Source organism: Acinetobacter schindleri CIP 107287 (genome assembly GCF_000368625.1).
Taxonomy (GTDB): domain Bacteria; phylum Pseudomonadota; class Gammaproteobacteria; order Pseudomonadales; family Moraxellaceae; genus Acinetobacter; species Acinetobacter schindleri.
Map to the genome: position 1 here is coordinate 402,480 of NZ_KB849576.1, position 57,671 is coordinate 460,150.

At 42.5% G+C, this 57,671-nt stretch carries 62 protein-coding genes and 3 tRNA genes (2 of these 65 cut by a window edge); 48 read left to right on the plus strand and 17 right to left on the minus strand.

Annotation, left to right across the window (positions count from 1 at the left end; genetic code table 11):
- From terL to F955_RS09520, 14 genes are all read left to right on the plus strand, one after another.
- On the plus strand, positions 1-1,085 hold the 3' portion of the coding sequence (terL, locus tag F955_RS09460; protein ID WP_004893858.1) for a phage terminase large subunit. Its footprint begins 451 nt before the window's first position; only the last 1,085 of its 1,536 coding nucleotides appear in the window; its start codon lies off the left edge, out of view; the stop codon is at positions 1,083-1,085.
- A 10-nt stretch (positions 1,086-1,095) separates the two neighbouring features.
- Complete coding sequence (locus tag F955_RS09465) at positions 1,096-2,580, plus strand: phage portal protein family protein (RefSeq protein ID WP_004893860.1); 1,485 nt, start codon at positions 1,096-1,098, stop codon at positions 2,578-2,580.
- Positions 2,581-2,582: 2 nt separating this feature from the next.
- Entirely contained in the window at positions 2,583-2,840 is a 258-nt protein-coding gene (locus tag F955_RS16770; protein WP_004893862.1) for a hypothetical protein, read from the plus strand.
- Complete coding sequence (locus tag F955_RS09475; RefSeq protein ID WP_004893863.1) at positions 2,818-4,023, plus strand: phage head morphogenesis protein; 1,206 nt, start codon at positions 2,818-2,820, stop codon at positions 4,021-4,023. The genes F955_RS16770 and F955_RS09475 overlap by 23 nt, the downstream gene beginning before the upstream one ends.
- Before the next feature lie 53 nt (positions 4,024-4,076).
- The gene (locus tag F955_RS09480) at positions 4,077-5,042 is read left to right on the plus strand and encodes a hypothetical protein (RefSeq protein WP_004893866.1); all 966 of its coding nucleotides are present in this window, start codon (positions 4,077-4,079) and stop codon (positions 5,040-5,042) included.
- 3 nt (positions 5,043-5,045) lie between these two features.
- The gene (locus F955_RS09485; protein WP_004893868.1) at positions 5,046-5,420 is read left to right on the plus strand and encodes a hypothetical protein; all 375 of its coding nucleotides are present in this window, start codon (positions 5,046-5,048) and stop codon (positions 5,418-5,420) included.
- A 5-nt stretch (positions 5,421-5,425) separates the two neighbouring features.
- Positions 5,426-6,505 (plus strand): major capsid protein, encoded by a 1,080-nt coding sequence (locus F955_RS09490; RefSeq protein ID WP_004893870.1) that lies wholly within the window; start codon positions 5,426-5,428, stop codon positions 6,503-6,505.
- A 10-nt stretch (positions 6,506-6,515) separates the two neighbouring features.
- Entirely contained in the window at positions 6,516-6,875 is a 360-nt protein-coding gene (locus F955_RS09495) for a hypothetical protein (protein ID WP_004893872.1), read from the plus strand.
- Positions 6,876-6,882: 7 nt separating this feature from the next.
- Positions 6,883-7,326, plus strand: coding sequence for a gp436 family protein (locus F955_RS09500; protein ID WP_004893875.1), 444 nt, complete (start codon positions 6,883-6,885; stop codon positions 7,324-7,326).
- A gap of 7 nt (positions 7,327-7,333) precedes the next feature.
- Positions 7,334-7,831, plus strand: a complete 498-nt coding sequence (locus F955_RS09505) for a phage virion morphogenesis protein (RefSeq protein ID WP_004893879.1) — start codon at positions 7,334-7,336, stop codon at positions 7,829-7,831.
- A complete protein-coding gene (locus tag F955_RS09510) occupies positions 7,806-8,228 on the plus strand; it encodes a phage tail terminator protein (RefSeq protein WP_004646451.1) in 423 nt (140 codons plus the stop codon). Before F955_RS09505 ends, F955_RS09510 begins: the two co-directional genes overlap by 26 nt.
- Positions 8,229-8,237: 9 nt before the next feature.
- Positions 8,238-8,411: a hypothetical protein gene (locus F955_RS16725; RefSeq protein ID WP_004893882.1), complete on the plus strand. Its 174-nt coding sequence runs from the start codon at positions 8,238-8,240 to the stop codon at positions 8,409-8,411.
- On the plus strand, positions 8,411-9,154 hold the full coding sequence (locus F955_RS09515; RefSeq protein ID WP_004279617.1) for a phage tail tube protein: 744 nt from the start codon (positions 8,411-8,413) through the stop codon (positions 9,152-9,154). The genes F955_RS16725 and F955_RS09515 overlap by 1 nt, the downstream gene beginning before the upstream one ends.
- A 462-nt stretch (positions 9,155-9,616) precedes the next feature.
- A complete protein-coding gene (locus F955_RS09520) occupies positions 9,617-9,958 on the plus strand; it encodes a hypothetical protein (protein ID WP_004893884.1) in 342 nt (113 codons plus the stop codon).
- A 29-nt stretch (positions 9,959-9,987) separates the two neighbouring features.
- Here F955_RS09520 and F955_RS16730 read toward each other — a convergent pair whose 3' ends face one another.
- Positions 9,988-10,155 (minus strand): hypothetical protein, encoded by a 168-nt coding sequence (locus F955_RS16730; protein ID WP_004279621.1) that lies wholly within the window; start codon positions 10,153-10,155, stop codon positions 9,988-9,990.
- Positions 10,156-10,655: 500 nt separating this feature from the next.
- Between F955_RS16730 and F955_RS09525 the strand changes: the two genes are divergently transcribed.
- From F955_RS09525 to F955_RS09595, 17 genes are all read left to right on the plus strand, one after another.
- Positions 10,656-11,216 carry a hypothetical protein gene (locus F955_RS09525; protein ID WP_004893887.1) on the plus strand — a complete coding sequence of 187 codons (561 nt, stop codon included), beginning with the start codon at positions 10,656-10,658 and terminating at the stop codon, positions 11,214-11,216.
- 58 nt (positions 11,217-11,274) lie between these two features.
- Entirely contained in the window at positions 11,275-11,736 is a 462-nt protein-coding gene (locus F955_RS09530) for a PH domain-containing protein (RefSeq protein WP_004893891.1), read from the plus strand.
- A 208-nt stretch (positions 11,737-11,944) separates the two neighbouring features.
- Positions 11,945-12,319 carry a hypothetical protein gene (locus F955_RS09535; RefSeq protein ID WP_004279626.1) on the plus strand — a complete coding sequence of 125 codons (375 nt, stop codon included), beginning with the start codon at positions 11,945-11,947 and terminating at the stop codon, positions 12,317-12,319.
- A gap of 131 nt (positions 12,320-12,450) precedes the next feature.
- Positions 12,451-12,624 (plus strand): hypothetical protein, encoded by a 174-nt coding sequence (locus tag F955_RS16735; RefSeq protein ID WP_004279628.1) that lies wholly within the window; start codon positions 12,451-12,453, stop codon positions 12,622-12,624.
- 80 nt (positions 12,625-12,704) lie between these two features.
- Positions 12,705-16,448, plus strand: coding sequence for a tape measure protein (locus F955_RS09540; RefSeq protein ID WP_004893894.1), 3,744 nt, complete (start codon positions 12,705-12,707; stop codon positions 16,446-16,448).
- Positions 16,445-16,864 (plus strand): hypothetical protein, encoded by a 420-nt coding sequence (locus F955_RS09545; protein WP_004893897.1) that lies wholly within the window; start codon positions 16,445-16,447, stop codon positions 16,862-16,864. Before F955_RS09540 ends, F955_RS09545 begins: the two co-directional genes overlap by 4 nt.
- A complete protein-coding gene (locus F955_RS09550; RefSeq protein WP_004893900.1) occupies positions 16,854-18,815 on the plus strand; it encodes a hypothetical protein in 1,962 nt (653 codons plus the stop codon). The genes F955_RS09545 and F955_RS09550 overlap by 11 nt, the downstream gene beginning before the upstream one ends.
- Positions 18,816-18,824: 9 nt before the next feature.
- Complete coding sequence (locus tag F955_RS09555; protein WP_004893902.1) at positions 18,825-20,438, plus strand: hypothetical protein; 1,614 nt, start codon at positions 18,825-18,827, stop codon at positions 20,436-20,438.
- Between the two features lie 52 nt (positions 20,439-20,490).
- Positions 20,491-21,765 (plus strand): hypothetical protein, encoded by a 1,275-nt coding sequence (locus F955_RS09560; protein ID WP_004893904.1) that lies wholly within the window; start codon positions 20,491-20,493, stop codon positions 21,763-21,765.
- Positions 21,765-22,043, plus strand: coding sequence for a hypothetical protein (locus F955_RS09565; RefSeq protein WP_004893908.1), 279 nt, complete (start codon positions 21,765-21,767; stop codon positions 22,041-22,043). The genes F955_RS09560 and F955_RS09565 overlap by 1 nt, the downstream gene beginning before the upstream one ends.
- Positions 22,040-22,426, plus strand: a complete 387-nt coding sequence (locus F955_RS09570; RefSeq protein WP_004893911.1) for a hypothetical protein — start codon at positions 22,040-22,042, stop codon at positions 22,424-22,426. Before F955_RS09565 ends, F955_RS09570 begins: the two co-directional genes overlap by 4 nt.
- A gap of 17 nt (positions 22,427-22,443) precedes the next feature.
- Positions 22,444-24,531 (plus strand): hypothetical protein, encoded by a 2,088-nt coding sequence (locus F955_RS09575; RefSeq protein WP_004893913.1) that lies wholly within the window; start codon positions 22,444-22,446, stop codon positions 24,529-24,531.
- Positions 24,524-24,757, plus strand: coding sequence for a hypothetical protein (locus F955_RS16855; RefSeq protein WP_004893916.1), 234 nt, complete (start codon positions 24,524-24,526; stop codon positions 24,755-24,757). Before F955_RS09575 ends, F955_RS16855 begins: the two co-directional genes overlap by 8 nt.
- A gap of 80 nt (positions 24,758-24,837) precedes the next feature.
- A complete protein-coding gene (locus tag F955_RS09580; protein WP_004646469.1) occupies positions 24,838-25,164 on the plus strand; it encodes a hypothetical protein in 327 nt (108 codons plus the stop codon).
- The gene (locus tag F955_RS09585) at positions 25,145-25,441 is read left to right on the plus strand and encodes a hypothetical protein (RefSeq protein WP_004646471.1); all 297 of its coding nucleotides are present in this window, start codon (positions 25,145-25,147) and stop codon (positions 25,439-25,441) included. The genes F955_RS09580 and F955_RS09585 overlap by 20 nt, the downstream gene beginning before the upstream one ends.
- Positions 25,438-26,013 (plus strand): lysozyme, encoded by a 576-nt coding sequence (locus F955_RS09590; RefSeq protein WP_004646472.1) that lies wholly within the window; start codon positions 25,438-25,440, stop codon positions 26,011-26,013. Before F955_RS09585 ends, F955_RS09590 begins: the two co-directional genes overlap by 4 nt.
- On the plus strand, positions 26,010-26,384 hold the full coding sequence (locus F955_RS09595; protein WP_004279637.1) for a hypothetical protein: 375 nt from the start codon (positions 26,010-26,012) through the stop codon (positions 26,382-26,384). The genes F955_RS09590 and F955_RS09595 overlap by 4 nt, the downstream gene beginning before the upstream one ends.
- 551 nt (positions 26,385-26,935) lie before the next feature.
- Here the strand turns inward: F955_RS09595 and F955_RS09605 are convergent.
- On the minus strand, positions 26,936-28,150 hold the full coding sequence (locus tag F955_RS09605) for a tyrosine-type recombinase/integrase (protein ID WP_004893920.1): 1,215 nt from the start codon (positions 28,148-28,150) through the stop codon (positions 26,936-26,938).
- Between the two features lie 982 nt (positions 28,151-29,132).
- On the opposite strand from F955_RS09605, the gene glnA reads away from it, so the two are divergent.
- The 6 genes from glnA to F955_RS09635 all read left to right on the plus strand — a co-directional run bounded on the left by glnA (position 29,133) and on the right by F955_RS09635 (position 34,029).
- The gene (glnA, locus tag F955_RS09610; protein WP_171056638.1) at positions 29,133-30,548 is read left to right on the plus strand and encodes a type I glutamate--ammonia ligase; all 1,416 of its coding nucleotides are present in this window, start codon (positions 29,133-29,135) and stop codon (positions 30,546-30,548) included.
- Between the two features lie 86 nt (positions 30,549-30,634).
- Positions 30,635-30,910 (plus strand): hypothetical protein, encoded by a 276-nt coding sequence (locus tag F955_RS09615; protein ID WP_004893922.1) that lies wholly within the window; start codon positions 30,635-30,637, stop codon positions 30,908-30,910.
- Entirely contained in the window at positions 30,903-31,424 is a 522-nt protein-coding gene (locus tag F955_RS09620) for a chorismate--pyruvate lyase family protein (RefSeq protein ID WP_017401580.1), read from the plus strand. The genes F955_RS09615 and F955_RS09620 overlap by 8 nt, the downstream gene beginning before the upstream one ends.
- 6 nt (positions 31,425-31,430) lie before the next feature.
- Positions 31,431-32,309: a 4-hydroxybenzoate octaprenyltransferase gene (gene ubiA, locus F955_RS09625; RefSeq protein ID WP_004893927.1), complete on the plus strand. Its 879-nt coding sequence runs from the start codon at positions 31,431-31,433 to the stop codon at positions 32,307-32,309.
- 164 nt (positions 32,310-32,473) lie between these two features.
- The gene (locus tag F955_RS09630) at positions 32,474-33,643 is read left to right on the plus strand and encodes an alpha/beta hydrolase (RefSeq protein ID WP_228127683.1); all 1,170 of its coding nucleotides are present in this window, start codon (positions 32,474-32,476) and stop codon (positions 33,641-33,643) included.
- Positions 33,644-33,762: 119 nt separating this feature from the next.
- Positions 33,763-34,029, plus strand: a complete 267-nt coding sequence (locus F955_RS09635; RefSeq protein ID WP_004893931.1) for a hypothetical protein — start codon at positions 33,763-33,765, stop codon at positions 34,027-34,029.
- A gap of 18 nt (positions 34,030-34,047) precedes the next feature.
- Here F955_RS09635 and F955_RS09640 read toward each other — a convergent pair whose 3' ends face one another.
- The 6 genes from F955_RS09640 to F955_RS09665 all read right to left on the minus strand — a co-directional run bounded on the left by F955_RS09640 (position 34,048) and on the right by F955_RS09665 (position 36,761).
- Positions 34,048-34,491, minus strand: coding sequence for a DUF2726 domain-containing protein (locus F955_RS09640; RefSeq protein ID WP_026056769.1), 444 nt, complete (start codon positions 34,489-34,491; stop codon positions 34,048-34,050).
- A gap of 59 nt (positions 34,492-34,550) precedes the next feature.
- Positions 34,551-34,626, minus strand: a tRNA-Asn gene (locus F955_RS09645).
- A 6-nt stretch (positions 34,627-34,632) separates the two neighbouring features.
- Positions 34,633-34,708, minus strand: a tRNA-Asn gene (locus F955_RS09650).
- A 289-nt stretch (positions 34,709-34,997) separates the two neighbouring features.
- Positions 34,998-35,073 (minus strand) — tRNA-Asn (locus F955_RS09655).
- Between the two features lie 148 nt (positions 35,074-35,221).
- The gene (locus tag F955_RS09660) at positions 35,222-35,848 is read right to left on the minus strand and encodes a superoxide dismutase (protein ID WP_004893936.1); all 627 of its coding nucleotides are present in this window, start codon (positions 35,846-35,848) and stop codon (positions 35,222-35,224) included.
- Between the two features lie 154 nt (positions 35,849-36,002).
- Entirely contained in the window at positions 36,003-36,761 is a 759-nt protein-coding gene (locus F955_RS09665; protein WP_004893938.1) for a Nif3-like dinuclear metal center hexameric protein, read from the minus strand.
- Between the two features lie 173 nt (positions 36,762-36,934).
- Here F955_RS09665 and F955_RS09670 point away from each other — a divergent pair, with 173 nt between their 5' ends.
- The 9 genes from F955_RS09670 (at position 36,935) to F955_RS09710 (ending at position 44,951) form a co-directional block, all read left to right on the plus strand.
- Complete coding sequence (locus F955_RS09670) at positions 36,935-38,119, plus strand: trypsin-like peptidase domain-containing protein (RefSeq protein ID WP_004893939.1); 1,185 nt, start codon at positions 36,935-36,937, stop codon at positions 38,117-38,119.
- Positions 38,120-38,266: 147 nt separating this feature from the next.
- Positions 38,267-38,524 carry a hypothetical protein gene (locus F955_RS09675; protein ID WP_004893941.1) on the plus strand — a complete coding sequence of 86 codons (258 nt, stop codon included), beginning with the start codon at positions 38,267-38,269 and terminating at the stop codon, positions 38,522-38,524.
- 80 nt (positions 38,525-38,604) lie between these two features.
- Positions 38,605-39,396, plus strand: a complete 792-nt coding sequence (gene rutD / locus F955_RS09680; protein WP_004893942.1) for a pyrimidine utilization protein D — start codon at positions 38,605-38,607, stop codon at positions 39,394-39,396.
- Between the two features lie 335 nt (positions 39,397-39,731).
- Positions 39,732-40,838, plus strand: a complete 1,107-nt coding sequence (gene rutA, locus F955_RS09685; RefSeq protein ID WP_004893943.1) for a pyrimidine utilization protein A — start codon at positions 39,732-39,734, stop codon at positions 40,836-40,838.
- Positions 40,835-41,596, plus strand: a complete 762-nt coding sequence (gene rutB, locus F955_RS09690) for a pyrimidine utilization protein B (RefSeq protein ID WP_004893946.1) — start codon at positions 40,835-40,837, stop codon at positions 41,594-41,596. Before rutA ends, rutB begins: the two co-directional genes overlap by 4 nt.
- Before the next feature lie 33 nt (positions 41,597-41,629).
- Positions 41,630-42,010: a pyrimidine utilization protein C gene (gene rutC / locus F955_RS09695; protein WP_004893949.1), complete on the plus strand. Its 381-nt coding sequence runs from the start codon at positions 41,630-41,632 to the stop codon at positions 42,008-42,010.
- A 112-nt stretch (positions 42,011-42,122) separates the two neighbouring features.
- Positions 42,123-42,671: an NADH-dependent FMN reductase RutF gene (gene rutF / locus F955_RS09700; RefSeq protein WP_373853498.1), complete on the plus strand. Its 549-nt coding sequence runs from the start codon at positions 42,123-42,125 to the stop codon at positions 42,669-42,671.
- Between the two features lie 33 nt (positions 42,672-42,704).
- Positions 42,705-44,060 carry a pyrimidine utilization transport protein G gene (gene rutG / locus F955_RS09705; RefSeq protein WP_004893952.1) on the plus strand — a complete coding sequence of 452 codons (1,356 nt, stop codon included), beginning with the start codon at positions 42,705-42,707 and terminating at the stop codon, positions 44,058-44,060.
- 51 nt (positions 44,061-44,111) lie between these two features.
- The gene (locus F955_RS09710; protein WP_004893953.1) at positions 44,112-44,951 is read left to right on the plus strand and encodes an NAD(P)-dependent oxidoreductase; all 840 of its coding nucleotides are present in this window, start codon (positions 44,112-44,114) and stop codon (positions 44,949-44,951) included.
- A 380-nt stretch (positions 44,952-45,331) separates the two neighbouring features.
- Here F955_RS09710 and F955_RS09715 read toward each other — a convergent pair whose 3' ends face one another.
- From F955_RS09715 to lipA, 3 genes are all read right to left on the minus strand, one after another.
- Complete coding sequence (locus F955_RS09715) at positions 45,332-45,724, minus strand: carboxymuconolactone decarboxylase family protein (protein ID WP_004893955.1); 393 nt, start codon at positions 45,722-45,724, stop codon at positions 45,332-45,334.
- Positions 45,725-45,891: 167 nt separating this feature from the next.
- Positions 45,892-48,396, minus strand: coding sequence for an acyl-CoA dehydrogenase (locus tag F955_RS09720; protein ID WP_004893958.1), 2,505 nt, complete (start codon positions 48,394-48,396; stop codon positions 45,892-45,894).
- Between the two features lie 350 nt (positions 48,397-48,746).
- Positions 48,747-49,760, minus strand: a complete 1,014-nt coding sequence (lipA, locus tag F955_RS09725; protein WP_004893961.1) for a lipoyl synthase — start codon at positions 49,758-49,760, stop codon at positions 48,747-48,749.
- Between the two features lie 217 nt (positions 49,761-49,977).
- Here lipA and sthA point away from each other — a divergent pair, with 217 nt between their 5' ends.
- A complete protein-coding gene (gene sthA, locus F955_RS09730; RefSeq protein WP_004810544.1) occupies positions 49,978-51,393 on the plus strand; it encodes a Si-specific NAD(P)(+) transhydrogenase in 1,416 nt (471 codons plus the stop codon).
- Positions 51,394-51,523: 130 nt separating this feature from the next.
- On the opposite strand, the gene F955_RS09735 is transcribed toward sthA, so the two are convergent.
- From F955_RS09735 to F955_RS09755, 5 genes are all read right to left on the minus strand, one after another.
- On the minus strand, positions 51,524-51,853 hold the full coding sequence (locus F955_RS09735; RefSeq protein ID WP_004893963.1) for a four-helix bundle copper-binding protein: 330 nt from the start codon (positions 51,851-51,853) through the stop codon (positions 51,524-51,526).
- A 604-nt stretch (positions 51,854-52,457) separates the two neighbouring features.
- Entirely contained in the window at positions 52,458-52,592 is a 135-nt protein-coding gene (locus tag F955_RS16985; protein ID WP_004893967.1) for a hypothetical protein, read from the minus strand.
- Positions 52,585-53,799, minus strand: coding sequence for an MFS transporter (locus F955_RS09745; RefSeq protein WP_004893970.1), 1,215 nt, complete (start codon positions 53,797-53,799; stop codon positions 52,585-52,587). The genes F955_RS16985 and F955_RS09745 overlap by 8 nt, the downstream gene beginning before the upstream one ends.
- A gap of 224 nt (positions 53,800-54,023) precedes the next feature.
- On the minus strand, positions 54,024-55,097 hold the full coding sequence (locus F955_RS09750) for an OmpW/AlkL family protein (protein ID WP_004893973.1): 1,074 nt from the start codon (positions 55,095-55,097) through the stop codon (positions 54,024-54,026).
- A 230-nt stretch (positions 55,098-55,327) separates the two neighbouring features.
- Positions 55,328-56,398 carry an OmpW/AlkL family protein gene (locus F955_RS09755; protein ID WP_004893975.1) on the minus strand — a complete coding sequence of 357 codons (1,071 nt, stop codon included), beginning with the start codon at positions 56,396-56,398 and terminating at the stop codon, positions 55,328-55,330.
- Between the two features lie 250 nt (positions 56,399-56,648).
- On the opposite strand from F955_RS09755, the gene F955_RS09760 reads away from it, so the two are divergent.
- Positions 56,649-56,828, plus strand: a complete 180-nt coding sequence (locus tag F955_RS09760) for a hypothetical protein (protein WP_004810533.1) — start codon at positions 56,649-56,651, stop codon at positions 56,826-56,828.
- A gap of 67 nt (positions 56,829-56,895) precedes the next feature.
- Here F955_RS09760 and F955_RS09765 read toward each other — a convergent pair whose 3' ends face one another.
- On the minus strand, positions 56,896-57,671 hold the 3' portion of the coding sequence (locus tag F955_RS09765) for a sensor domain-containing diguanylate cyclase (RefSeq protein WP_004893979.1). The gene runs 676 nt beyond the window's last position; only the last 776 of its 1,452 coding nucleotides appear in the window; the start codon falls outside the window, past its right edge; its stop codon occupies positions 56,896-56,898.

A 57,671-nucleotide genomic window follows, 5' to 3' on the forward strand; every position in this document is an offset into this window, starting at 1 on the left:
TCACTGGACGACGGGCAGGAACACTCGCAGATGATGGATTTACTGGCTGTATCATCATTGATGATCCGTTAAAGCCCGAAGATGCTTTCAGTAAGATCAAGCGGGATGCAGCGAATCGGAAGCTACTGAACACGGTGAACTCCCGTAAAGCTAAGTCTGATACACCGATCATCATGATCATGCAGCGTCTTCACACTGAGGATCCAACCAATTTCGTCATGACAGGCAATTTACCTGGTGAATGGAGCCAAGTATCTATTCCGGCACTGATTGATGATAAGTACATTGCAACACTGCCAGAGCATATTCAAAAGCTGGTACCGCAAGATGCTGAGCGTGATGAGCAGGGTCGCCAAAGTTACTGGCCAAAGAAAGAATCATTGCAATCCTTACTGCAGCTTGAAAAGGGTGGTAAGGATAAAGAGGGCGCGACGGTATCACGCTATACATTCTCAAGTCAGTACATGCAGCAGCCTAAAAAGCTGGGTGGTGATTTGATTAAGTCTGAATGGTTTGGATTCTATAAAGAGCACCCAGAGCTTCAGTGGCGCGCCGTCCTTGTCGATACAGCGCAGAAAACCAAAGAGCACAATGACTACTCTGTATTCCTGCTGGTGGGCATGGGGATAGATGGAAAGCTGTACTTGCTTGACCTCTTACGTGGCAAATGGGAAGCACCGGAACTAAACCGCCAGGCTAAGGCATTTCTGGATAAGCACAAAGAATACACCTGGCATACCAAGCCTATCCGCTACATGAAAGTAGAAGACAAGGCATCTGGTACCCAGTTGATCCAAACACTAGGAACTTACTCCGGTGTTGCTGTGATTCCCGTCCAGCGTAATACAGACAAGCTATCCCGGTTTATGGATGTACAGGTTCATCTTGAAGCGAACTATAAGGACAAGCCTGATGACCGGTTTGTATTGGTACCTAAAGATGCACCATGGGTCGGTGAGTTCTTTGAAGAGTGTGAAGCATTCAATGCGGCATTCACTCACGATCATGATGACCAAGTAGATACACTTATTGATGCGATTGAAGATGCAGTGATTGCAATTAATTACAGCCCACCAGCGGCTTAAGGTTTTATTTATGGCTAAGAAAAGTAAAAAGTCTGAAAATAGTAAGCCCGAATCTGGTGCCCTCTATTCTCATGAGGCAGAGCAGGCCTTAATCAGTTATCTGACAAAAATGCCGGATGGCGATGAAGTACTTCGGAAAGCTGGTGTTACGCGCCCGCGCTTAAAAGTCATGATGTATGACGATGAGATTTATCAGGCAATTGAAAAACGCCAGGATAAACTTGAAAGTGCGCCGTGGCGAATAGAGCCGATAGACCGCCCAGAGTCAAAAATCATCATGGAGCATTTGCGCGAGTGGTGGTCTGAGATTTTGTTGGGTACCCAGAATGCCCGTTGGTATGGATATTCAGTCTTAGAGGCGATTTATACTAAGCCGGAAGAGCCGAGCCTACATATTGACGGCGATACCATTACGCCTTTTATTGGTTTTAAATGGATTGGTGAAAAGCCAATGCAGTGGTATGAGCCTAAAAATGATGGTCGCCTGATGTTGCTGGCTAACTACAACACGACTCGACAAGATCAAGAAGTAGATCAGCGCTTCAAACACTTTTTGACACGTTGTAAATCTACTTATGAGAATCCATTGGGTGAGGCTCTTTTAAGTCGACTGTACTGGGTCTGGTTCTTCAAAACGTCTGGCTTTAAGTTCTGGGCCAAGTTTGTTGAAAAGTTTGGCTTACCAATGCTGGTTGGTAAAACTGCCGGCAAGACGACAGATATGCGTGATGCACTACTTAGAGCACATGCCAGTTCGGTTATTGCCTTAAGTGGCACAGATTCGGTGGAGATTCAAACTGCTAATACTAATGGCAATGCTTCCCAGACATTTGAAGTCTTTGATAAGAACCTTGAACGCCGTATTCAAAAAGTTATCCTTGGCCAGACTTTGACAAGTGGTACCGACGGCGCAGGTTCGCGAGCTTTAGGTGATGTGCATTTAGAAGTACAGAACTCGAAGTATAAAGCCGACGTACGAATGATCATGCCAACGATCCAAGCCATTATTAACGCACTATGTGATATCAATGGCTGGGAACGTCACCGGGTCATCATTGGTGAAGAAAAGTCACTGGAAGAACCTAAAGCGGATCGTGATGTGAAGTTAAAAAATGCAGGTGCAGTCTTAACGCCACAATACTTTAAGCGTGAGTACGGGCTTGAAGATGGCGATGTGATTGAACAGAACCAGATTGGCTTCAATCAATTCACCGCTTTACCCCGTCAGGCATTTAACTTTAAGGCCTCAGCCAACAAGCTCTCACCAGAGCAGCAGGAAGTTGAAGAATTAACTGATGGCCAAGGCGAATTGCAGCTACTGAAACCGGATCAGGTCAAGGAGTTGGTATTCAAGTCTGATAGCCCTGAAAGCTTGGCTTATAACTTGATGCAGTTAATACCTGGTGCAACTCAGACACAGTTTACGGCCAATCTGGATCAGGCTTTGTATGCTGCGGATGTGTTGGGATGTGTGACGGCTCAAGGTGGGAAGTAGTTATGGAAATAGCACAACAAAATGAGCTATTCATTAAATCATATGAATACGTTTATGGGCGAAAACCACATTCGGAGTTTAGGACGCCGCCTTGGAAATTTGTAGTCAAGCATGGATTTTCCAACTCAAGCGACGAGATTGAAGATAAAAAGTTTTATAAGCATTCACATAATGTCTGGCTGATGTTTCAGTACGGCATGAACGCAGAAAAAAACTTGACTTCATTGGGGAGTGTCTATGCAACCAGTCACATTCCTTGAAGCGCTTCGGTACGCTCATAGCAAAAAGATCGTGCTGCCTGATGAGTTTTATTCGATGGATCTAAAGACCCGGCAGATGGCAACCACGGTTAGCTTTCTATCGAGTCTTGAACAGATTGAGACGGTCATTAAGGTAGTGAATAAATCTATTGCTGACGGCGGTACTTTTAAAGACTTTCAGAAGCTAATTGAAGAATCTGAAATCATTCTGCCAAAGCACTACCTGGATAATGTATTTCGTACCAACATCCAGAGTGCGTACGGTCATGGGCGGTGGCAACAACAGCAACGAAATAAGGCTAAGCGCTCGTACCTAATGTACTCAGCGATCAATGATAGTCGCGTACGTCCTGCTCATTTAGCCTTGAATCGGATTGTGTTGCCGATCGATCACCCGTTTTGGCTGACACACTATCCGCCATTAGGATTCCGCTGCCGTTGTACAGTGATCGCCTTAACCGAGAAGCAGGCATTGAAATACGGCATTACGCCTGACGATAAGTTGCCTGAAGTGGCTGAGGCCTTAGATTGGTCATCACACCCATTGCAGTTCGGTGAACTTGAAACATTGGTAGATAAAAAGATTAGTGCTTCAAGTCTTGATAAAGAATATCTACTCGAGCAAAAGGAAGTCATTAAGGCTGAATGGACGGCGAGTAAAAAGCTCACCAGTCTGTTTGCTCCGATGGATGATAAGACTCGGGATCTATTCGATACGGTGGCCAATACAGTAATACCACTTGATCCAAGCATTCGACCAAGTGCGATTCGCACCTTCTTGGACTATGTACAGGGAAATGATGCCGCACTGACTGGCTATTTAAACTCTGCTACAAGCTCTCTGGCTGATGATGTACTTAAGCGCTGGCTGAGTACGGACATGGCAGCGATTCAAGCTGTGGCAAGTAATACGGCTTCAACCGTAGTGGGTGTTGCAACGCTTCAACAGGTAGCGGCTTATCAGGTAGGGCAAACAGTTCAATTGAATGCGCCGTTGCTGATGGCTGATACAGCTTCAGATATCGTGATTAAGATTGAGAATGCGAAAGGCTTGGGTGTTGATCTGGATATGTTGAATGCAGGCAACGGCGTTTTGATACCAATGGGATTGTCTTTTGAGGTAGTTTCGATTGAAGCGATTAAAGGGCAGATGGTTTATACACTTAAGCCTTTATTGAACTAATTTAAAAATGAATATGACCGCCTTCTGGGCGGTTTTTTTATGGAGCATGAAAAATGCCAGATCCAAATGAAGAACGGCTGAAGTATTTATTCAATGCCTCAGCAATCGAAGTGCCGAAAGCCGAGGAAGGGCAGAAACGGAAATTTAAAGGCACTGCTTATGCCGGTGGTCGTGTAGATGGTCACTGGTATTGGGGGCGCTCCGGTGTGGTCTTTGATCTTGATGGAATTGAGATTGATAAGCCGACAGCCTTACTTGAAGAACACTTCGGCTCAAGTCGAATTGGTGTAGTTCAAGCTGTAGATACAAATGGAAAGATTGATGTATCTGGTGATTTTCTTACGAATGCGAAAGCACAAGAGATTGTTCAAGACTCTGATGACGGTTTCCCATTCCAGATGTCGATGATGATTGATCCAGGATCCATTGAAGAAGTATCACAAGGCAAATCGGTCACTGTTAATGGTCAGTCCTTTGAAGGCCCGATCACAATCTTCCGTCAAAACCGTATTCGTGAATTTACGATCTGTTCAACAGGTGCTGATCGTAATACATCAATTAAAGCCTTTTCGGGCAAAGCTAACCCAAACCCAACCAAAGAGGACACCAACGTGACCGAATTAGAAAAAGCACAACAGGCCAAAGAGCAGGCAGAGCGTGAGCGTGATGATGCGTTGACTGAACTTAAGCAATTCAAAGCGCAAAAGCGCGCTGATGAAATTGCAGCTTTAGAAACTGAGCTGAAAACACAGTTTAGTGCGGAAGATAAAACCGCTTATACCAATATGGATGATTCAGTTTTTACTTTCACGGCTAAGCAACTTCGTCAATTCTCAGCAGGTACTACTCAGCAGCCACCAGCTGGACAACAGCAACAACAAACACCAAGTGTGAATCCGGCATTTGCTCACTTGTTCACTCATCAAGCCAATCCGGGGCAGGGTGGTCAGTCAAATAACAATGACACTCACAAATTCACTTCAGGTGCACAAGCATTTGCAGAACAAAAGGGGAAATAATTCATGGCTATTCACTATGTACCACCTATTTCAGTCACCTCAAAACGACTGGTCTTGGACAATGAAAAGTTACGTCGTGCGAATGCCAAGGTGCCGACCGCCACAGCATTTAAATACGGTGATCTATTAACACTGTCAGATACCAATGTGCTGGCCCATGCCACTGATGAAAAAACGTGGGATGTGATCTGTGGGCAGAATGTCACTGCGGCTGAAGCCACTATCAAGGCTGCTGATGGAATCGAAATTCCGGTGTACTACGGCGGAGTGTTCAGTATTGAAGCTGTATCTGTAAATGGAACCTTGCTTACAACTGCTCAATATGACGCAGCGCGTGCACAGGCAACTAAAAACAAAATCGAACTTTCTAAGGTGTAATTAACATGCCACAGTCTTTTAATCTTGAGGGCACTCCGCTCGAACTTCTTGATGTGGGTGAACTCGCACTGATTCACTCGAATTACCGTCCGATGGATACCTGGCTTTTAGACAAGCTTTTCCCAAATCGCCCGTTATTCACCCGTGATGATGTACCTTTGGCTGAAGTATCTGCCGAACATGATCTGGCACCACTGGTATCTCCGCAACAGCCTGGTAAGCCATTTGATACCACCCAATCTGGTGAAGTACGCCATGTTAAACCGGCTTACTACAAGCCAAAAAACCAAGTCACTCCGGCTGAAACTTTTGAAATTGCCTTGCTGGAACGTTTACGTACCGCAGGCATCATCTCAACTGGTAACCAGCGATTGTCTGAGCAAGAGCAAATGATCATTGCTCAGATCTCGGTAATGAAGCGTAACCATGATGCGATTGATAACTCGGTCCTCATGATGGCAATTGATTTACTGAAAAATGGTAAATACGCGCTTCACTCCGATGATTATGAATACAACCTGGTGGATTACCGTCGTGATGCATCTTTAACATTTACGCCGTTAACCAAGTGGAATGAAGTTGGTGCTAAACCAGTAACTGATATCCGCACTATGCTTGAACGTCAATTGGCTGCTGATGGTGGTGAAGCTAAGCTATCTGTTATGTCTGGCTTGGTTTGGGCGGCTCTCTGGAACAATGAAGAGTTTAAGAAAGAGTTCATCACGCCGTATGCCGGTATTTCTGTTCCAGTGAATCCAAGTTTTGGTGTTAAGGAATCAGCGACATTCAAGGGCACTTTTGATGGAATTGAATTCTGGGTATATGACGCAACCTACCGCAACAAGGGCAAGGTGAATCGTTTTATTCCTAAGGATTACTTCTCTTTGATCTCTGATACTAATGGTTCAGTTGCTCACTGTAAGATTAAAAACATGTTGGCCAACGGCGTTGCTCAGCAATACTTTGATCGTCAGTGGTACTGCGAAGATCCAAGCGGAATCATGCTGATGACTGAATCTGCTCCACTGGTTGTGCCGTCTAATAAGAACGGCGTCGTTGGTGGTACTGGCTTTATCACCCTATAAGGAGCAAGACATGCCGAAGTACACAGCAAAACAATCCATCGGGCATTTTATGCCAGGTGATGAAATCAAAGGGCTTGAAGCTAAACAACTTCAGGCCCTTTTAGCATCTGGGGCTATTGAAGAATATCAAGAGCTTGAAGAACCTAAGGCAGACAATACCGCTGTTCGTCTGGCTGAACTGGAAAAGGCCAATGCCGAGCTGACAACAGCAAATGCAGCCTTAACCGAAGCCAGCCAGACGGCTGCAGCTGACAAGGCTAAAGCAGATCAGGAAATTGCCGAGCTAAAAGCTAAAGTGGCTGAACTGGAAAAGGTTAAACCTGCTGCAAAACCTAAAGCAGATGCCAAGCCTGCGGATGAAACCAAGTAGGTGATCTATGTATGCGACTAAAGCTGATTTAGTCGCTCGATTTGGTGAAAACGTACTTAACCTTGCACTCATGTTTCCTGCTGATGCTCCAGATCCATTAGAGACAGCATTGCAAGATGCTTGTGAGGAAGTGGACGGATATCTAGCAGTGCGCTACCCATTACCCTTGCCAAATGTGCCTAACAATTTAAAGCGAATAGTGTGTGAAATTGCTCGCTATAAACTTTATTTCGAGGAAGCACCTGAAGCTACCGAAGTCCGTTACAGGATGGCGATAGATTTCTTAAAGGGTGTACGGGATGGCAAAAACTCACTGGCAATTTTAGATACCAGTAACCAAATTAGCGACGACCAACCCAAAGGGCGACCTTCGACGGCACCAGTCGGCACTTCATATACCGGTGGTGTATTTGGAGATTCTATCCTGGATCAAATGCCCAGCATGAAGTGAGGTGTTTATGGCTTTTGCAATAATCATTCAAGCTGATAGCTCACCTATCGAAGCGGTGCTTAAACAATTGGGTAGCTTTGACTCATTAAAGGCTCAGTTATTTGATGAGATCGGTGCTGGGTTGGTGAATAGTATTCAGCATCGGTTTTTAACCGGTACTGGTGTGGATGGTAACCCGTGGAAGATTTCATGGAGAGCCAAGCTGCAAGGTGGCGAAACGCTACGTGATACTGGCCGCCTAATGAATTCCTACACACACAATGTTCTTTCAAGCGGTGTGGAGGTGGGTACAGATGTTGCGTATGCACCCCATCTGCATTATGGCGCAACAATCCTACCCAAGAATGGCCAATACATCACCTTTGCAGTGGGTGGCCAATATCGGAAAGTTAAGCAATCCATTATTCCACCTCGGACTCAACTCGGTCTTGATGCGGAAGATGAAGTCATGGTTTTGGATATTGTTGGGAGTTTTATAGATGAGCACCTTCTTCGCGGTACGTGATGAGATTGCAGAAAAGCTGAAAGAAATTCCTGAATTTCTAAAGATCTATACGCCGTTGAATTCAGTCAGCGTAACAGAGATGTCACAAGTCACGCCATCTGCACATGTCAATTTTGTTCGTATCGACAAGAAAGCCAGTGCGGGTCGTGGAAGTATCAATCAGATCGGTCAGCAATGGGCGGTTACGGTTGCATGCCGCAATGCTCAATCTCAGATGACTGATGGACGTGCTGTAAGTGATGAAGCCGGGCTTTTGACTGAAAAAGTTATTCAACTTCTGTCAGGCTGGCAGCCTCAAGCATCGCGTACTGCACTAGATTTCATATCAGTTCGAGATGGGTATAGTCCAGGCTTTGCATACATCACTATTATTTTTGAATCACAGAAATTTATTTAGGAGCCAGTCATGGCAAAACAATACAAGGCAACTCAGCCTGTCGGTCGCTTTAAAAAAGGTGATGTAGTCGGCGGGCTGGATGATGCTCAAATTAAAAAATTACTGGCAGATGGTGTGATTCAGGAAGTACCTGAAGCTAAAGCCGCTGCTCCAGCCAAGAAAACCACAGGGGATGAAAAGTAATGGCTAAATCAGATTTAATCTCGCTTCAAGGCGAGCTTCATTTGGCGAAGATGGTTAATAGTGTGCCATCTGCCTTATTGCCCGTTGGTAATACACCGGAATTGCAGATCGCAATCTCTAGTGAATCCACTGATCACTATGAAAGTAAAACCGGCCTCCGTGCTAAGGATGCGGTACTACGCAAACAAACTGCAGTGGCTATCTCTGGTACGCTTGAAGAAGTAACAAAGCAAAACTTAGCAATGGTCCTAAGTGGCAAATCAATCGAAATCCCTGAAACTCAGCTGACTGATATTACTCTGGGTGCTGTAGAAGCTGGCGCCATGATTGACTTAGGACATCGTAATTTAAGTGAAGTGGATTTTAAAGACAGCTCGGATGTTGCCATCACTTCAGATAAATATGTACTGGATGCTGTTTACGGCACAGTCATTTTTAATGAAGCTATTGTTGGTTCAGTTAAGTTTTCTGCCAAAGCCGGTGCTAAGACACGTACTACAATTGCAACTAACCTAGGTAATGAATATCGCTTGCTGTTTAAAGGCATTGATACTGTTACAGGCGATAAGGTGATCTTAACTTTATGGCGCGTCGAATTTTCGCCAGATACCGAGTTTGATCTAATTCATGAGGACTTCGGATCTTATTCAATTGAAGGTGAAGCACTGGCAGATATCTCTAAAGCTAATGATGAAGAGCTAAGTGTATTTGGTCATATTGAGCGTTTTAGCGTAGCTGCATAAACCCATAAACCATACAGGCACAAAGAACTCCACGGCGCTATGCGTCTTTTTTTGTGCCTGCCTTATAGTAATAAGTCTTAAAACATTTAAGATGAAACTTAATAAATAGTAAAAAATAAAGATTATGTAATCTTTTGTTATTCTAATTTTCATCTGATGGGGATATAAAAGATATTCAGTTCATGTTAAGAATAAAACTGCTATGACTAAAATAGAAATATTTGTCTCCATCCTAGCCGTAATAATTATTTCTACTATTATTTATCTTGTATGTCAGTAAGTTAGTAAGCTAAGAACCTCCTTCGGGAGGTTTTAAATAACTTGAAATCTTTATTAATTATTTAATATTTACATAAAAAAGCCCTAAAGCGTCTAAACATAAAATTACAAAAGTATGTGCAAATACAATCAGCTTAATCAACAAAATAATGTAAAGTTCCGCCTTTAGGAAAAGGGGGGCTTATGAAACATATAGTTTTTTTGTTGGTTTTTACAATATTAACTGGATGTAGTCAGCAAGAATTTAATGCTCAATCTTCTAATCCAGAGATATTAAAAGAACAACAGCTCAAATCAATACGAGAAATAACTAAAACTTTTCTTCCAAATCCTGATTCAGCTAAGTTTCGTAATCAAATAGGAGAGTGTGGAGAGGTAAGCTATAGGGACAAAGATAACAAATACACTGCTTTCCAACGCTTTGTTGTGATTGAAAAAAATATAGTGCTTGTAGAAAATCAGACGGATCAAAAACAGTTCGAACTATCGTGGAACAGTGCCTGTATACCAAGCTGGAATAAATAATTATTAAGCCCTCATTAGAGGGCTTTCTTTTATTCATCAGATGATTCGGGTGTGTTTGCTTGCTTCCTTGCATGCTCTAAAGCAACCTGTTGTGCTTCAGCTGCAGCAGTAGCTTCAATTGGTGGTTCTGATGCAATAGCTGCGGTGCCAGTGAATCCGAATAAAGCCAATATTAGAATTTTCGAATACTTTTTCATTTGAATTTCCTCTACGTTTCTAAGACTTAATTTCAGTGTAGAGAATGATTTAAATCGTGGATGTAGCAGCTATGTCGGGATATGTAAGATATTCAGGTCTAAAGTTATAGGTTTCTAGGTTTGCGTAAGAATGCTTTTCGGTTGAAACTTTTTGTTGAGTTGCTTAACGAAATGTTTGAATGCTTCAGTAGGTAGCTACACTCTAAAGAAACTTCCCTAACTTCTAAATCTTTGTAACATCCAATAATTTTTTTGTAACCTTTATGTTATAAATTGTTTGCTTTGCTTATCATATGAATGATGAAAAGTGGAGCGCTGAAGATGCTAACAAAAACAGAAATCGTTGTTGTCATACTAATGGTACTAGCCTTAATTTTTATCGTTTATGAGATGGGACAAGGTGGTAGTTGGACTTTATAGAATTCAGCCTTTATCAAAGTTAAAAGAAAAGCACCTTCGGGTGTTTTTTTAATGTCTAAAATTTATCTCGGGATTCCACCATGAATGATTTTTTCTTAGCAACAAATCGAAGTGTCAGAGTCAATGACATCGAAGTGCGCCAGATCCAGATAAAAGACTTCGACACCTGGGCAATGCATGCTGAGTTGATTAAGAACTTCATCAAAGACCAGAATCATTCAGATGAGATTTTGACAGGGCTATTCAAGGCTCATGGTGTACAGGTCATTTCGACCATGGCATGTGTCACTGATCTGAATAATGAATCACTGGTAGAGCTTGCTGCTGATGAGCAAGGATTTAAAGATCTGCTTAAAGCGGTGCTTCTGGTCAATCAAGCTTACTTTAAATACGAAAAGCCAAAACGCGGCATCAAAAAGAAAGATGACTCCACTTGGTTTGATTCATTCCAGTTTCTGGTATCAACGGGCCATCAGCATAGCGAGATCATGAACATGACCTACGGCGCATTCCAAGGCTACGTTAAGGCTGCAAATAAGCTGTATAAGCAGGGAGTCTTCAATAACGCCGTTGCAGCGCGTGTAGCCCAGTCTGATAAGAAAGGTTTTGAGTCATTTAAGAAAGAAATGGTTTCTGATTGATAAAGAAATAAGCAAACAGTAGTATGGCCATATTAAATCAATACTTATAAGGGGTCATATGGGAAGTTATATTGAAGAGAACTTGGCTAGAGATGAGAAAATCATTATCAAAGCACAAGTGACATGGTTATCTCAATTCTGGTATTTGTTGTTCGGGGGGCTATTTATTTTATCTGCGCTGGGATCAAAGAGCGGAGTTTCTTTGTTTATCGGACTAATTTTAATTGGGATAGCTGCTATACATGTTCTAACAACAGAGCTAGCTCTAACAAATAGACGTATCATTGCTAAGTCTGGATTAATTCGAAGAAATACAATTGAATTAAAAGTAAATCGTGTTGAAAGTTTAGGGGTCGATCAAGGCATCTTGGGGCGAATTCTTAATTTTGGGTCTATTGTAGTTAAAGGGGTGGGTGGCTCACATGCACCAATTCCATATATTTCACGACCAATGGAATTCAGACAGCAAGTAAATAATTTTCTCGATGAATTAGATGATGCTGATAAAAAAGTATCGTAAATCAAAAGCACCCTAGGGTGCTTTTTTGATGCTTCTCATATTTGAGAATCGCTTTTAGATTCTCAAGCCCTTCATAACAACTTGCGTGTAATTATGGTTAAGGATTAGAACTAACCTGAAAATTGATTATATAGTACAAAAGGCGAAAAGATTTCTCTATCACATGAAGAGAAATTGCAGCAAGGTTTAAAAAATTATAGGGATAAATATGAAAAACGGTTTATTAAGAGTGCTTGTTGTTAATGCAAATGATTCTATCGTTGTAGAAAAGAAGCAAACACTACCTATTACTTTAAGTGTAAATGGCCAGTTGATTAGTGGTGAATTAATATCAAGAAGTGAGTTTTTCACTCTCGAACAGAATGTAATCTTAAAACATCATGTAGATATTATTGATGCACAGATAGTCGAAGAAAAAGGCGAAATTCCAGAAACGCCAATGGATGAACTTCAATATCTTCATCTAAAAAATGCTGCGTATTGGGTGAATGGGGTTAAAGTTCCTTCAAGCCAAACAAGTATAATAGTCAACATAGACTCGGTAGATGCATTTAATCTCGGAATGCTGCAATCTAGCCAATAGACTCTTTTAATTATTGCATAAGCTCACTTCGGTGGGCTTTTTTTATACCCAAAAAAAGCAAAAAGCCCATGATTACGAGTCACGGGCTTTTTTGTGTTCACAACCTTATGGCAGAAGGAAGCAAACCATAGATGAATTTTAACCTAGATTTAAAGGTTGATAAAGCAATGAATCAATTATCAGAAAGTAAAGCATTAAGGCGCTGGACCTACATTGTCTGCTTCTTGGTGATTGTAGGTGTAGGGACATGGCAATTAGCACCCATACTACAAGCCATAGCAAAATTAATAGAAGTTCTTAAGTAAGCCGACCCAATAAGAGGTCGGTTTTTTATATCTGCTGCGCCTCAAGGCGCTTTTTTAATGCCTAAAATTTAGAGGCCCGTATGTCTGGTAAGAATTTAACATTCAAATTAATCATGGATGCCGACACCAAAGGATTTGTTGGCAATATCAAGCAGTCCGAAGATGCGGCAAAGTCTGTTTTTAGCGCAATAAAGCAAGAATCAGAGCGTTTAAAACAAGCAACCACTGATGCTTCCAAAGAGATGGGAAATATTATTCCTAAAGGCACCAGTGAGTTAGCAGACAAGCTTACCCAGTCCCTAAATGCTGCTACAGGCATTATCAAAGATGCTGGTGACAACGCAAAATCTACAGCAGGGAATTTTACTGATTTTGGCAATAGAACCGAAAAAGCTTTGAGCCAACTTAAAGGGGATTTAGCTCAAGCCAAGCAAAACCTTGAAGCGTTTTCAAAAACTAAAGCTTCACCTGCAGATATTGAAAAAGCACAAGTCCAGGTTGATCAACTAGAAAAAGAAGTGCAGCAAGCAGATCAGGCTTTTAGTGGATTTCAGGCTGAAGTAGGTAAGGCAAATACAAGTCTAAAAGAAACAGATACAGCAGCTCAGACGGCGCAGAAGGGAATAGGGGTACTAAAAACCGGATTTACCGCCCTTATTGGGGTTATGGGCGGTATTGGTATTGGCTTAGGCCTTCGTGAGTTAGCAGAGGCTGCGGATTCCTATACCAACCTTTCAGCTCGAATCAACATCGCAACCAGTGATGGTGGAAATTTTACTCAAGCCATGGCTAGGGTGCACCAGGTTGCATTGATGACCAACTCAAGTCTGGATGCCACCGCTGGTCTATTTACCAAGGTGAATGATACCGGTAAGCAAATGGGCTTAACTCAGCAGCAGAGTCTAGATCTGGTCAAAACCATTAACATGGCCATTCAAACTGGCGGTGGGTCAGCAGCTGCAGCTGATGCAGCAATAACCCAATTCACGCAAGCATTACAGTCTGGTGTACTCCGTGGTGATGAGTTCAACTCGATCATGGAGCAGGCTCCGGGCATCTCTAAAGCCTTAGCTCAGTCATTAGGTGTGACCACTGGTGAACTGCGTAAAATGGCTGAGAATGGTGAGCTATCAGCAGAGAAGGTTATTAAGGCATTGCAAAGCCAATCCGCTGCAATTGAAGCCGATTATACTAAGTTTCCAACCACCATTGGCAATGCCTTACAGCGAATCGCTACACAGTGGCAGATCTTGATCGGCACAATGGACCAGGCAAACGGTGCATCAGCAACGGTAGCGCAGTGGCTGGTTACTCTTGCTGACAATATGGATGTGATAGAGGCCATACTCGAAGATATTGGTGAAGGCTTTATCTGGGTAGGGGATCAGCTTAAAAAAATCGATCCAGCCACAATTGAGGCACTTAAAGAGGCATTAAGCACTACCTACGAGACTATTCAGTCCATGGCTGGTTCTTTAGGCAATGGAATTGGAATCGCCGTAGACCAGCTTGATACGTTGCTTGGAGCAATATTTAATTTTGAAAGCGGCATAGATACAGCAACAGATAAGACTAATGGCTTCACCAAAGCCTTGCAGGCTCTCAATGTAGTATTTGGATTCATTGGTGATGGTTTTGAAGCAATTAGTATAGTTGCCAACCTGCTTGCTGGCGTGTTTTATGATGTTGGTGCTGCATGGATAGGGTTTAAAGCCAATTTCAAATGGGGCGATGCCAAGGATCAGGCTATTGCAGATATGGATGCAATGGCCAAGAAAGCACAGGACTATTATGACCGTGCAACTGCTGGTGCAATGGGCTTTAAATCTGCAGGTATTGCTGCTATTGAAGACATTGGAAAGACCCAAGATCAGAAAAACCAAGAATCCCTGCAGAGCAACAATGCCACCTTTGCAGAACTAGCAAAGCAGAATCAAGAATTTACCCAAAAGTCTAAAGATTTGGCAGCAGAACGTTCTGCCATCGATGCGCAATTAAATCAAGCGCGCAAGGATGGCAACCAGTCGACCATTGATGCAATCATTCAGAAATCTAATGAACTGGAGGGCCGCGAAAAGGAGCATGCAGCCAATAAAGCCGCATTAGATAAGGATATGCTGGCTTCTGCTCAGGCTTATGCCGAGGCTGCTATCAAGGCCAATGGCGGTGTCATGGACGGCGTGATGCAAGCCGATCTATTAACCAAAGGCTACATCGTTACTATGGATGAAGCTGGAAAGGTTAGTGTTCAGGCTGGCCTGAGTGCAGAACAGGCTGCTGAAAGCGCTGCCAAAAAAGAAGAAGCTCTCAAGTTGGCCAAGGAGAATGTTAAGAAAGCCGATGAGGAATATCTGGCTTATCAGAAACAGGCTGCAGCTGAACGTGCACTCCTGGAACAACAGATTGAGCAAGCCAAGAAGACTGGTGATCTAAATGCCTTAGCCTCCGCTCAAGCTTCAATTAATGCCATTAATACCAAAGAAGCTGAGCTAGCCCAAAACCGTGATTTACGTATAGCTGAACTCAATAAGGCTAATACTGGATCCGGTCAGGTGGCTGAAACAGCGTATTCAAGAGCATCTGCCGCTGCCAAGCTATTTGGTGTAGATCTGGATGTTTCGCTAAACAAGGTTTCTAAGTCTTTTTCTAGTTCTGGAAATGAACTGGATGGGCTTAAAACTAAGTTAGGTGAGGCAGGGTATACCGGTAAACAGGCTGGTGATGTTCTTTACCAAGCATGGGAGGAGTGGCTTAGTAAGGCGAAAAGTCAAGCTGAGATTGATGCAGCAAATGCCAAGATGCGTGAGTTTGAGGCACAAGGAGTATTCTCAACCAAGCAGGTTGAATTGGGTATTGTTGCAATAAAGAGAGCTACTTCTGAGTTACCTGATGTCTTAGATGAAACAGGAAAGGCTTTTGAGCGCCTTGGTATTAAAACCAAAGAGCAACTTCGATTGTCAGCCCAAATGGCATTGGCTGATTTTGAAACAGTACGCCAGAGTGGCCAGGCTACTCAAGCGGATCTTCAAAAGGCTTATGAAAAGACAATTCAGCTGGCGTATGCCTCGGGTGATGCTCAAAGCATCGCAGCCGCAAATGCCAAAGCAGCTTCACTAGGTTTATCGATCCAGGTAAGTGAAACCGGCCAAGTTTCAGTAAAAGCCAACAATGCTGTGGAAGAAAGCTTACACCGTGTTCGCAATGCCACAGGTAATGCAGGTGATGGCTTTGATGATCTAGGTCGTAGAGGCGTTAGAGCAGGTAACGATACTACTGAAGCATGGGAAGAAGCTCGCAAAGCAACGGAAGCAGCTATGGCTTCTCAGGGCAAGATGAAGGCATCCAAAACCGGAACAACCGCTAAACACGGGCTTTCTGTTGAAGAAATTGAACAGAGGCTTAAGGATATTGGTTATGAAGGTGATACCAAGCAAAAAGCCAAAGAGCTTTTCCAAGATGCCGAACCAGTGGCGGGTGGTTATTACAAATCTGCTTCCAATGAGTGGGTGAAGAGAAAGTATGGGACCACTGCCTATGACAACCAGAAGGCTCTTGGTAATGCCATGTATGTTATGGAGCAGATTGAACGGCTGGAGCAGTATGTTGGCAAGAATGGTAGATCAATCGGATCTAGTAACCTAAATGACTATGCGCCGTCTATTCCTTCCGTACCATCAACTAAAGACTATGGTAAGGGTGGTGATAGTGTGAATTACAACATTCAATTCGGAGGTCAAACCCTATCCCTGACAGGCGATGCAAGCCAAAAGGATGTGATGACCAGTCTGGTAAATCAATTAAAAGGTATAGCGAAATCAACATGAAACTCATTCGCTTAGCAACATCCGAAACCGTCCCATTAGAGGACGGTTTTTTATGGCCTGATGAATTCTCCTGGAAGGCTATTGAGCAAACACAAAACTTCACCATTGATGGCTCTCTGATCATTCAGGAAGGCAAAAAGAAGTCGGGTCGACCAATTACCTTGCAACCGGCAGATCCACAGATGGGTTGGATCAGGTTGCGTGAACTGCGGACTGTTTTGGAGTGGTCAAAACTGCAAGATGAAAATTTCAGACTGCAGTTTGAGCAACCACATGATAGCCGGCAATTCACCGTCAAATTTAACCACCAGGATGGGGCTTTAGAGGCCGCACCGGTAAAAGGAATTCCAGCGGTATCACTGGATGATTATTTTAATGTGACCTTGCGCTTTACGGAGTTAGACGATGGCGATTGAAACCAAGGATTTAGTAATCTACAAGTCTGAACGCTTGACTGATAACTCGGATGGTGGTGGTAAATATTCTGGTGTCGTGGTGCAGGATGGTATCAGTAACAACCTATTCAATGATGTGTCGGAAATGGATCGCACCATGGGCGATGTCTCCATGCGTAAGGTCTTTCCAGCAGTCACAACCGAAGACACTGATTTACTGATGGGTGCAACGGTATTTGTCTCTGAACTGCCAAAGGATCCAAACGTATCAGCATTATTGTTCAGCACCAAAAGCTGGACGGATGAACGTCAGTCTGCTCAAAACCGGGTGGAAAACTACCTAGCCAAAGGCGGTCAGATTGCTGGCACACCACTCGATACCCATTGGCAGGGCATGTCATCACTCCAGGTGGCCATGTTTCCGCAAGAAACTGAATCATCCGTTGGGGATACGGTTGTCCTGATCAGTGATGAAGGCAAGGTCTTAGAGCGTGAGCAGTATGTGCGAATCACTAAAGTTGAAACACGCACTGCGATCATGGTGGTCAACAATAAGGATGTTGAGTACAAGGTTGCCACTTACTCTCTAAATGATGCTCTGGAAGTTGATTTTGTCGGTTTATCAGCACGTCAGTGGTACAACGGTGAGAAATCCAAGACCATCATTCGGGATACGATTGTTGCGGATACCGGCCTTTACTATTCATCGACTGCATTGGCAGATGATGCCAATGTGGGTGAATTCACGGTAAATGCCAAAAGTATCTTTGCTCAACTGATTCCATCTGCTCAGACTGAAACCCCGATCATTGATGTAAACGCTGCAGGTGAAAGTGTAGTTCTGGTGGCGGGTAATGAAGGCACCATTACTGTTAATTATCCAAATATGGTGATTGGTGTGAGTCAGAATCTCTATATCGGCTCTGCAGTGATTCCATCCAGTATGGCTTTCACATTACAAGGCCAGCAGATCACTGACCAAGGTGGATTGCTTAAGAACAACCAGGGAACACAAGTCGGCACGATTGATTACCAGCGTGGTTTAATCCAATGGACCGCGGCAGCACCGGCTGGAACCTCAAGTTTGAATATTACGTTCAAGCCAGCCGCTGCACCAAATCAGTATTACCAAAGCCATGCGATTCCAGTGACTCAGAATAACCAAAGCACCAACTGGACCGGAGTATTGATTCCAATCCCCGCACCGGGAGCTTTATCAATTTCCTACATGTCACAGGGCAAATTCTATGAACTTAAAGATGATGGATCTGGGCAGTTAAAGGCTGCCAGTCCGTCATTTGGTTCGGGTATGATCAACTATGAAACCGGCTCATGGCTATTAACGACTGGTGCATTACCAGATGTAGATACACCGATCCTGCTGAACTGGGGCACACCAATTGTCACTTTTGTTCGATCAAACCTGAGTGTTGAAAAAGCTGCATTTGAGTTTGATTTGGGTCGACCGGGTGTATTGCCGGGTATCACCATCAACTGGTTGCTTGAGGGTGAGTCCAAAACTGCAACTTCCAATGCTCAAGGCAAGTTTACTGGTGATGCCACAGGTGAAATCAATTATGCCACCGGGATTGGCAAAATCATTCCCGTCAAGCTGCCGCAGAAAGGCACGGTCTTTTCGGTGATCTATAACTATGGATCATCACTTGAACAAACCAAGATGGATGTTACCCCTGCAAATCAAAAGCTGACCTTTACCATTGGTACCGGACCAGCAATTCAGCCAAATAGTGTTGAGTTAAAAATTCCACTTCATAGCAGTGAGGGGATTTCAGGGTCTGTAACCCTGACAGATGTGCCGGTGAATGCAACTATGGGTAATCTAGTGAATAGCCGCGGTCAAGTGCAAGGCACCATTATCTATGCCACTGGCGCAGTTGAAGTCACACCAAAAAGTTCAGCGAGCAGGTTTGTGCAAACCTTTACACCTATGGCTACCTATGCGGCTGCCTAGCGAGGAAATATGTCTTTTTATTCTCCACAAACGTCAGATATTCAAGGCGAACAGGTTGAGCTGAAGGCCTTTAATGCCGTTGATGTTCAAGTGAAATACCGCGATACATCAGGCTCCAATTCAGCAACCCACACCGTGACGGCAAACAAGCTCAAATTGGATTTATCCTCCGGTTTTGATGAGCAGATTCTGACAGGTTCAGCCCGATTCAAAGTGGGCGCTGACACCTTTCTGGATCGTACTGGTTTGCTATATCGCAATGTGAATCCAGCCAATAACAGCGGGATTCAGTCTGGTGTTATTCAGTATGGTACCGGGATTGTTGAAATTGATTCCTGGACACCGAATGCAGACAACACCATTGCATTGGAGTCTTTAACCACTACGACCGACCTGTTACCGGTCAACAAGATCAGCTTTAGAACTCCAATCATGCCGATCCGGCCACAATCCTTAACTGTGGTTGTAGGTACCATTGAATTTGGTCAGCTCACATTAACCGCTGATGAAAATGGGGTGATTGAAACCAGTCGGGCGCATGGTCAAGTGAATTGGGATAATGGTTTTGTCACCATTTACTTCTACACCAAAACCAAAATCACCGAAGCTAACCGGGCTGAGATTGAGACCAATGATTGGTATGATCCGCTGCTGGAATACCAAGAGGGAGCTGATGCTTATATCAATGTGCCAGTCTGGGTCGATGCTTCATCAGTACGTTATAACGCAGTGGCTTATACCTATATTCCATTGGATTCTGAAATTCTAGGTCTGTCTGCCACGCGTTTGCCGATCGATGGCCGGGTGCCGATATTCCGCGTTGGTGGGATTGGTATTGTCAGCTCAAGCAAGGCTCAGGAGCTGCCTAGTGCAATTGCGGGCACTACCTATGATTTAAACGATCAACGCATTTCATGGGCAGAACTCGAAGATGCCAACGGAACGAAAGTAGCCTTCGATTTGTACACGGTTGATTATGATTATGGCCGTGTGACGCTCGGTGGTGATTTTGTGCTGGGTAATCTGGTTGCACCACTGACAGTCAAATATCGTTATCAGGATATGGGTTTGATCCGTGATGTGCAGATTAATGGTCAGCTGACTTTCACCAAGCCTTTAACCCATAACTATGATGCAGTAGATACCATAGTTGGTTCTGCTTTGGTCATTGGTGATATGCAGGCACGCTACACACGAAAGTTTGTGCAAGGTTCGTGGAGTAATGCCTGGGCAGATGAGCCAAGCTCAAGCATTTTAGCAAACTACAACGATTCGCTATATCCGCTTCAAATCACTAACAAGGGTGCGATTCAGGAGCGATGGGCATTGATCTTTACTGGAGATCAATCTTTTCGATGTATTGGTGAGTATTCCGGCCAGATTGGCACAGGTACCACCAATGCAGATTATGCGCCGATCAACCCGGTCACCGGTGTTCCATACTTCTCCATCAAGAAAGAAGGCTGGGGAGCAGGTTGGGCAAATGGTAATGTCCTACGTTTCAATACCGTGGCTGCCAATTTCCCGGTCTGGGTTATTCGAACCGTGAAGCAATCTGAACCAACTCTGATTTCAGATCATTTCCAGATCATGCTACGTGGTGACATTGATCGCGTTGTTTAAAATTTAAATCAAATATGGCCGCTTGATGCGGTCTTTTTTATGAGTATTAAAAATGGTCGCAAGTACAGATATCAAGTTTTATGTGCATACCAATAACAATGCGCCACAACTGCAAAATGCTTATGGCTCTATGATTAATGTGCTGGATGCCTGTTTAGTAAATGGTATTAATATTGGCACAGTATCGTCCCTTACAACATCAGGTACCATAGTCACTGCATTATTCAGCTCTGCCCATAATTTGATGCAATATCAAGTGATTAAAATCACAGGTGCCAATCAACCTGAATTTAATGGTGAGCATCGCGTTTTAACCATACCGAATGCGCAGAGTGTGACATTTGAGCTTGCCTCAGTACCAAGTGTGACAACTGCGACAGGTACGATCGAAGCATCATTACCGCCTCTTGGGTGGGAAAAGCCATTTGGAAACACGGGAGGAAAAGCAGCTTATCGCTCTAAAAATTTACTTTTACCAAGTCGCCCATTTTTACGTGTCGTTGATGAGTTAGACCCAGCATACACAGCAACTTATGCGAAGTATGCAAAAGTCGGTATTGTAGAAGACATGACTGATATTGATACGATGCTTGGTGTTCAAGCGCCTTTTGATGCAGTAAATCCTGATAAAAACTGGATAGGCACAGGCTCAAGCACAGCAGCGATTAATGGTTGGGCGAAATGGTACTACGCTCACAGCAATACACCCAACAACTCATACAGTGACACAGGTGCACCAGCATCAGGTGCGCGAAAATACCTTATTGTTGGTAATAGGGATGTGTTTTATGTTATGCCATCCGTAACACCAACAGCGAATGCTTTGTGCTATGGGTTTGGCGCATTTAACAGCACACTTGGTGTTGATAATGCAGCTGTATTTTTGTCAGCTACGGTTAGCTCGGGAGCGGTTAGTAGTTTACCCTCAATGGGTTCTGTGACACCACTAACCGGATTTAGTACATCAAGATATCTTATTTTACAGCGCCCACAATCAAATCAAAACTTTTATGCAACTGCGCTATGCACAACACTTCGTAACACCTACGGTGAGCATGATAGTGGTTATTTTAACTATATAAACACAGCAGCAGCGCTAGGTTTCGCACCGCTTTTCCCTGTATTTTTACTAGAAACACAAATTAGCATGTCGGCAACTGCCCCAAATTTATTCCGTGGTGATTTATCACTTTTGTATTGGCTTGCTCAATCAGCGCCATATTCAGATTTACAGGTTTACATGAATAGTGATGGGGTATTTATCGCCAAGAATGTCACAACCGGCAACCGACCTGGGCAGATTATCTTAAAAGTCGGAGAAGTTTAGTGTTATTAAAAGTCAAACATCTTGTACCACAATACAATACTTGTGGAATGTACGGTTTTAAAGAGATTAATGGTGTGGTGTGCGTATTGGGTGCGCCATCTCGATGCCGTGTGTCATTGTATGAAAGAACAACCGGAAAAAAGGTTGGCGAGTGTATAGCAGATAAAAATGGAAAATATGCATTCCGAGGCTTAACAGCAGCGAATCACTTTATTATTGCTCATCACCCGGAATCAACTTTTAACGCAGTCATTCAAGATAATGTGGTGCCAAAATGAGTAAAACATCAGTCAAAGCTCGGCTGGCTATGATTCAAGCCTTTTCAGAATTTATGGATAACGGTAGCCAAAGTGCTACCGTTATTTTTTATGAGGGTACGCAGCCTGCCAGCCCAGCAGTTGCAGCAGATTCGAATAATGCTTTGGTGACACTGACTTTTCCTGAACCGTGTATCAAAGAAACCACCGCTACTTATGTAGAGTTTCATCCAACCGATACAGGTACTGTGATCAAGTCAGGCACAGCAACTTGGGCGCGGATCTACAATGGCGCAGGTGAAGTGGCTGCGGATCTCACTGTGGGTACAGATATTTCCCTTGCTAATACTAATCTAGCCCTTGGCGGCACATTGTCTGTTACTTCAATAAAACTCAGACCTTAAATTAAAAGGGTGCTCATGTGGATTTTAAGAATAAGCTCGGCACCGTTGATGCTCACAACCTAAACCTGAATTTTAAGCCTGATAATACTGACAGTCATAACATCATTCTGAATTTTGAGCATCTGGCCGATGGCTCAACCAATCTCAATTTTGGCGATGATGTTACAGCTGTAATCGATACAGTACTCGATGCTGAATTCTCATTTGAAGTCACCGCAGTTTATGCCGACAGTGGTGCCAATACTGCAGTCATCGACACAGTACTTGATATTGGATTTAGCTTTGATGTAGTTGCTGTATTTAATGAGAATACTGATGTCATTGGCCAGATCGATACTGTTTTAGATACGAGCTTTAGTTTTGAGGTCGAAGCAGTATTTAGTGAAAACTTATGCATCATTGATACGGTTTTAGATACTGAGTTTCAATTTGAGGTTATGGCGGTATTTGATATCAATCATCTGGTCGGGGTGTCTTATGGTTTTGATATACGATATCAGAAGGCGATTGCAGCCTTAAGCACCACGGAAATACCGTGGGCCAAGCCAATATTAAGAGTCTCAAATGAGGCTCTTTTTTATGAGCAAGGCTTGGTGATTTCCAATCAGGCAGATATTCGGTACGAGCAGGCAGGGTCATTAACCCGGGCGATTAGATCCTTTTATGAGCAAGCCACTGGTTTGAGTTCTGATGCGTATGTGATTTGGGAGGAAGGTGATAAGCGCTTTATTCATCAGCGCTACCTGCATGAAGAAACGATCAAACTGCGCCATAACCGGGAAACTGTTTGGCAAGAAATGATCCGTCGGCGCAAAACCTTTACTTATTCTCATGAAGTGGCGCATGTCTTTGAAAAGCGTTTCTCGTTTGAATGGGATAAAAGTCTGGAGATTATCACCAAGTCGAATTTGCCTTGGGATAAAGCCAAAGCGATTCATTATCGCAAGCATCCGGTTCTACCTTGGCCAAAGCCTGAGCTGCCTAAATACGAAGGCACTGGTGATTTAAATTTCATCTGTCTATGTCATGACGTTGATTCGCACAATGTTGTTTTAAATTTTGGTGCAGATGACTGTATTCCAGCACTGCCGAAACGAAACTGGTGGTATATCGTGAATACATTAACAGCCGAGCGACTGGATACTGGCGAGAAGATCAAAGTCATGGATGGCACCTACAGTACCAGTCGGGCGCAATGGTGCTGGACTTACTCCATTACCGTGGCTCATACCGAGAAAGACAAGCTGCAACCAATCAATGGTCAGCCTGTGATCCTTAAAGTTATGATCAATGGATTTGAGCATCATGTCTTGCTTGAAGATCCGGAGGAAACCCGACGTTTTGCCAGTGTTTTATACACTTATCCGGGTCGAAGTGTAACCGCTTTAAATTCTGATAAATACGGGCCTTTACGCTCATTCATTCAGGACAATGAACGTACCTCTGTACAGTTGGTGCAGGCTGAACTGGATCGAGCTCAATCCAATACTACTTTGGACTGGAAACTGATTGATGAGCTGGGCTGGATCGTGCCTACTGAAAGCCTGAGTTATGCGGAACTTGCACCCATCGATGCAATCAAGCAGGTGGTTGATGCAGGCGGTGGCTTTATCTATAGCCAGAAAGCCGGCAATACACTGACTATTTTACCCCGGTACCAGAAGGGTTATTGGGATGCGCTGACAGTGGATGATTACGATATTTTGTTATCTGAAAGCCTGGTGATGCAGCAAAACATCAAGCAGAACGATGAATACATTGCAGACTTTAATGCCATCACCGTAGTGAATAGTCGAAGTGGTGAAAGTCTGAAGGTGCAGCAACGTGGCACTTCAGGGGATGTACCTTTAGAGGCAGTCACTGGGCCATTATTCAATATAGTGTCTGGTGCAAGTTATGGCAAAAATGAATTAGTTAGAGCCAATATTCAGGAGTTGCACACCTTTTCTGATATTCCTGTCAGTCAGGAAATTGGCGAGATGCTACCCGGTAAAACGATTGCTTTTAATGGCCAGTGGTGGGGCGTGATTGATGGGGTGAGTGGAAGTTTTTCGCATGAGAAGGTCAATGAAACCATTATCGTGGAGCGTATCAGCCGTGACTAATCCTTTGTTTGAACTGCGCAAACTACTTAATCCGACCCATGCAGAATATATCGGCACTATCACGTCAGTGAAGCATCCAGAGTATCGGGTGCAGATCGATGGTGGATCTGGTCCAGTGCTCTGTACATCCGGCACTGCTTATAACTTAGGTGCCAGAGTATTCATCTCAAACCAGGTAATTTTAAGGCCAGCACCCACTGGCCAGCACTCAGAAATAGAAGTCTAAATTTAACCAAATAACGGCACCTTTTTAGGTGCTTTTTTATTGCCAAAAAATAGGGGTATGTATGACTAAAGGGGATGTATATGGACTTTCTTAGTCAAGTATTGGAAAGCATAAAGAACCATTCACACATCCTTTTTACAGGTGTGCTGGGTGCAACTTTTGGCTTTCTATTAAGTAAGGAGCCCACCCGGGATCGCTGGATAGGATTCTTTGCAGGCTTCATTTTATGTGTGGTCTTTGCTAAACCAGCAAGTTTATTTCTTGCTAGCGGTAACTACCCAGAACTATTTGGATTCATTCTGGGCGCTGCTGGTAAAAGTACAGCTGAAGCATTGCTGAGTTTGGCTCGATCAAGAGTTCTTGGTTTAGTCAAAAAGGAGAATGAAGATGCTGCTAATCATAAGTAAGACGGCATTGGTATTGTTTATATTTTCGTTTGCAATCATGGCATTTCATCCAAAAATCCAGCTCCCAAAACACATCGATTTTCTATTGGTGTTGTCGATCCTTTTTGGAGCCGCACTTTTTGTTAAAGATGAGTATTCGCCAAGTCCGGCCGGAACCCTTTTTTACACTACAGTAAGTATTTTATTCGCACTATTTACCCGACAACTCTATATTTGGGGTAAGGGTGGTGCACGTCCTAAATTTTTTAATACGGATAAAGATGGTGACAACCCATGAAACATATTTTTGATTTCTTGCGAAAGATTAGCGGCGGCAAACTCACCCAGAAACAGGTTGATGCTGCTGACAAACTGATTGCAACTGCTTACGATGATGTCACCAGTATGCTGGGTATCGCTACGGATGAAATGAGCATCAGCCCAAGTGGTATTGATCTGATCCGTAATTTTGAAAGCCTACGGCTCAATGCCTACGATGATGGCGTGGGGGTATGGACCATTGGTTATGGCACCACAAAATACCTAAATGGTATTCGTGTCAAAAAAGGGGATACCTGCACACTGGAACAAGCCAAAAGCTACATGCAACATGACTTGAAAAAATTCGAGCAAACCGTCAATAGCGCAGTCAATGTTCCGATCAATCAGAATCAGTTTGATGCCTTGGTTTCATTGGCCTATAACATTGGACCTACCGCATTTGAAGAATCCACTTTGGTCAAAAGGCTGAATGAGAAAAATTATAAGGCGGCAGCTGATCAATTTGGCTTATGGGTAAATGCTCGTGGCAAACGCCTGCAAGGTCTGGTGAATCGCAGGAAAATTGAAATGGAGTTATTTTTAAAATGACTCTAAATCTATTATGGAAATATAAACACTGGATCGCAATTGCGGTCTTTTTCTTTTTATGGCTAGGGCAAGTTGCTTACACCAATCACTTAAGCGGAAAGCTGCGCAAGGCTGGTGAGCAGTGCACGATAAAAATTCAGAAAATAGAGCAAAACCATCTCAAAGCTCTAACCCATAAACAAAATCAAATTAACCAGATGAGTGCGGATTATGAAGCAGCAAAATCAGAGCAGCACGTGCAAGTCGAAACAGTTACGCGTGAAGTGCAAAAGATCATTGATCGTCCTGTGTATCTCAACCATTGCTTTGATGATGATGGCCTGCAGCAACTCAACTCACTTATCACCAGTGGTGCCAGTAAACCTCCTTGAGTCTTGCCCTGATTTGCAAAAACTGGAATCAGGGCAGGGTAAGGTTGTTTTGGTCTGGTCTATTGATACAGTAGCTAAATATAGCGACTGCAAAGCGCGTCATGCTGCTATTGTGAAAGTTCTTAAATAAGACTGAATAACTCACTAGAGAACAATATTCTAATAAAATAGATAAATGCCCTCAAATGAGGGCTTTGTTTTTTACTTTAATAAATAATTCCTCAATAATAAAAATAAGGGTCTTGATTATTTCTAGCCACTTTATTGCACTCTTTACACCTAATACTCTCTATAGAATAGAGTCCACGAGTTTGCTTACCTTCGGCAGCAGCAATAAGATAAAAGTGCTGAGTATCATTAAAACTATAGTCATCCCATGCTCCACAAACAGAACACTTAATAATTTTTCTATCGCAGTAAATGTGCGGCTTTTCCATTATATTTCCTCATTATTAAAAAATTTCTAAATTCTTCTATAAATATAAAGCTCACAGTTAAGGGTATCGACTTTAACTTAGTCGGAATTTTGATATAAAAACCTTAACTTCAATTTACTCCCTCCATCCATCCACAATATCAGCCCAGTCCTGCATCATTTTTCTACGATCTGCTAAATACTTGGCATGGTTATACGATGCACGTGTTTTATTCTCATCAGCGTGAGCCAGTTGAGTCTCGATCCACTTTTCATCATAACCAAGCTCATTCAATAGGGTGGATGCCGTAGCGCGGAAATCATGTGCCGTGACGTTCTGCATGATGTATTGCAGTGCACGATTGATTGTAGTGGCTGGCATCATCCCGCCCTTATAGACACCTTCAAAAACATACTTCTTGCGGCCAGTGAGCTTCTTCTGCTTAAGTAAAAGTTGATAAACCTGTTCAGACATTGGCACTACATGCGTCCTATTCTTCTTAGTTAGTCGCATGCCTTTTTTAAGCTGCTCCCGGGTTTGTTTTTCAAAAGTAATAGTTCTTTCTTCGAAGTCAATAAATGACCACTGCAGTCGACGCACCTCAATTGTGCGAAGCATGGTATAGAACAAAAATAAAATAGAATTGACCGTTGACTCAGCACCACCATAACTATCGATCCGCGCTCTAAACACCTTTCGTTCAGCCAAACTTAATGGTCTTGCATGTTCAACATCAGGCCGTGCAATGACTTCGCGTACCGCATATGTCGGATCGTTCTCAGCTCTTAGTGTCGCAATGGCATACCTCATCACAGAGCCAATCTTCTTTCTGTTTTCAATTGCTGTTACTTCACCAGTGCCACGGTTATCCTGACCCTTAACACGTTTCACTGTATTCTGCATAATTTTCAAAACATCAGCAGAGGTCACATCTTTAATATTTTTATGTCCGATGACTTTATAAATATCCTTTTCCATTGCACGATGAAAAGCATCTACATAGGTTTGGGATTTATCCTTTAGACGATCCGCAGCATATTCCTTTGCGATAGCTTCAAAACTATTCTCATCACACAGCAGCGCAGCTTTTTCTTGTTGACGATGCACAGCTGGATCAATATTGTTTGCAAGCAGTGATTTGATTTCGTCTTGCTTTTGACGAGCTTCTGCTAAGCTTACGATAGGGTATTCACCCAGACTAATCATCGAGGCCTTACCCGCATAACGATAGCGCACACGCCAAAGCTTTGTGCCGGTCGAACGAACCTCAATACACAGCCCACCCTGATCAGCAATACGGTATGCTTTTTCCATTGGTTTTAGTTTTTTTAGCTTGGTATCGTTAAGCATGTGAGTAACGCAAGTGATTAAATATTGTTACTCACTATATTACTCACAAAAGCGATTAATACAATTTAATTCTATTTTATGGTATTTAACTGGAAAGGCTTGATAATAAAGACATAGGGATTTTGATTTAATGGTATTTTACAGTATTTAATTATTATGATAATTCTCGATCATTAAAAGCATGAGCTTAACCTATTGAAATTAATGCACTTAAATTGTGCTTGAGTAATTCAGAGCGTGCTTTATTAGCAGTTTTTTAGCTAGCTAGAAAAGCTGATTAAACTGTTGATTTCATTGTGTGAAAATAAAGCGACAATCATCATAGCAAATAATCTGAAACTACGGCGCAACAATTTGCCCAATTTTTCTGCTTAGCCAAATGAACAGGGTTGATAAGGCTCAACACACACGGTGATATAACCAAAAAATATTAAATAACTAAAAGTAAGTTAAGGTCAAAAAATATATACACATAATTTTGATGTTTTAATTTTTTTATGAGTTGCTTTAAAAACAACAGTTGATTAGCAGTCGGAGAAAATGGAACAGTATTCTTATCGTTTATTTATCCAAAGTGATTCAATTTGGTGAGCATTTTCTTAATCTTAGTTTTTAAGAAAAACTGAATATTTGCAGTAAAATACAAAAATACTTTTTAAATCGATTAAGAACTCACCTAAAGTTTATAAAAGCTACATAAGCTCATCATTACTTACCAGAAATAACATCTATAGTGATTTTACTGCACTGTTAAGGTGCAGTGTGAAATCTAACGAAACAAAAATCACAGAGAATGCTTGAATATAGTGCATTTAATTATACAGACAGTATAATAGGCCAAAAGTATTTCTTTCAATCCACGTATTCTCATAAGGATTTCAAGATTTTAGCTATACTTTTAAAAGTTGGTACGGTAATTGCTTAATAACTACCAACTACTAACACGCACTTCGTAAGTGCAACAAAAAAACATCGGAGCAAATTGAGCATGGCGAACAAGGTCCTTCAACTCATCCAAGAAAGTGGCGCAAAATGGGTAGACTTCCGTTTTACAGACACTAAAGGTAAAGAGCAACACGTGACTTACCCAGCAGACACTATTGATGAAGATACATTTGAAGACGGTAAAATGTTCGATGGTTCTTCAATCTCTGGCTGGAAAGGTATTGAAGCGTCAGACATGATTTTACGCCCAGATGCTGAAACAGGTTTTATCGACCCGTTCTTCGCTGAGCCTACAGTTGTTGTGACTTGTGATGTCATTGAACCTTCAACTGGTCAAGGTTATGACCGTGACCCACGTTCAATCGCTCGCCGTGCAGAAGAATACCTGAAATCTACTGGTATTGGTGATACTGCATTCTTCGGTCCTGAACCAGAATTCTTCGTATTTGACGAAGTAAAATGGGAAATCGACATGTCTGGCGCTCGCCATACATTGATCGCTGAAGAGGCTGCATGGTCAACTGGCAAAGACTACGAATCAGGTAACTCTGGTCACCGTCCACGCGTTAAAGGCGGTTACTTCCCAGTTCCTCCAGTAGATTCTCACCACGATATGCGTGCAGACATGTGTGCAAAAATCGAAGAGATCATGGGTCCAGGCCGTGTAGAAGTACATCACCACGAAGTTGCATCTTGCCAGCTTGAAATCGGTGTAAGCTTCAATACAATGGTTCGTAAAGCAGACGAAGTACAACAGTTCAAATATGCTGTTTGGAACGTTGCGCATCAATACGCTAAAACTGCGACTTTCATGCCTAAACCAATGGTAGGTGACAACGGTTCTGGTATGCACGTTCACATGTCAATCTCTAAAGATGGCAAGAACCTGTTTGCTGGTGATGAATATGCAGGTCTTTCTGAAACTGCACTTTACTTCATCGGTGGTGTGATCAAACACGCGCGTTCATTGAATGCGATCACTAACCCGTCTACAAACTCATACAAGCGTCTGGTACCGCACTTCGAAGCACCAATTATGTTGGCTTACTCTGCGCGTAACCGTTCTGCTTCTATCCGTATTCCATATGTTTCTAGCCCTAAAGGCAAACGTATCGAAGCACGTTTCCCTGATCCAATGATGAACCCGTACCTAGGTTTCGCTGCATTGTTGATGGCTGGTCTTGACGGTATCCAGAACAAGATCCACCCAGGTGAAGCTGCAGACAAGAACTTGTACGATCTTCCTCCAGAAGAAGAAGCTAAAATCCCTACAGTGGCACACAGCCTTGAAATGGCTCTTGAAGCGCTTCAAGCGGACCAGGATTACCTGCTTAAAGGTGGTGTGTTCACTAAAGAAATGCTTGATGCCTACATCGAGCTTAAAACTGAAGAAGTACGTCGTCTGAACACGACTACTCACCCAGTTGAATTCGATATGTACTACAGCCTGTAATTCTTCCAAGAATTTCACTGTAAAAAAGACCCGCCTTTGTGCGGGTTTTTTTGTATGATGCTGTTATTGATTAAAGATAAATGATTATGGCAGCACGTAAAAAACATACTGGCTTTTTTCCCTGGATTGATCCGCAAGATCACAGTAAAGGTTTTAAACTGAATTTTTCTGAAGTGACCTATATAGAAGTCGGACGTACACCTGAAGGTTATAAGCAGGTGGAATTCATTGCATTGCGAAATCCTGAATTGGCTTTGGATTATGACTATCCGCAAAGCTTTTATATCACCACAGATGGAATAATTCTGAAAAAACTGCCAAGTGGCAAATATGAAGTTATCGCCAAGACAGATAATGCCTGATCATGAAGTTGGGAATGTTGTGAGTTTAAAATTTAAGAATCAGCCTAGACAGCAGATACCAGCTGTATTTCGGGAATGGCTATATGCATCAGGATCATTGACCCAGCAACTAACTGATTTGGCAGATGGGCAATTTAGGGTGCGGCCGTTAAAAGAACATTTTCAGCGATTAAGCTTTGAAAATGCCAGTTGGATGAGGATGCCACATCAGCATACCTCTTGGGTGCGGGAAAGCTATTTATATGGTTGTGATGAACAACCTTGGGTGAAGGCTAAAAGTATTTTCCCGATTTTAAGCCTGCAAAAACGGGCACGGATTTTTCAGCATATTGGATCGAAGCCGATTGGCTGGCTGTTATTCCAGCGTACCAATCCGTATTGTGAGCGTCGTGTGATCTATCTTGAAGATGGGTGGACCCGCCAGAGCTGTTATACTTGGCATGGCTGTAAATTTATCGTACAAGAAACATTTTTACCGGCTTTCCAGCAATATATAGAAAATCAACAGGCTTAACTTGATATGGCAACTGCACAAGCAATTAGCTGGCGTGAACGTCTGAGCGCCTATTATTATCTTTGTCGTTTTGATAAGCCTATTGGCACAGAACTGGTTTTTTGGCCCACCATGTGGGCACTTTGGGTGGCTGCAAAGGGAATACCTGATCTGAGTATTCTGATGCTGATGATTCTTGGTGTCATCCTTATGCGTGCAGCAGGTTGTGCCATTAATGACTTTGCCGACCGAAAGGTGGATGCACATGTGGAGCGAACCAAAACACGTCCACTGGCAACTGGAATCATTAGTGGTAAAGAAGCAGTGATGGTGTTCCTGGTGCTGGTGGCTGCTAGTGCCTGCTTACTGTTCTTCTTACCGATTGAAACGTTCTATTGGTCATTTGGGGCTTTATTTCTAGCTTTCATTTATCCTTTTATGAAACGCTATACGCATTTACCGCAGGTATTCTTGGGTGCGGCATTTTCATGGTCCATTCCCATGGCTTATACCGCAGTAGGGCAGACTCCGGATTTAACCTGCTGGTTGCTGTATTTTGGTAATCTGGCCTGGACTGTAGCATATGACACCCAATATGCAATTACCGATCGTGAATATGACTTGAAAATTGGCGTGAAATCGACTGCCATTTTATTTGGTCAATATGATATTCAAATCATCAGTGTACTGCAGGTCATTAGTCTTGTTTTGATTGGCACAGCCTTATGGGTCGAAGGCTTACTCGTTCCATTTGGCTTGATTGGTTTAATTGCGGTAGCAATCGATTTTGCTTACCAGTGGTTAAAAACCAGAGACAAAGATCCGCAGCGCTGTTTCTGGGCTTTTCGGCATAACCGTTGGGTTGGCCTGATGATTTTCCTGGGAATCTTTGCTGCACTTCTGTAACTGCATACTGTCAATTCATAACAAAAGCATCCTATAAGGGTGCTTTTTTTTATGATTAATTCAAATCTGCTCCATGAAAAAGATTAACAACAATAAGGGATTAGAATATGAATAGCATAATGAAAAACGGTTTCAAAAAAACTTCTTTGGCAGTCATATGTTCAATGACACTGTTAATAACAGCATGTAATGACGGTGATGATGAATTTATCGGATTTAATCCAGTACAAATCTATGCAGTCGATGATGAAGTAAAGGCAATGGTCGACCGTCATGATATTTTCAGCTATAGCATGCAGAGCGTTCAAGATAAAAATATTCGTGCTACAACCTTGGTCTTTACACCTAAAGGTACACCACCTGCAGGTGGTTGGCCGATTGTGGTTTGGGCGCATGGCACGACCGGAGCGGCAGACAAATGTGCTCCTTCACGTCTTCCATTAACTGGAGAGGAAAAAGATCTGGTCATGGAATTGGTAGAGCGCGGTTATGCGGTCATTGCACCAGACTATGAGGGTCTGGGTAATAATAATGAACCACATCCTTATTTAAATCTTGAAAGTGCAGCCAATTCTATTCTTTCTGCTATTAGCGAAGCTAAAAAATATTATGGCAATGTTTTAGCTGATGAGTGGAGCGTGGTAGGGTGGTCACAAGGTGGGCATGCAGCGCTTGCTGCTGCAGAATTTAGTAGTGTGCTAACTAACTTTGATTACAAGGGTGCAGTAGCAATTGCTCCAGCGTCTTATCTGGCAGAAACTTTAAATTATGGATTGGGTGTTGCTGCTACTGTTGCAGATCCCGGTACACCGGAAGCTATCCAGGCGGCAAAACAGATTGCTGGAACCTTATATGGTTATGCGGCAATTGTAAGTTCAGGAATTAAGGCAGAAAGACCGGCTTTCCAATACAGTCAGGCTTTCCTGGAAACTAAAGTTCCTCTTGCACAAATTGCGGAAGTTGAATGTTCACCACGAGTTGCTGAAGGTTTTAGGAATGATATTCAGTCCTATATTGATAATGGTGGAACGTACGCTACTTATCAGGCTTTGCAACCCAACTTTATCCTGGATGATGATGTGAGTACTTATTTAGAGGAAAACTTGCCAGGACAAAATCCAATTCCTAAACCTGTATATGTATTCCAAGGTGAACAAGATACAACTGTGCCTGCTTATATAACTACAACATTATTGTTTCCGAAACTTTTAGAGGTTGCAGAAGAAATGGATAATGATGATTTATTTCTTGATCCAGATGCTAATCATCAAACGATTATGACGCAGAATATTTCTGCTATTGTAGACAAAGTAGACGAGTTTATGAATCAATAGAAATAGAATGTTGCAAGGAGCTTCGGCTCCTTTTTTATTTGTTATCTTGCTAAGTCTTGAGCAATCATCTGAGTTTGTTATAGTGGCTCAAGATTTTAGGTCAAGAGTATAGGTTTGTTATGTCGCAACAGACAAAACCCCGCAGTGTCAAGAAACTGGTTATTTTTGGAACCCTGGCTTTATGTATTCCAATTTTTTTGGTCACGATGGCATTTCTGGCTGTAAATAGTGATGCCAAAAATCAGGAAAAGTATAAACAGCAGCAGACTGAAATGATCGCCCGAATTGAAGCACGAGAGGCAGCTGAGAAAAAGCAGGCAGTGGAACAGCAAGAAAATGCTGAAATAGACGTGCAGGCAGCCTCAGAGGCCAATATTCAGCAATAAGTATTTTATATAAATTTATTATCTTAAATCCCGTTGTAGTTGTCTGATGCTCGGTATTTCCGTGTATCGGACAACGGTATAGCCTGCTGCAATCAGCATGGCATCGCGTTCTGCATCTTCCTTTTCTTTGCCAAAATGACTCGGATCATCGAGCTCTACAATTGCAACGACATTATATTCCCGGTCCATCACTACAAAGTCAGTCACCTTGCGATTGAATTTACTCCGCATATTCATCTGGTCATGAGTAATCAAGGCACTGAAAGCAACTTGTGCCAAAATATGATGATGGGGAAAAGCATCTTTCAGACGAGTAAACATCCTGCTTTCAAAGGCAGTAATGACACGTTTGGGGTAAAATTTTTGCTGGCGGGTAAACAGGTGCGGGAAGAGCAGGCAAAATAAAGCGAAACTTGCCAGACAGCCAATCACAAAAAAAATAATCTGACTCAAATGAAACACAGCAGAACTTAGGGCAAATAAAAAACCCACTTCATAATGAGTGGGTTCTTCGAGAATCTTGGCTCTCCCACCTGGGCTCGAACCAGGGACCTGCGGATTAACAGTCCGTCGCTCTACCGACTGAGCTATGGGAGAATAGATTGGCTCTCCAACCTGGGCTCGAACCAGGGACCTGCGGATTAACAGTCCGTCGCTCTACCGACTGAGCTATTGGAGAATCTGAAAGCGATTATAGAGAGATTTAAAAAGGGGTCAAGGCACTTTTAGAAAAAAGCTGTAGAAATTGAATCAAGTGTTTTAAAAATAGTCGAAAAGGTTTTTAGTTCAAACTGTTATATTTAGGTAAAACAGGCCAGCGGTCAGATTTTAATAAGCCTTAATCCTTGTAAATGATCTGAAATGTCGGAAATGATGTGGCATAGCGCATGTAGATCAATACGATTTCAATCTAAAAATATAGATATAAAAAAAAGCCCACTTCGCAATGAGTGGGCTTTCTGGAATCTTGGCTCTCCCACCTGGGCTCGAACCAGGGACCTGCGGATTAACAGTCCGTCGCTCTACCGACTGAGCTATTGGAGAATCTGATGCGCATTTTAGGCAGGAAACGAAAGGTCGTCAACCAATTAATTGAAAGAAATGAAACGTTTGCTTTATTAATATGCGTTTAGGACTTAAAAATAAAAAAATCACCCACGAAGGGTGATTTTTTAGGCTTAGAAATAAAAAATTATTTCTCAACACCAGCAGCTTGACCTGCATATTTCGCGTTTGCGTAATCCCAGTTTACTAGGCTTTCTAGGAAAGTAGAGATGTATTTAGGACGAGCGTTACGATAGTCGATGTAGTAAGCATGTTCCCAAACGTCAATTGTCAACACAGCAATTTTACCGTGCGCCATTGGAGTGTCAGCATTTGAAGTTTTAAGGATAGAAAGGTTGCCGTTTACTTCGTCAGCAACTAACCAAGCCCAACCTGAACCGAATTGAGTTGCAGCAGCAGTTGCGAATTCTTCAGCGAATTTTTCGTAAGAACCGAAAGCTTCGTCAATTTTAGCAGCCAAAGCGCCAGTAGCTTTACCGCCACCGTTTTTAGTTAAGCAGTTCCAGTAGAAAGTGTGGTTCCATACTTGAGCAGCGTTGTTGAAAACACCTGCTTTAGATGAATCACCAGCAGAAGCCAGAATGATTTCTTCTAGAGTTTTGCCTTCAAGCTCAGTACCAGCGATCAGGTTGTTTAGGTTAACCACGTAAGTATTGTGGTGTTTGTCGTGATGGTATTCTAAAGTTTCTTTGCTGATGTGTGGAGCAAGATCTTCGTAGCCGTAAGGTAATGCTGGTAAAGTAATGGTTGTCATGTTTTCAATTCCTTGCATTTTGCTGGGTTTTGACAGTAAGTGGCGTTATTGTAATAGAAAAACAGGCCGAAATGCGCATTACAGATAAATAAGAATACAGAATAAAGCCTGAAATTATACGTATAAAGCCGCTGTCAAATACCGTCAGATGAAATTAAATCGGATTGTTTAATTCGAAATAACTATACTCAATATTGAACTGCTGGGAAATAGCTTTTGCAAGGCGTTGAACACCATATTTCTCAGTCGCATGATGACCGCAAGCATAATAATGCACATCTAGTTCTTGAGCTTCATAGAAAGTGCGTTCCGACACTTCACCCGAAATATAAGCATCACAGTTCTGTGCAGCCGCTTTTTGAATATAATCCTGTGCACCGCCAGTACAGAATCCGACTTTACGAATTTCAGTTTTATCGGCTGGTAGATGAATCGCATCAAAGCTCAGCTTTTCAGAAACATAGTCTTTAAATTGCTCTGGTGTCGTGGCCTGTTTTAAATAGCCAATATTGCCAATTGGACGTCGTTCATTTGGATCTAGCTGTTCAATATTCTCAAGTTCTAGCAGATCGGCAATCGCAGCATTATTTCCCAAAGTAGGGTGACTATCTAAAGGCAGATGATAGCCAACTAGAGAGATATCATTTTGAATCAGAGTCTTAATCCGTTGACCACGCATACCAGTAATCGGGTAGGGTTCGCCTTTCCAGAAATAGCCATGATGCACCAATAAAAGATCCGCACCTTGGGCAATTGCGGCTTCAATGGCCCCTTGAGAAGCAGTCACAGCACACAGAATTTTATTGACTTCAGAGCGGCCTTCAATCTGTAAGCCATTCGGTGCATAGTCTTTGAATTCATGCGTAGCTAGGGTCTGGTCACACCATTGAATAATGTCCTGCAATTTGGCCATAAAATTTCTCTTTAAACCTTTAAATTGTCATCATCAAAACATATTTTGAATTGTAACTAAAGCAGCACAAATCTCTTTTGCTTTTTTTATGTTTAGTTTTGTGTTTAGCTTTACAATAGAGCACAAATTGCTTAGTCATCAATAAATTAAAAATATTGTCAGAGGATAATAAAGTGCGTCGGACCTTTACATGGTTACCTTGGGTGTTGCTGATCTTAGTGATCATCGTCTTTCTAGGTTGGCAACAGTTGCAAAAACCAAAAGCACCTGTCGCGCCAGATGGCGTCAAAATGCCTGCTGAAAAAGTTGAACCATTATTGGATACTTCACGTGCTGGTGGAGTGGTTTCTTACAGCGCTGCGGTTAAAGTTGCTGCACCGGCTGTAGTGAATATCTTTACCACACAGAAAGTGAAGAAGCAGGACAATCCTTTACTCAACGATCCAGTCTTCCGTGAATTCTTTGGTGATCAATTACCGGAACAGTTCTCTCAAGGTCCAAATGAAAATAGCCTTGGATCAGGGGTAATTGTGCGTGCAGATGGTTATGTTCTGACGAATAATCATGTGATTGCGCAGGCTGATCAGATCATTGTGGCGCTGAATGATGGCCGTCGTGCTGAAGCGAAAGTGATTGGGACTGACCCAGATACCGACCTGGCGGTGATCAAAATTGAGCTGGATAAATTACCGGTATTGCCATTCAAGCTGAGCGGTAATGAAGTGGGTGACGTCGTTCTGGCGATTGGTAATCCTTTCGGTGTCGGTCAAACCGTGACGCAGGGGATTATTTCTGCAACGGGTCGTTCTGATCTGGGCATCAATACCTATGAAGACTTTGTACAAACAGATGCCGCAATTAATCCGGGGAACTCAGGTGGTGCACTGATTGATGTTTCTGGGAATCTGATTGGGGTGAATACCGCAATCTTCTCTCAGTCTGGCGGTTCACTCGGGATTGGCTTCGCGATTCCAGCTAAAGTCTGTCAGCAGATCATGAATGCCATTCTGAAGGATGGTCGTGTAGTGCGCGGCTGGCTGGGCATTAGTCTGTTACCGCCACAACGTAATGATGTGATGAAACCATCTGAACAGGGTGTGACTGTGGCGGAAGTATTGCCAAATGGTCCTTCAGCCAAAGCGGGTATTCAGCGGGGTGACAAGATTATCAAGGTGAATGATGAACAGATTACGTCTGCATCGCATCTGATTAACTACGTAGCTCTACAGGCTCCAGGTAGCAAGATTATGATTGAAGTGGAACGTGCAGGCAAAAAACTGGATCTGAATGTGGTGGTTGGTGAACGCCAACAACAGCAGCAAAATGCATCATCACAATATATTCCTTTACCAGAATAAACTTTAAAATTTTCGAATAAAAAATCCCTCCTAGTGAGGGATTTTTTTTATGATCAGCTTTTATTTTTTGATTACAAAACATGAATATTTTATGTGATTTAAATCATTTAACTTCATTGAATAAAATCAAAAAAAGAGTAAATAACAATGAGTTTTATGACTGCAGATCAAGCCAAAGTTTTATCCGATGTAGCCAATATAAATATTGATATGTTTAAGCCACGTTTGGCTCAACTGATTGAAGACAATGCCCGACTAGGTAATACCGCTGTGCTGACAGTGTTTCCTAAGCATCTGCCTCTAGAAGAGATCCGTAGACTATCAGCGGAGTTGACTGACTTGGGCTATAACGTGCGCTTTGAAGTGCGGGAATTTTATTATAGTTTTAATGTGTACTGGCTATAATTTTATCAATTGTTCAAAAATAGCTCTATTCAGGCATATATTTTGCTGCATTCATCTTATAGCGAAACTATGAGAAATTTATGTCTTTATTTATTCATCCTGCAGCACAGGCAGATGCACCTTATGTGGTGCTTTCGACCGGACTAGGCGGGCATGCCAGTTTCTGGAATCCTCAAATTAGAGTTTTACAGCAGCATTTTCATGTAGTCACTTATGATCATGAAGGCTGTCATTCAGATTCAAAGCTTTTGCCTACGCCTTATTCGATCGACCATATGGTGCATCAGGTGCTGGATTTATTGATCAATGATGGTATTCGAGAGTTTCATTTTATCGGGCATGCGCTGGGTGGGCATATCGGTATGCAACTAGCGACCTATCAAACTGAAAGAAAGTTCAAGTTACTGAGTCTGACCATGTTAAATGCTTGGGGAGAGCTAGATGCCCATACTAGGAAGTGTTTCGAGGCACGAACTTCGTTATTGCTCAATAGCGGGGCAGAGGCATATGTAAGAGCACAGGCTTTATTTCTTTATCCGCCGCAGTGGATCTCGGCCCATATTGATCAGTTAACCGAAGCAGAGAACAAGCAGTTATTAGACTTTCCACCGATTCCAAATGTTTTGGCACGCCTACAAGCTGTGCAGGTTTTTAAACTGAACGCAGAACATCGACAGACACTCAAAGATGTTCCTGTACATCTGATTGCCAATCAGGATGATTTCCTGGTGTCTTATCAACGGTCACAACAGTTACAAGAATGCTTGCCTCATAGCCACCTAAGTTTGCTTGCTACAGGTGCACATGCATCTACTGTGACCGAAACAGATCAGGTGAATCAGCTGATACTTTCCTTCTTAATTTCTCGTTAATTTTGCTCATTTTAAAAGCCAGGCCCAGCGTCTGGTTTTTTATCTTTTCTAATCAATCATTTTTGTAGCATCAGCATGGCTTTTACTTCGAATTGATGCATGAACTGCAAATGCACAAATTGCTACGAGTGCACTTGAATGAAACAGTATGTGCAAAATTGACTCATAGGTAAAAATGGTTATTTTACTAAAAATTCAAAAGATAAAATATTAAGTATTTGATAAATAATAATTAAATATATTTGGCACATGCTTTGCAATGTTTATCTTGTAAATAAAATTCCCGAAGTGGAATCAGAAATTTGAATAAGTGTTAAAAATAATGAGGTGTGAAAATGAAAATAGGTGTCTTCTGTCCAATCGGAAACAACGGCTGGTTACTCTCTGAAAATGCACCACAATATATGCCGACTTTTGAGTTAAATAAACAAATCGTGCAGCGCGCTGAACACTATGGTTTCGATTTCGCACTTTCCATGATCAAGTTGCGTGGCTTTGGTGGCAAGACCGAGTTCTGGGAGCATAACCTGGAAACGTTTACCTTGATGGCCGGCCTTGCTGCTGTTACCAGCAAAATTCAAATTTATGCAACAGCTGCAACTCTGGTGATGCCACCTGCAATTGTCGCGCGTATGGCATCAACCATTGATTCGATTTCGAATGGCCGATTTGGGCTAAATGTAGTGACTGGCTGGCAGCCGCCTGAGTACACCCAGATGGGCATGTGGCCAGGCAATGAGTATTTTGGCAAACGCTATGAATATCTGTCTGAATATGTACAAATTTTGCGTGAGCTTTGGGCAACAGGTAAATCCGACTTTAAAGGTGAGCATTTCCAGATGGAAGACTGCCGTGTTAGTCCGCGCCCGCAAGCCGATATGAAAATCATCTGTGCAGGTCAGTCGGATGCCGGTCTGGAATTTTCTGCGCAATATGCTGACTACAACTTCGTATTTGGTAAAGGGCTGAATACTCCAACGGCTTATGCCGAAATCAATGACCGTTTGAAAGCAAAAACGGATGTGACGGGCCGTGATGTACAGACCTATGTGCTGTTTATGGTGATTGCAGCGGGAACCGATGAAGAAGCCCAAGCCAAATGGCAGCACTATAACGATGGTGCCGACATGGAAGCGATTAACTGGTTAATGAATCAGGGCGGTAAAGACACGACTTCCGGTACAGATACCAATATCCGTCAAATGGCGTCTAGCGTATCTCCAGTCAATATCAATATGGGTACGCTGGTGGGTTCTTATGAAAATGTGGCACGAATGTTGGATGAAATTGGCGAAATTAAAGGCACTGAAGGTGTGTTGCTGACTTTTGATGATTTTATTCAAGGGGTTGAAGATTTTGGCCAAAAAATCCAGCCATTGATGAAATGCCGTGAGCATATTGTGATTGAGGGTGAAGCCCCTGTACTGGAGAAAAGCGCATGAGTGAGTCAGTGGTAACTGCCGGTTTTACTGAAAAACTCGGTACCGGAAAAACGCTTAAAGCTGAGCCTGAAGCAATTTGCCTTGCACCTGAACAGACTGCGCTGATTGTGATTGATATGCAGAATGCCTATACCTCCCAGGGTGGCTATCTGGATCTGGCCGGTTTTGATGTCTCAAAGACCAAACCTGTGGTCGAAAACATCAAGAAAGCAGTCGATGCAGCGCATGCGGCCGGTATTCAGGTCATCTATTTTAAAAATGGCTGGGATGCAGAATATAAGGAAGCGGGTGGTACGGATTCTCCGAATTTCCATAAATCCAATGCCTTAAAGACCATGCGCAAACGTCCCGAATTACAGGGGCAATTACTGGCCAAAGGGGGCTGGGACTTTGAACTGATTGATGAGTTACAGCCACTGCCCCAAGATCTGGTCATTGAAAAACCTCGCTATAGCGGTTTCTTTAATACCGCACTGGACAGCATGTTGCGTGTCCGTGGCATTCGCAATCTGGTTTTTGTCGGAATTGCCACCAATGTCTGCGTGGAATCGACCTTACGTGATGGTTTTTTTCTGGAATATTTTGGTGTGGCACTTGCTGATGCCTGCCATCAGGCCGGTCCAGTCGAAGCGCATGAAGCCAGTCTGTATAACATCAAGACTTTCTTTGGCTGGGTATCAGATACCAAAAATTTTGTAGAAACCTTTCAAAAAGAATGTGAGTCACTAAAAGAAACTAAATTAGCTGTAAGCGCATAAAGAATTAAAGAACAGAATTAAGGAAAAAATAGTATGCCTAAAGAAATCATTATTCCAGCAGGAACATCGAAACCATTAGCACCGTATGTACCGGCAACCAAGGCAGACAATATCGTGTATGTATCCGGTACATTAGCTTTTGATGAAAATAATAATGTGGTGCATGTCGGTGATGCCGCAGCACAGACCCGTCATATTCTGGAAACTATCAAGCGTGTGATTGAGGAAGCAGGCGGCAGTATGGATGACGTGACCTTTAACCATGTCTTTGTCAAAGACTGGGCAGATTATGCTGCGATTAATGCAGTTTATGCAGAGTATTTCCCGGGAGATAAACCGGCACGATATTGCATACAGACTGGCTTAGTAAAACCGGATGCGCTGGTCGAAATCGCCTCGATTGCCCATGTATAAGTCGAACCACCTGATTCAATCTCATCTATATCAGCCCTAAGTCTGTCACTGAAAACTGACTTGGGGTGAGGAGAACAGCATGAATGCCAAACTGTCTAAAATCATCGACGAAGTGGTTGCAGAGAATAATGCATCAAATAAGGTTTTAAAGACTGAAACCGCAGCTGAAGTATTGACCCAGGTCGATCAGCAGATTTTCCGTCAGGGCATGTCCAATCTGGGCGCTGCAGTGAATGTGATTACCACACAAGGCACGGCGGGAATGGCAGGATTTACAGCATCAGCGGTCTGTAGTGTGACTGATACGCCACCGACTTTGCTGGTCTGTCTGAACCGTTCAGCTTCGGTCTATGAGACTTTTAAAAATAATCAGGTGTTGTGTGTGAATACCTTAGCATCACATCAGCAATATCTCTCCAATCTGTTCGGTGGAAAAACGCCGATGGCAGAGCGTTTCAGTCAGGGGAACTGGAAAACGTTGGTGACCCAGTCACCTGTACTTGAGGATGCCTTGGTCAGTTTCGACTGCGAGGTAGTCCAATGTTTATCTGTAGGCAGTCATGACGTGCTGTTCTGTGAAGTGAAAGCCATGTGCCAGCGTCAAGGTAATGCGCTGATGTACTTTAACCGTTCTTACTGTGAGCCACACAGAATGTGCTAAATCAATTCAGTCCTAATCAAGGAGGGGAAGCCCATGCAAGAAAAAGAAACGTGGTTTCCAAAATTTAAGCCTTACCAAGGCAATCTCGATACCACACCCGTGCAAACAGATGAATATCTGCCGGCTGGAAAAAGTATTATTCTCGGATTGCAGCATGTGTTTGCCATGTTTGGGGCAACTGTGCTGGCACCGCTTTTAATGGGGTTTGATCCCAATCTCACGATTTTTATTACCGGGATTGGCACCATTTTATTTTTCCTGATAACTGGCGGCCGGTTGCCGAGTTATCTGGGATCCAGTTTTGCCTTTATTGGCGCCGTCGTCGCTGTTACTGGCTATTCCGGTGTCGGGGCAAATCCCAATATCGGACTGGCACTGGGGGGAACCATTGCCTGCGGTATCGTCTATGCCTTGATTGGCCTGCTGGTGATGAAAACTGGCACCAACTGGATTGAAAAGCTGATGCCACCGGTAGTCACGGGCGTGATCGTGATGATTATCGGCTTGAATCTCGCACCGGTCGCGATCAAAAGTGTATCTGCCAACCAGTTTGATTCCTGGATGGCATTAATCACCATTCTCTGTATCAGTGTGATTGCTGTATTTACCCGTGGAATGGTACGCCGTCTGCTGCTGTTACTCGGCTTATTGTCTTCCTATCTGCTTTATTTTCTTTTCACCAACGTGATGGGCTTCGGACCTGCGATTGATTTCAGTAAAGTCAGCGAAGCGGCATGGTTTGGTCTGCCGACTTTCCAGAGTCCAGTCTTTGAAATGAATGCCATGCTGATGATTGCACCGGTAGCAATTATTCTGGTTGCGGAAAATCTGGGACACTTTAAAGCGGTATCTGCGATGACCGGTAAAAATCTGTCGCCGTATATGGGACGCGGTTTCTTTGCCGATGGGGTTTGTACTTCATTATCTGCTTCTGTCGGTGGTACGGGGATGACCACCTACGCCGAGAATATCGGCGTGATGGCCGTCACCAAAGTTTATGCGACGACCGTGTTTGTCTTTGCCGGTATCTTTGCCATTTTACTGGGTCTTTCACCTAAATTTGGTGCAGTGATCAGTACCATTCCAGTGGCCTTGTTGGGTGGTGCATCGATTGTTGTATTTGGCCTGATTACGGTGGCTGGCGCGAAAATCTGGGTGGATAACCGTGTTGATTTCACCAAGAACAGTACGCTGATTATTGGTGCCGTCTGTCTGATCATGGGAACAGGTAACTATAGCTTGCAGATTGGTGGTTTTGATCTGGGCGGGATTGGGACTGCAACTTTGGCTGCGATTTTATTAAATCTGTTTCTGAACCGTGGTGAAGATAAAGAATTGCCTGAACCCGCATCGACTGCAACAGAAATAGAGGTTAAGCCGGTCGCTTAATACAAGGAGCATTTTTTGAGTCATACAATTGCATTTTTAGGACTCGGGGCAATGGGCTGGCATATGGCCTCCCATTTGCCAAAACTTGGACATCCGGTTTGGGTCTGGAACCGGACTGAACAGAAAGCGCTAGATCATGCTCAATCTTTCGGGACTCTGGCAATAGGTATTGAACAGGCGGTTCAGGCAGATTTTATCTTTTCCTGTTTGCCGACCAGTCAGGATATGGAAGTATTAATTGCAGCTCATCCACCCAAACAGGGTGCAATCTGGATTGACTGTACCAGCGGTGTGCCAGAATCTGCACAAAAACTGGCACAACAATTGGAGCAGCAGGGAAGTTATTATCTGGATGCACCGGTTTCTGGCCAAACCATTGGAGCGGAACGCGGTACTTTAACTGTGATGGTCGGAGGCAATGAACAAGCCTTTGAACAAGTCAAGCCGATCATTGATGCCTTTGCAGGTTTGATTGAATATGTGGGAGAAAGCGGTTCTGGCTTTGCGGTAAAAGCTGTGAATAATACCTTAATGGCGACTCACTTATGGGCATTGGCTGAAGGGCTGACTGTGCTGAAAGGGCAGGGTGTTGATTTAAGCAGTGCACTAAACTGTATTAATCATTCCAGTGGTAAAAGCAACATGTCAGAAAATATCATGGCGCAGCGTGTACTGAGCCGTGAGTTTCATAAAACCTTTGCGCTGGATCTATTGCAGAAAGATATTGGTATTGCTTTAGAACTGGTGCAACAGCAGCAACTGGATTTATCAGTCATGTCATTGGTGCAACAACAGTTCCAGCAGATTGCCAAAGCTCAGGCTAGTCAGCTGGATTTTTCCGCTGCGGTACAAGGGTTGGAACAACGTACACGAATTGAATTAAGGGGTTAAAGACTTTCTTATAAATTGCTATTCATAGAGAACCTATTAATTTTGAATTAAATCCATAACGACAGATTTACTAGCAAAAATATGAAAAGCCGGGAATTTAATAACTCTCGGCTTTCTTATTGATCATTATTTTAAATAGCCTAAGCAATTTTTCAATTTAACTGATATTTGAGCAATTTAAATAAATAGATTTCTTTTATAAATTAGAAAATGATTGTTCATTAATATTTAATGTTCCTTCTCCCTTAGGGATGAGGAGCATGCTCCGCAAGAGGATGAGAAATTTTTTATAAAGAACCTCTCTTATGAGGAGAGGGAATTTCATAAATAATCTTTAATCATTAAGAATTATTTATGAAAGAGCTTTAATACACTTATATTTATTTCTCTCGATTCGCTTCATATTCCTGAATCACTTCAAGTGCAGCACGAAAAGCTTCCTGGGTTGCCGGTGCGCCGCAGTAAGGCAAACTATGCAGCAGCACTTCCTGAATTTCCTCAACCGTTGCGCCATTATTCAGCGCACCTCGCACATGGCCTTTCAGTTCAGTGGGACTTTTTTGCGCGGTCAGGAAGGCAATGGTAATTAAAGAACGATACTTACGCGGTAATACACCTTCACGTTGCCAGGTCGAACCCCAGGCATGTTCATTAATCCAGTCCTGTAATGGCTGGGTAAATGGAACGGTATTTTCCTGGGCGCGTTTGACAAAGCTGGCACCCATCACTTCAGTGCGGACTTTCAGGCCATTTTCATAATCTTGTTGTGACATCATTTACCCTCAATTTTCTTATAGGGCTAGCTTAGTACTTTTAATCTGAAATACCATCGTGCAATAGTCGCAAAAAAGTGGCTGAAAAGCCACTTGTAAAGTTTCCAGAGTAAAGTAATAAAATGACTTCACTCTGGAATTTATGACACCTTAAATTCAAGTTTTATTTAAGGTGATACTGAGTGTGAAGGATCAGTTTGCACTGAAGTATCCGTTCCTTTGGCATCTTCCTTGATGAGGTAAGGATTCTCGAGCTCTAATACCCCATTCAAATTCAGATCAAATACATCGGTCAACATGCTGTCATAACGGCGCGCATTATAGTGCAGCAGTTTTTCTGCTTCCTGATCATTAATAAAGCCTTGTAGCTCTGCATCAGTCACATGCTCTGCAAAGCTTAAACCCTTGAACTGGTCTTTATTCTCTGCCTTTTTAAAGCGATCCCAGAGCTTTTCAATCTCCAGTAGCAGATTGAAAGTAGATTCCATACGGCCAGTGACATCATTTTCATTGGTATTATAGTAGACATGTTTTTTGAGCACTTGGCGGAACGCATTGTCTTCCATCATGCTATTGGCGACCTGCTGTTTCAGTTGATCTGACGGCTTTTTCAATGAACGGCCAAATGGGAAACATATGAATTTAACCATGCCAGATGCAACACCTACTGGGAAATTCGCAAATAAGTCATAAAACGCTTCCTGAGCGGTATATAAAGATTTCTCAATTGCCAATTGTGCATGCAGACGTTCAGCTTCTGTTTTTTTGCTATGCTCAAAGAATTTCAGGATTGCCGTCGCGATAAACAGATGCGCATGAATATCAGCCAAACGGCCAGAAAGCATTTCCTTACGTTTAATATCCCCCGCTAACAGACCTAAACACATATCTGCGGTCAGGGCAAAGTTAGCACTGAGCCGATTAATGATCTTGTAATAAGGTCGGGTAAAGTCAACCGTACTTTGCGGTGCTGCACTTGAACCGCCACTAAAGGCATAGGCAAATGAACGGGCCGTCCGGTTAAAGGTATAACCTAAATGTTTAAATAATAAATTATCGAAGGGATCAAGAGCTGCTTTCGGATCTTCAGCTTGCAGAAGCTGTAATTCTTCATATAAATAAGGATGGCAGCGCATCGAACCTTGACCAAAGATCATTAATGAACGGCTGAGAATATTGGCGCCTTCGACTGTAATCGATACTGGGATGGCCTGATAGTTGAGAGCAAGGAAGTTACGAGGCCCCATTTGAATAGCACGACCACCGACTACATCCATACCATGGTTAACAATTTTACGCATGGTCTCAGTGGCGTAGTATTTGGCTATTGCCGTCATAACTGCTGGTTTACCGCCTTGATTCAAGCCACAAGTTACTAAATAGCGGAATGCTTCCAGCATATAGGCATCACTGGCAATTTCACTATTGGCTTCCTGCACCCCTTCAAATTTACCCACTGAAATTTTAAATTGCTGGCGAATCCGTGAAAATGCACTGACATTCAAATAAGTCATCTCGGCACTAGAGGTAGATAAAGCTGGCAGAGAAATACCACGGCCAACAGCCAGACATTCCATCAACATACGCCAGCCTTTACCTGCATTTTTTACGCCACCGATAATCCAGTCCAGAGGAATAAATACATCCTTACCTTCAACGGTACCATTCATAAACGGTGAGCCAGGATGGTGCCGTGGACCAACGATGACGCCTTGGTGATTGGCAGGTAACAGGGCGCAGGTAATCCCATAGTCAGTTTTATCACCCAATAGATGATCCGGATCATACATTTTAAAGGCCAGACCGACGACAGTGGCAATGGGTGCCAAAGTAATCCAGCGCTTGGAAAAATTCATTCTCAAACCCAAGACTTCCTGACCTTCAAACTGGCCATAGCAGACTACACCGGTATCTGGAATGGCTCCGGCATCTGAGCCCGCTTCCGGACTGGTCAAACCAAAACATGGGATTTCTAGCCCTTTGGCTAAACCTGGTAAATAACGATTTTTCTGCTCTTCGGTGCCGTAATGCAGTAACAGCTCACCAGGTCCAAGTGAGTTAGGTACCATACAGCTGACTGCAGCAGTGAGAGAACGCGAAGAAATCTTGCTCATGACCCGGCTTTGAGCAAAGGAACTAAAGGCACGACCGCCATATTCTTTGGGAATAATCAAACCGAGGAAACCATTATCTTTAATATACTGCCAGATATGTTCAGGCAGCATTTTTTTCTCATGGATTTCCCATTCATTTAACATGCTACATAGCGTTTCAACTTCGTTATCCAGAAATGCCTGCTCCTCGACCGATAATTTTGGATAAGGATAATTATTAAAGGTTTCCCAGTTGGGCGCTCCCATAAAAAGTTCTTTTTCCCACCAGCTGGTACCGGAATCCAGCGCTTCACGTTCTGTCGGGCTAATGCTTGGCATAGCATCCGCTAAAGCCTTATAAGCTGGCCTGGAAATAAAAGACATACGCAGAGGATCAATTAGCACGACCAGACTAATCAGAATTAGGGGAATACCGAGTAATAGCGACCAAGGGCTGATGAATGCACAGACCACTGACATGATCATCAGGGTAATCGCACCAGTGGTACGGGAAAATTGAAAGAAGAAAATCGCCCATAAACTGGCAAGTAGAAGAAGCACGGCAAAAATAAATAGCATTGTTATATTTCTCCAGGGTTATACAACTGTGCCGCTGCCAGTATTAATAATGTGTTTTCTTAACACTTGAGCGATATTTTTGCATCATTTAAGAATCAGGCAAGTTCACAGCTGTTCTTGTGAGAACTATCGTTATTAAATATTTCAACGACATATTAAAGTGTTTTAACTATTTTTGAGATTGTTTGAAAAGTGAGCAGTATTCAAGTGAGAACACGCAAAGAAATGTGAAGATAAGTAATAACTTAAATTAATAAGGACAAGAAAAAAATATTAAACATTAATTTAAATTTAAACTCCTAAGCTATAAAAAAGCCCTCTATTTAAGAGGGCTTGGGTTGAAGCGATTTTTAAGCTTCAATCGTCTGAACAGTGATTTTTTTTGCCGGATCAACTTTACGGCGTACTTCCGGAACCGGTTCACCATAGTATTGACGATCTGCAAAGTAACTTGAACGTACCATCGGTGCTGACCAGATATTCTTAAAGCCAAGCTTACGGCCATGTTCTGCATAACGTTCGAATTCTTCTGGCGTTACAAAGCGGTCAATTGGCGCATGCTGTTTAGAAGGCTGCAAGTACTGACCAATCGTCACATAATCGACCTCATGTGCTTTCAGGTCATCCAGCAGTGCAATAACTTCTTCTTCAGTTTCACCAATGCCGACCATCAAACCACATTTTGTTGGAATATCCGGGCAGTATTCTTTAAACATTTTCAGCAGGTTTAAAGAGTGCTGATAATCAGAACCCGGACGCATCGCTTTATACAGACGTGGCACAGTTTCAATATTGTGGTTAAACACGTCTGGTGGACATTCAGTCATGATACGTAGCGCAATATCCATACGACCGCGGAAGTCAGGAACCAGGATTTCTAATAAAGTTTTTGGACTCAGTTCACGTGCTTCTTTAATACAATCGACAAAATGCTGTGCACCGCCATCCAGTAAATCATCACGGTCTACCGAAGTGATTACCGCATATTTCAAACCTAAGTTAGCAATCGTTTCTGCCATATGGCGCGGTTCATCTGGATCTAGTGCATTTGGACGGCCATGTGCCACATCACAGAACGGACAGCGACGGGTACAGATATCACCCATAATCATAAAGGTTGCTGTACCACCGCCAAAACATTCAGGCAGGTTAGGACAGGCGGCTTCTTCACATACGGTATGTAATTTTTGCTGACGAAGTGTAGTTTTAATACGTTGTACTTCTTCAGGTGCGGCCATTTTGACGCGAATCCAGTCCGGCTTCCGTGGTGTTTCAACCGTAGGTACAACTTTTACAGGAATACGGGCGACCTTTTCCGCGCCGCGAAGTTTGACACCCTGTTCAGGTTTACGGTTTTCAGACATATTCAACTTTTCCACTGTTTTTGAAGGGAGGAGATAATCAAAGATAGCGCTTTTATTATAACGGACTTAGCTACAAATGGGGCAAAAAGGACTATTCATTTAAAAAATGTTCTCATCACACAATATATGTCAGTTAAATACACCAAAATGACATGATTTACGTCATAATATGGCAAACAGATATTGCAGATGAATTTAATTTATAAAGGAGCGTTGAATGCCACGTAAGAAAGAGGTCGTTAGTGGGACTTTCGTTAAGTACGATGCGGTAGTTCTAGGTTCAGGCCCTGCGGGCGAAGGCGCGGCAATGAAACTTGCCAAATCGGGTAAGCGCGTTGCAATCGTTGATATGCGTGAACAACTTGGTGGTAACTGTACGCATGTTGGTACGATTCCAAGTAAAGCATTGCGTCAAACGGTATCAAGCATCATCCGTTATCAACGTGATCCAATGTTCCAGAAAGTCGGTGAATGGAAACAGTTCACTATGAAGCAAGTGCTTCGTAATGCGCATAAAGTGATTCAACAGCAGGTTGAAACACATTCACGTTTTTACGACCGTAATAAAATTGATATCTTCCATGGCCGTGCCTATGTTCAGGATGAAAATACCATTTTTGTATTTACTCCAGATGGCATTAAGGAAACGATTCAGTTTAAACAATTAGTAATTGCGACAGGTTCTCGTCCTTATCGTCCGGAAATCCTAGACTTTAATCACCCACGTGTATTTGATTCAGACAAAATTCTGGATCTGGATTATTCAATCCAAAAAATCATTATTTATGGTGCAGGTGTGATTGGTTGTGAGTACGCATCGATCTTTATTGGTCTGGGCCATAAAGTTGACCTGATCAATACGCAACCGAAGCTACTGAGCTATCTGGATGATGAAATTTCCGATGCCTTGTCTTATCACTTGCGTGAGCAGGGCGTGTTAATCCGTCACAATGAGCAGATTGATTACCTTGAAACATCTGATGATTATGTGGTTCTACATACACAAAGTGGCAAGAAAATTAAAGCAGATGCCATCCTTTGGTGTAATGGTCGTTCAGGGAATACTGATGGTTTAGGTCTGGAAAATGTTGGCTTGAAACCGAACAGCCGTGGTCAATTGACTGTAAATGATCAATATCAAACCGAAGTCGAAAATATCTACGCTGCGGGTGATGTGATTGGCTGGCCATCTCTTGCTTCTGCTGCCTATGACCAAGGTCGTTGTGCAGGTGCAAACATGAGTGGAGAGAAAGATGTTGCACCAGTGACAGATATTCCGACAGGTATTTATACCATTCCAGAAATTTCTTCAATTGGTAAAACTGAACAGCAGTTGACTGAAGAAAAAATTCCGTATGAAGTTGGCCAAGCTTCATTCCGTCATCTGGCACGTGCCCAGATTACCGGTGATACGGTAGGTGAATTGAAGATCCTGTTCCATCGTGAAACATTAGAAGTTTTAGGCGTTCATTGTTTTGGTAACAATGCTTCTGAAATTATCCACATTGGTCAGGCGGTAATGAACAGCCCGAACAATACCATCAAGTATTTCGTGGAAACCACGTTTAACTACCCAACCATGGCGGAAGCATATCGTGTAGCGACACTGAATGGTATGAACCGTTTATTCTAATTTGATTAATTCAAGTTAGATCAAAAACCCGTAAGTATTTGCTTGCGGGTTTTTTTATTGGAATGGTTTGAGCATACAACTATTAACCTATGCCATTTGAAATGAAGAACAGGATTATCAAATTAATTTTTTAAGCCGCCATTTTTCGGCATTCTTCAGCACAACGACGGCATGCTTCGGCACACTGCAGGCAATGATCGTCTTGATGTTGACCACATTCTTCTGCACAGTAGTCACACGCTTTGGCGCAGAGTTCACACATCTCATGCATGAAAGGAGACTGTTTCTGTTCCATACGGGCGCAAAGCTGGCAAATATCTGCACAATCCAGACAGCGTTGAATACATTCCCGCATCATCTCCAGATCTTCTTCTTTAAGACAGGCGCTAGCACAGTTGGCACATGCGAGTGAACAGCTCATACAGGCCCGAACACAATCTGAAAATTGAAGCTCATTCATGGTCTTTTCCTCTATTTATATGCTGAATCCTGATTTTCTAATACGCTAAGCAGAAAAAGGAAAATACACCAGACAGATTAAGTGAGAAAAAGTAAACAGCTGCTTGGTTTTGTTAAAGATCGATTAGATCAAACCTAATATTCAGAGTTAACTTTTTGCTTGAAAATAAAAGATTTTTGATGCGGTTACAGTCTTAATGGTAGACAATCTATATGCAGAGTCATTCTTATCAAAGGTTTAGGCTACCTTTCTCGTTATTCTCATTTTTTATTAAAATGGACGGAAATCCGCCAGGCTATAGCGTTTCAAGAAAGGGTAATGATCAGTTGGAAAGAGTGCCGGGAAGATGGAATGACCTGATTGTCTCGGAATACAATTCTAACTAATACTTTGCTCGTGATCACTGGGATAAATTTGTTATTACGAGGCCTCAACTTTATTTATGATAATCAAAACATATGAAAAAACTTAAACCCAGACAGCGCAAAATTATTATGAATTCTAAAATTTTGAAATAATAAAGAAATATAGTAAGTGTTGGGTTTTACTACTTTTAGTTTTTGTGCTGAAACATAGTGAAATTTATTGATGCTATTTCAGCAGTTTAATGCGCGCAGAAAGCCTGATTAAAATATTCAAACAGTTCAGGGGTTTGCAGCCATAGTGCAATCGAGAATGTGAGTAAAAGCAGGATTGCCACAGCAATCGAGATTTTGAGTTTCAGCAGAGACTCAGTCATGCACAATTTGCTCCTCATTAACCCAGAAATGTACCAGTACGCCAAATATACTTAATACAATTGATAGCATCCATACGGCATTGTAATTGCCTGCTATATCATGGTTAACACCACCGAGCCATCCACCAAAAAATGAGCCAACCTGATGGGTGAAAAATACAATACCACTCAGCATGGTCAGATACTTAACCCCGAACATATTGGCGACAATACCATTGGTCAGTGGTACGGTAGACAACCATAATAAACCCATGATGACACCAAAGGCATAAACTGTCCATGTGCTGAGTGGCAGCAGTAAAAATGCAATAATAGCAATGCCGCGTAGGCCATATAAACCCATCAATAAGTGTGGTTTAGAGTATTTCCCACCGAGCCAGCCGGCCGTATAGGTGCCGACCACATTAAACAAACCGACCAGTGCCAGGAAAATCGTTCCAGTAGTGGCATTAAACCCGTGATCAATCAGATAGCCAGGCAGATGAATTCCGATAAAGACTACTTGGAACCCGCAGACAAAGAAGCCCAGTGCCAAGAACCAGAAAGGTTTATGATTTTTAACCACCACTAGAATCTGTTTAAAACTGAGTGATGCTTTATTGGGTGTAGGGATGGCATTAGCAGCAACATACATCGGTGCTTTCAGCATCCAGGCGAGGGGTACAATCAGTGCGATTAAAATGGCACTGACCACCAGCGCAGCTGACCAGCCGACATTTTGCAATAGCAACAGGGTCGAGGGCAGCATGATAAACTGACCAAAAGATCCGGCTGCACTGGCAATGCCCATGGCCAGACTGCGTTTTTCTGGTGGTGCTGCACGTCCGACTGCAGATAATAAGACCGGAAATGACGTAGCTGACAGGGCTAGTCCCAGAATTAAGCCAACGCTAAGATTGAGTAGCAGTCCGGTCGAACTGAATGCCATCAAGAGTAGGCCAATGGCATATAAAGCACCGCCGATCGCCACGACAATTTTGCTGCCATATTTATCGGCAAATGCCCCGGTAATCGGTTGTACTGCACCCCAGATCAGGTTTTGCATGGCTATGGCCAAACTAAATACATTATGTCCCCAGCCAAATTCCTCACTCATCGGCACCAGATAAAGGCCAAATGCATGACGGACACCTAAAGACAATGCCAGAATCACTGCTGAACCAATGAGCATATAAATAAGTGGCTTGGAAAACTGGCTGCTGGTCATAAAGAATCTGTACTATGAGTATCGCAACCTATGTTAGTCGATTCGACTTGTCGTCGCGATAGAATAATAATTACTTAAAAGATAAATTTTTTTTATAGATTCGATGTTTATAGAGATAGACAGGTCCAGATTAGAATCTAGATATTGCGTAAAGTCTTAGCTGATTTGGTAAATTCCGAACTTAAAAAAGCAGAGCTTAGCTCTGCTTTTAAAATTGAACTGTCTTAGAATCGTATACCAATACCTGCATACGCTAGGATCGGATTAATTTCTACATCGGCTTTAGAATTGATTAACGTTTGCCCGGTATTTTCATTAATTACAGTAATTTTGGATTCGTTTTGCAAATGGGCATAAGACACTGAGCCAACTGCAAACCATTTCTCATTGAAATCATAAGTAAAGCCGGCAGTCACCACAGGAGCAAAAGCATCGGTGGCTTCGAGATCCACTTTCATTCTGCCATTACTGTCCTTCATTTCCAGGGAAGCACCAGCATTTTGATTAATAATATTCTGGATCATATGACCTGCAGCAACCAGATCAGCTTCAATACCTTTATCCATTTCAAGTTCATTGAAATAGGCATACATTAATCCTACTCCTACATAGGGGCGAAATTTATTTACTCCTGTCTTACCAAAATGATATTGGAATTCAAAAGCAGGCGTCCATGCACGAGCTTCGGCAGCTTTGCTAGACTGCGCCAGGTCTGTAATTCTAATGTCATTGGCAAGATTTAAATTGCCTGCAATCCCACCCAAAGGCGTTGCCACAGCAGCAAATGGGGCATAAATTGTACCTTTACCTTTGATATCTACTTTGGGGGGAATACCAGCCTTCATTTCAAATGAAACATTATCAGTGAAGAAATAATTGGTCATGATGCCAAGCGTAGTGACATCATCTGCTTCAAGACCTGTTCCCGGGTTATCCCATTCTGAAAGACCATATACATAAGAATCTCCAGAAAGGCCACTAGATACCTGACCCCCAAATGCACCAATGAGTCTAACTAATCCTTCAACAACACGATTTGGTCTACGGTCGGGATCAAGGTTATCTATGACGGTTTGTGCTTGAATATCTCCAACTTTGGATTGATAACCTTCATTAATTGCAGTATTTACACGAACGGGCTGTGCTTTACCTTGTGGCATGACATGTAAAGCCCCTACTGAGACTGAAAAACGCTTAAAGCCATCACCTTCTTGCAAGCTGAAATAAGGAGAGTCTGCATGAGCCAGAATAGGCATTAATGCCATTGATCCAATGAATGTCCCTAAAATCTTTTTCATTTGAACTCCTTGTTCAATTTATTCATCTTTGTTTTTGTTATTGTTAATAAACTAAACTTGGTTCAATTAATCTGTATAAAAAACGAGAGTGCTAAGTGGGTGAAAAGTTAATAAATAATGATTTTTATTTCAATGTGTTAATTTATTTTAGTAATTATGTAATTTATTAAATTAAAGATAAAGAGCAGAGTTTAACTCTGCTCTTTGGGTATCTAATGAAATCTATATAATTAGAATCGCATACCAATACCTGCATAGGCCAAGATCGGGTTTACCTCAATATCTGCCTTGGATTCAATTAGTTTGCCGAAGTTATTATCTGTAACTGTGATCGTAGTTTCATTGTTTAAGTGAGCATAAGAGATTGAACCTACCGCAAACCATTTATCATTGAAGTCATAAGTAAAACCTGCAGTGACGACTGGAGCAAAAGCATCTGTTGCTTCAACTTTAACTTTTGGATTAGCGTTTTCATTTGGTGATCCATCTAATGATGCTCCAGCTTTATTATCCAAAATATTAGCAATCATATGACCCGCAGCAATCAGGTCTCTTTCTGTCTGTGGATTAATTTCAAGTTCATTAAAATAAGCATACATGAGGCCTACGCCAATATAAGGACGGAACTTGTTTACGCCAGTTTTACCAAAGTGATACTGGAATTCAAAAGCTGGTGTCCATGCTCGGGCAGAAGCTGCAGGACCATGTGCCTCTAAATCTGTAATAAAAATATCATTGTCTAACTCAATAGAACCGACGATTGGCGACGCAATTGCACTAAATGGAGCGTATATTTTCCCCTTTCCTTGTAAGTCTACTTTAGGTGGAATCCCAGCTTTCATTTCAAAAGAAATATTATCAGTAAAGAAATAATTGGTCATGATGCCTAATGTGGTGACATCATCTGCCTCTAACCCAGTTCCCGGATTATTCCAGTTTTCTAAACCATAAATATTTGCTGTACCACTCATGAACGCGGGCAATGTACTATTTGGATTCACACCATTAATTAAATCAATTAGCCAATTAGCCAAACCTGATGAGTTTTCTGCACGGTTATCAATAACTGCTTGGGACGAGATTTCTCCAACATCAGATTGAATACCTTCATAAGCAGCTGTACTTACTTTAAACGGCTGTGCTTTGCCTTGCGGCATGACATGTAAAGCCCCCACTGAGACTGAAAAACGCTTAAAGCCCTCGGCTTCCATACTGAAATATTTTGAATAGTCGGCCGCCTGAGTGGTGGAAGTAATTCCAATAAGTCCGGTAGCCATACATATAAAAGTTGATTTTTTCATCTTAAAGTTCACTCCATGAAGTTTAAATGACGGATTGTTATAAGTTCAATTTAGATAATTATAGAGTATTTACTCTACTCTAAAATTGCTTAAATTAAGATAAATGAAATACTTGAGACGTTGTTTTTTTAATCAAAAAATGGTAGCAACATTAAATGAAACATCGTTTGATAACACAATAAAAAGACTTGTTTTTACATCTCGCTCTTTTTTTTTGTACAATAGACTGAGTTATTATTGAGTCAAGCTGATGAGCTCCCCAAATACTCCCAAGAAAAAGCCTTTAGTTAATTTGCCGTTTCCATTGAAGCAAGCTGATCAAGGTGCAACAGATGAGATCTTAGAGGATCTTCGTCCCAAGCCACAACGTTATGCTGATCGAACCTGGATGCCACCACGTGGCACCCGTCGTTCAATGGGAAAACGATAAGTTTTCTAATAAAAAAGCCATGGTTTAACCATGGCTTTTTTATTTATTGCTATTTAAATCATTCCACTTACTGAGAAGCTGGCATTCTGCGGTCATTATTCTGATAATGGCTTCTTTTCTGATGATACATATCTTGATCGGCACGTTTTAGCATGTCTTCAAGACGCTCATCTGCATAGCTGGTTGCATGTCCGATCGATAGGCTGATTGGCTGATGTGAGTAAAACTGGTTATCAACCTCTAAAAGTTCATGCAAACTGTTCAGGCAATTTTGCAAAGCAGTTTGATCCGCACCAGGTAAAAGGACTACAAATTCATCTCCACCAATTCGAGAGGCAGAATAGGGCGTATGTTGAATAAGTTGATTCAGGATATTACCCACGCGACGTAACTGGTTGTCTCCAGCATCGTGTCCAAGGCAGTCATTTAATTCTTTGAGTCCATTGAGATCCATAAAAATACAGGATACTGGACGTAGTAAATTACGCTCCAGACGGTTTAGTTCCTGCATGTAAAATGAACGGTTACATAGTTGGGTCAAGACATCATGTCTGCCTAAATATTCCAGATAATGTTCAGCTTTTTTACGTGCGGTAATATCTGTCAGGGCAATTTGAACAATACTCCAGTCATGGAGATAATCAGGAAATACGGTAAATTGAAGCAGGACATGACGGATACTCCCATCCAGTGCATAGTTTACGGCTTCACGCTGATGATGCAGATTACCATTCCAAAGCTCAATAAGTTGTTCTTTAAAGGTCTGTACCATTTCTTTAGCAAAGACTTTATGTACATTCTTTAATAGAGCATCTTTGGTTGAGGCGCCGAACAGATCGAGAG

Bases quoted from the DNA above. Each gene is read 5' to 3' on its own strand.
- F955_RS09585 (WP_004646471.1), top strand. From the start codon at position 25,145: ATGCTGCTAATCATAAGTAAGACGGCATTGGTATTGTTTATATTTTCG.
- F955_RS16770 (WP_004893862.1), top strand. From the start codon at position 2,583: ATGGAAATAGCACAACAAAATGAGCTATTCATTAAATCATATGAATAC.
- F955_RS09480 (WP_004893866.1), top strand. From the start codon at position 4,077: ATGCCAGATCCAAATGAAGAACGGCTGAAGTATTTATTCAATGCCTCA.
- F955_RS09715 (WP_004893955.1), bottom strand. From the start codon at position 45,724: ATGTCACAACAAGATTATGAAAATGGCCTGAAAGTCCGCACTGAAGTG.
- F955_RS16725 (WP_004893882.1), top strand. From the start codon at position 8,238: ATGGCAAAACAATACAAGGCAACTCAGCCTGTCGGTCGCTTTAAAAAA.
- F955_RS09760 (WP_004810533.1), top strand. From the start codon at position 56,649: ATGAGCTCCCCAAATACTCCCAAGAAAAAGCCTTTAGTTAATTTGCCG.
- F955_RS09635 (WP_004893931.1), top strand. From the start codon at position 33,763: ATGTCGCAACAGACAAAACCCCGCAGTGTCAAGAAACTGGTTATTTTT.
- F955_RS09500 (WP_004893875.1), top strand. From the start codon at position 6,883: ATGTATGCGACTAAAGCTGATTTAGTCGCTCGATTTGGTGAAAACGTA.
- rutD (WP_004893942.1), top strand. From the start codon at position 38,605: ATGTCTTTATTTATTCATCCTGCAGCACAGGCAGATGCACCTTATGTG.
- F955_RS09485 (WP_004893868.1), top strand. From the start codon at position 5,046: ATGGCTATTCACTATGTACCACCTATTTCAGTCACCTCAAAACGACTG.
- F955_RS09590 (WP_004646472.1), top strand. From the start codon at position 25,438: ATGAAACATATTTTTGATTTCTTGCGAAAGATTAGCGGCGGCAAACTC.
- F955_RS09535 (WP_004279626.1), top strand. From the start codon at position 11,945: ATGAAAAACGGTTTATTAAGAGTGCTTGTTGTTAATGCAAATGATTCT.
- F955_RS09475 (WP_004893863.1), top strand. From the start codon at position 2,818: ATGCAACCAGTCACATTCCTTGAAGCGCTTCGGTACGCTCATAGCAAA.
- F955_RS09630 (WP_228127683.1), top strand. From the start codon at position 32,474: ATGACACTGTTAATAACAGCATGTAATGACGGTGATGATGAATTTATC.
- rutA (WP_004893943.1), top strand. From the start codon at position 39,732: ATGAAAATAGGTGTCTTCTGTCCAATCGGAAACAACGGCTGGTTACTC.
- F955_RS09465 (WP_004893860.1), top strand. From the start codon at position 1,096: ATGGCTAAGAAAAGTAAAAAGTCTGAAAATAGTAAGCCCGAATCTGGT.
- F955_RS09675 (WP_004893941.1), top strand. From the start codon at position 38,267: ATGAGTTTTATGACTGCAGATCAAGCCAAAGTTTTATCCGATGTAGCC.
- F955_RS09495 (WP_004893872.1), top strand. From the start codon at position 6,516: ATGCCGAAGTACACAGCAAAACAATCCATCGGGCATTTTATGCCAGGT.
- F955_RS09570 (WP_004893911.1), top strand. From the start codon at position 22,040: ATGAGTAAAACATCAGTCAAAGCTCGGCTGGCTATGATTCAAGCCTTT.
- F955_RS09540 (WP_004893894.1), top strand. From the start codon at position 12,705: ATGTCTGGTAAGAATTTAACATTCAAATTAATCATGGATGCCGACACC.
- F955_RS09595 (WP_004279637.1), top strand. From the start codon at position 26,010: ATGACTCTAAATCTATTATGGAAATATAAACACTGGATCGCAATTGCG.
- F955_RS09520 (WP_004893884.1), top strand. From the start codon at position 9,617: ATGAAACATATAGTTTTTTTGTTGGTTTTTACAATATTAACTGGATGT.
- F955_RS09580 (WP_004646469.1), top strand. From the start codon at position 24,838: ATGGACTTTCTTAGTCAAGTATTGGAAAGCATAAAGAACCATTCACAC.
- ubiA (WP_004893927.1), top strand. From the start codon at position 31,431: ATGGCAACTGCACAAGCAATTAGCTGGCGTGAACGTCTGAGCGCCTAT.
- F955_RS09750 (WP_004893973.1), bottom strand. From the start codon at position 55,097: ATGAAAAAGATTTTAGGGACATTCATTGGATCAATGGCATTAATGCCT.
- F955_RS09735 (WP_004893963.1), bottom strand. From the start codon at position 51,853: ATGAATGAGCTTCAATTTTCAGATTGTGTTCGGGCCTGTATGAGCTGT.
- F955_RS09720 (WP_004893958.1), bottom strand. From the start codon at position 48,396: ATGCTATTTATTTTTGCCGTGCTTCTTCTACTTGCCAGTTTATGGGCG.
- F955_RS16735 (WP_004279628.1), top strand. From the start codon at position 12,451: ATGAATTTTAACCTAGATTTAAAGGTTGATAAAGCAATGAATCAATTA.
- F955_RS09660 (WP_004893936.1), bottom strand. From the start codon at position 35,848: ATGACAACCATTACTTTACCAGCATTACCTTACGGCTACGAAGATCTT.
- rutC (WP_004893949.1), top strand. From the start codon at position 41,630: ATGCCTAAAGAAATCATTATTCCAGCAGGAACATCGAAACCATTAGCA.
- F955_RS16985 (WP_004893967.1), bottom strand. From the start codon at position 52,592: ATGACTGAGTCTCTGCTGAAACTCAAAATCTCGATTGCTGTGGCAATC.
- F955_RS09530 (WP_004893891.1), top strand. From the start codon at position 11,275: ATGGGAAGTTATATTGAAGAGAACTTGGCTAGAGATGAGAAAATCATT.
- F955_RS09710 (WP_004893953.1), top strand. From the start codon at position 44,112: ATGGGCTGGCATATGGCCTCCCATTTGCCAAAACTTGGACATCCGGTT.
- F955_RS09745 (WP_004893970.1), bottom strand. From the start codon at position 53,799: ATGACCAGCAGCCAGTTTTCCAAGCCACTTATTTATATGCTCATTGGT.
- F955_RS09515 (WP_004279617.1), top strand. From the start codon at position 8,411: ATGGCTAAATCAGATTTAATCTCGCTTCAAGGCGAGCTTCATTTGGCG.
- F955_RS09550 (WP_004893900.1), top strand. From the start codon at position 16,854: ATGGCGATTGAAACCAAGGATTTAGTAATCTACAAGTCTGAACGCTTG.
- F955_RS09505 (WP_004893879.1), top strand. From the start codon at position 7,334: ATGGCTTTTGCAATAATCATTCAAGCTGATAGCTCACCTATCGAAGCG.
- F955_RS09620 (WP_017401580.1), top strand. From the start codon at position 30,903: ATGCCTGATCATGAAGTTGGGAATGTTGTGAGTTTAAAATTTAAGAAT.
- rutB (WP_004893946.1), top strand. From the start codon at position 40,835: ATGAGTGAGTCAGTGGTAACTGCCGGTTTTACTGAAAAACTCGGTACC.
- F955_RS09525 (WP_004893887.1), top strand. From the start codon at position 10,656: ATGAATGATTTTTTCTTAGCAACAAATCGAAGTGTCAGAGTCAATGAC.
- F955_RS16730 (WP_004279621.1), bottom strand. From the start codon at position 10,155: ATGAAAAAGTATTCGAAAATTCTAATATTGGCTTTATTCGGATTCACT.
- lipA (WP_004893961.1), bottom strand. From the start codon at position 49,760: ATGTCTGAAAACCGTAAACCTGAACAGGGTGTCAAACTTCGCGGCGCG.
- F955_RS09605 (WP_004893920.1), bottom strand. From the start codon at position 28,150: ATGCTTAACGATACCAAGCTAAAAAAACTAAAACCAATGGAAAAAGCA.
- F955_RS09755 (WP_004893975.1), bottom strand. From the start codon at position 56,398: ATGAAAAAATCAACTTTTATATGTATGGCTACCGGACTTATTGGAATT.
- rutG (WP_004893952.1), top strand. From the start codon at position 42,705: ATGCAAGAAAAAGAAACGTGGTTTCCAAAATTTAAGCCTTACCAAGGC.
- F955_RS09555 (WP_004893902.1), top strand. From the start codon at position 18,825: ATGTCTTTTTATTCTCCACAAACGTCAGATATTCAAGGCGAACAGGTT.
- sthA (WP_004810544.1), top strand. From the start codon at position 49,978: ATGCCACGTAAGAAAGAGGTCGTTAGTGGGACTTTCGTTAAGTACGAT.
- F955_RS09560 (WP_004893904.1), top strand. From the start codon at position 20,491: ATGGTCGCAAGTACAGATATCAAGTTTTATGTGCATACCAATAACAAT.
- F955_RS09490 (WP_004893870.1), top strand. From the start codon at position 5,426: ATGCCACAGTCTTTTAATCTTGAGGGCACTCCGCTCGAACTTCTTGAT.
- F955_RS09545 (WP_004893897.1), top strand. From the start codon at position 16,445: ATGAAACTCATTCGCTTAGCAACATCCGAAACCGTCCCATTAGAGGAC.
- F955_RS09615 (WP_004893922.1), top strand. From the start codon at position 30,635: ATGGCAGCACGTAAAAAACATACTGGCTTTTTTCCCTGGATTGATCCG.
- F955_RS09510 (WP_004646451.1), top strand. From the start codon at position 7,806: ATGAGCACCTTCTTCGCGGTACGTGATGAGATTGCAGAAAAGCTGAAA.
- F955_RS09665 (WP_004893938.1), bottom strand. From the start codon at position 36,761: ATGGCCAAATTGCAGGACATTATTCAATGGTGTGACCAGACCCTAGCT.